The sequence below is a fragment of the Citrobacter sp. C6_1 genome (assembly GCF_014596835.2).
Taxonomy (GTDB): domain Bacteria; phylum Pseudomonadota; class Gammaproteobacteria; order Enterobacterales; family Enterobacteriaceae; genus Citrobacter; species Citrobacter pasteurii.
In genome coordinates this window covers 2,589,177-2,644,931 of the sequence record NZ_CP115031.1, presented here as the reverse complement: position 1 = coordinate 2,644,931, position 55,755 = coordinate 2,589,177, and the positions used below count along the sequence as shown (strand labels likewise).

General features: G+C 51.9%; 60 protein-coding genes and 1 other annotated feature (2 of these 61 running past the window's edge). Of the genes, 35 read left to right on the top strand and 25 right to left on the bottom strand.

Annotated elements, in window-relative coordinates; all coding sequences use genetic code 11:
- Window positions 1-532, bottom strand: the beginning of a protein-coding gene (gene gdhA / locus IB196_RS12915; RefSeq protein ID WP_040233659.1) for an NADP-specific glutamate dehydrogenase. 812 nt of this gene lie to the left of the window's left edge; only the first 532 of its 1,344 coding nucleotides appear in the window; it begins with the start codon at window positions 530-532; its stop codon lies beyond the left edge, outside the window.
- A gap of 236 nt (window positions 533-768) precedes the next feature.
- Here gdhA and IB196_RS12910 point away from each other — a divergent pair, with 236 nt between their 5' ends.
- Window positions 769-1,044: a YnjH family protein gene (locus tag IB196_RS12910; RefSeq protein ID WP_005120823.1), complete on the top strand. Its 276-nt coding sequence runs from the start codon at window positions 769-771 to the stop codon at window positions 1,042-1,044.
- Here IB196_RS12910 and IB196_RS12905 read toward each other — a convergent pair.
- A complete protein-coding gene (locus IB196_RS12905; protein WP_188232108.1) occupies window positions 1,004-1,417 on the bottom strand; it encodes a pyrimidine (deoxy)nucleoside triphosphate diphosphatase in 414 nt (137 codons plus the stop codon). The two genes, IB196_RS12910 and IB196_RS12905, sit on opposite strands and share 41 nt — an antisense overlap.
- Window positions 1,418-1,496: 79 nt before the next feature.
- Between IB196_RS12905 and IB196_RS12900 the strand changes: the two genes are divergently transcribed.
- Window positions 1,497-2,066, top strand: coding sequence for a carboxymuconolactone decarboxylase family protein (locus IB196_RS12900; protein ID WP_188232109.1), 570 nt, complete (start codon window positions 1,497-1,499; stop codon window positions 2,064-2,066).
- Window positions 2,059-2,682, top strand: a complete 624-nt coding sequence (locus IB196_RS12895; protein WP_040233664.1) for a CDP-alcohol phosphatidyltransferase family protein — start codon at window positions 2,059-2,061, stop codon at window positions 2,680-2,682. Before IB196_RS12900 ends, IB196_RS12895 begins: the two co-directional genes overlap by 8 nt.
- Before the next feature lie 45 nt (window positions 2,683-2,727).
- On the opposite strand, the gene IB196_RS12890 is transcribed toward IB196_RS12895, so the two are convergent.
- The 7 genes from IB196_RS12890 to xthA all read right to left on the bottom strand — a co-directional run bounded on the left by IB196_RS12890 (window position 2,728) and on the right by xthA (window position 9,852).
- Window positions 2,728-4,035: a sulfurtransferase gene (locus tag IB196_RS12890; protein ID WP_155020971.1), complete on the bottom strand. Its 1,308-nt coding sequence runs from the start codon at window positions 4,033-4,035 to the stop codon at window positions 2,728-2,730.
- 88 nt (window positions 4,036-4,123) lie between these two features.
- Window positions 4,124-4,756, bottom strand: coding sequence for an ATP-binding cassette domain-containing protein (locus IB196_RS12885; protein ID WP_040233668.1), 633 nt, complete (start codon window positions 4,754-4,756; stop codon window positions 4,124-4,126).
- Entirely contained in the window at window positions 4,756-6,291 is a 1,536-nt protein-coding gene (locus IB196_RS12880) for a thiamine ABC transporter permease (protein ID WP_155020972.1), read from the bottom strand. The genes IB196_RS12885 and IB196_RS12880 overlap by 1 nt, the downstream gene beginning before the upstream one ends.
- The gene (locus IB196_RS12875; protein ID WP_149691630.1) at window positions 6,264-7,433 is read right to left on the bottom strand and encodes an ABC transporter substrate-binding protein; all 1,170 of its coding nucleotides are present in this window, start codon (window positions 7,431-7,433) and stop codon (window positions 6,264-6,266) included. Before IB196_RS12875 ends, IB196_RS12880 begins: the two co-directional genes overlap by 28 nt.
- A gap of 26 nt (window positions 7,434-7,459) precedes the next feature.
- Window positions 7,460-8,095 carry a TVP38/TMEM64 family protein gene (locus IB196_RS12870; protein ID WP_223236944.1) on the bottom strand — a complete coding sequence of 212 codons (636 nt, stop codon included), beginning with the start codon at window positions 8,093-8,095 and terminating at the stop codon, window positions 7,460-7,462.
- Between the two features lie 71 nt (window positions 8,096-8,166).
- Window positions 8,167-8,826, bottom strand: coding sequence for a TVP38/TMEM64 family protein (locus IB196_RS12865; RefSeq protein ID WP_005120812.1), 660 nt, complete (start codon window positions 8,824-8,826; stop codon window positions 8,167-8,169).
- A 219-nt stretch (window positions 8,827-9,045) separates the two neighbouring features.
- Window positions 9,046-9,852, bottom strand: a complete 807-nt coding sequence (gene xthA / locus IB196_RS12860; protein WP_005120811.1) for an exodeoxyribonuclease III — start codon at window positions 9,850-9,852, stop codon at window positions 9,046-9,048.
- Window positions 9,853-10,296: 444 nt separating this feature from the next.
- Between xthA and IB196_RS12855 the strand changes: the two genes are divergently transcribed.
- The 7 genes from IB196_RS12855 (at window position 10,297) to ves (ending at window position 18,083) form a co-directional block, all read left to right on the top strand.
- Entirely contained in the window at window positions 10,297-11,517 is a 1,221-nt protein-coding gene (locus IB196_RS12855; RefSeq protein WP_005120810.1) for an aspartate aminotransferase family protein, read from the top strand.
- Entirely contained in the window at window positions 11,514-12,548 is a 1,035-nt protein-coding gene (gene astA / locus IB196_RS12850; protein WP_149691628.1) for an arginine N-succinyltransferase, read from the top strand. Before IB196_RS12855 ends, astA begins: the two co-directional genes overlap by 4 nt.
- Entirely contained in the window at window positions 12,545-14,023 is a 1,479-nt protein-coding gene (gene astD / locus IB196_RS12845; RefSeq protein WP_040233673.1) for a succinylglutamate-semialdehyde dehydrogenase, read from the top strand. The genes astA and astD overlap by 4 nt, the downstream gene beginning before the upstream one ends.
- On the top strand, window positions 14,020-15,363 hold the full coding sequence (gene astB / locus IB196_RS12840) for an N-succinylarginine dihydrolase (RefSeq protein ID WP_040233675.1): 1,344 nt from the start codon (window positions 14,020-14,022) through the stop codon (window positions 15,361-15,363). The genes astD and astB overlap by 4 nt, the downstream gene beginning before the upstream one ends.
- A complete protein-coding gene (gene astE, locus IB196_RS12835) occupies window positions 15,356-16,321 on the top strand; it encodes a succinylglutamate desuccinylase (RefSeq protein ID WP_005120806.1) in 966 nt (321 codons plus the stop codon). Before astB ends, astE begins: the two co-directional genes overlap by 8 nt.
- 348 nt (window positions 16,322-16,669) lie before the next feature.
- Window positions 16,670-17,155 (top strand): ATP-independent periplasmic protein-refolding chaperone Spy, encoded by a 486-nt coding sequence (gene spy / locus IB196_RS12830; protein WP_005120805.1) that lies wholly within the window; start codon window positions 16,670-16,672, stop codon window positions 17,153-17,155.
- A gap of 352 nt (window positions 17,156-17,507) precedes the next feature.
- Window positions 17,508-18,083, top strand: coding sequence for an environmental stress-induced protein Ves (gene ves, locus IB196_RS12825; RefSeq protein WP_005120804.1), 576 nt, complete (start codon window positions 17,508-17,510; stop codon window positions 18,081-18,083).
- A 57-nt stretch (window positions 18,084-18,140) separates the two neighbouring features.
- Here ves and nadE read toward each other — a convergent pair whose 3' ends face one another.
- Window positions 18,141-18,971, bottom strand: a complete 831-nt coding sequence (nadE, locus tag IB196_RS12820; RefSeq protein ID WP_005120803.1) for an ammonia-dependent NAD(+) synthetase — start codon at window positions 18,969-18,971, stop codon at window positions 18,141-18,143.
- 210 nt (window positions 18,972-19,181) lie between these two features.
- On the opposite strand from nadE, the gene osmE reads away from it, so the two are divergent.
- From osmE to cedA, 8 genes are all read left to right on the top strand, one after another.
- Entirely contained in the window at window positions 19,182-19,523 is a 342-nt protein-coding gene (osmE, locus tag IB196_RS12815; RefSeq protein ID WP_003030621.1) for an osmotically-inducible lipoprotein OsmE, read from the top strand.
- 298 nt (window positions 19,524-19,821) lie between these two features.
- Window positions 19,822-20,142 (top strand): PTS N,N'-diacetylchitobiose transporter subunit IIB, encoded by a 321-nt coding sequence (gene chbB, locus IB196_RS12810; RefSeq protein WP_003832547.1) that lies wholly within the window; start codon window positions 19,822-19,824, stop codon window positions 20,140-20,142.
- An 82-nt stretch (window positions 20,143-20,224) separates the two neighbouring features.
- On the top strand, window positions 20,225-21,583 hold the full coding sequence (chbC, locus tag IB196_RS12805; protein ID WP_040233680.1) for a PTS N,N'-diacetylchitobiose transporter subunit IIC: 1,359 nt from the start codon (window positions 20,225-20,227) through the stop codon (window positions 21,581-21,583).
- A 54-nt stretch (window positions 21,584-21,637) separates the two neighbouring features.
- A complete protein-coding gene (gene chbA / locus IB196_RS12800) occupies window positions 21,638-21,985 on the top strand; it encodes a PTS N,N'-diacetylchitobiose transporter subunit IIA (RefSeq protein ID WP_005120800.1) in 348 nt (115 codons plus the stop codon).
- Window positions 21,986-21,995: 10 nt separating this feature from the next.
- Entirely contained in the window at window positions 21,996-22,838 is an 843-nt protein-coding gene (gene chbR / locus IB196_RS12795; protein WP_137378467.1) for a transcriptional regulator ChbR, read from the top strand.
- Between the two features lie 124 nt (window positions 22,839-22,962).
- Window positions 22,963-24,318, top strand: coding sequence for a 6-phospho-beta-glucosidase (locus IB196_RS12790; protein WP_005120797.1), 1,356 nt, complete (start codon window positions 22,963-22,965; stop codon window positions 24,316-24,318).
- Window positions 24,319-24,330: 12 nt separating this feature from the next.
- The gene (gene chbG / locus IB196_RS12785) at window positions 24,331-25,089 is read left to right on the top strand and encodes a chitin disaccharide deacetylase (protein WP_005120796.1); all 759 of its coding nucleotides are present in this window, start codon (window positions 24,331-24,333) and stop codon (window positions 25,087-25,089) included.
- Between the two features lie 190 nt (window positions 25,090-25,279).
- Entirely contained in the window at window positions 25,280-25,522 is a 243-nt protein-coding gene (gene cedA, locus IB196_RS12780; protein ID WP_245163455.1) for a cell division activator CedA, read from the top strand.
- 64 nt (window positions 25,523-25,586) lie between these two features.
- Here the strand turns inward: cedA and tcyP are convergent, their stop codons facing one another.
- The 4 genes from tcyP to hxpB all read right to left on the bottom strand — a co-directional run bounded on the left by tcyP (window position 25,587) and on the right by hxpB (window position 29,374).
- Window positions 25,587-26,978, bottom strand: a complete 1,392-nt coding sequence (tcyP, locus tag IB196_RS12775) for a cystine/sulfocysteine:cation symporter (RefSeq protein WP_005120792.1) — start codon at window positions 26,976-26,978, stop codon at window positions 25,587-25,589.
- Between the two features lie 135 nt (window positions 26,979-27,113).
- The gene (locus IB196_RS12770; protein ID WP_137378466.1) at window positions 27,114-27,713 is read right to left on the bottom strand and encodes a metal-dependent hydrolase; all 600 of its coding nucleotides are present in this window, start codon (window positions 27,711-27,713) and stop codon (window positions 27,114-27,116) included.
- Window positions 27,714-27,796: 83 nt separating this feature from the next.
- Window positions 27,797-28,558 (bottom strand): 2-dehydro-3-deoxy-D-gluconate 5-dehydrogenase KduD, encoded by a 762-nt coding sequence (gene kduD / locus IB196_RS12765; protein WP_040233686.1) that lies wholly within the window; start codon window positions 28,556-28,558, stop codon window positions 27,797-27,799.
- A 147-nt stretch (window positions 28,559-28,705) separates the two neighbouring features.
- Window positions 28,706-29,374: a hexitol phosphatase HxpB gene (hxpB, locus tag IB196_RS12760; protein WP_005120788.1), complete on the bottom strand. Its 669-nt coding sequence runs from the start codon at window positions 29,372-29,374 to the stop codon at window positions 28,706-28,708.
- A 167-nt stretch (window positions 29,375-29,541) separates the two neighbouring features.
- Here hxpB and IB196_RS12755 point away from each other — a divergent pair, with 167 nt between their 5' ends.
- Window positions 29,542-30,078: a YniB family protein gene (locus IB196_RS12755; protein WP_188232110.1), complete on the top strand. Its 537-nt coding sequence runs from the start codon at window positions 29,542-29,544 to the stop codon at window positions 30,076-30,078.
- 53 nt (window positions 30,079-30,131) lie between these two features.
- Here the strand turns inward: IB196_RS12755 and IB196_RS12750 are convergent, their stop codons facing one another.
- Together IB196_RS12750 and pfkB are read right to left on the bottom strand one after the other, a co-directional pair.
- Window positions 30,132-30,992 carry a fructosamine kinase family protein gene (locus IB196_RS12750; protein ID WP_149691624.1) on the bottom strand — a complete coding sequence of 287 codons (861 nt, stop codon included), beginning with the start codon at window positions 30,990-30,992 and terminating at the stop codon, window positions 30,132-30,134.
- Between the two features lie 270 nt (window positions 30,993-31,262).
- Window positions 31,263-32,192, bottom strand: coding sequence for a 6-phosphofructokinase II (gene pfkB, locus IB196_RS12745; protein WP_005120326.1), 930 nt, complete (start codon window positions 32,190-32,192; stop codon window positions 31,263-31,265).
- A 287-nt stretch (window positions 32,193-32,479) separates the two neighbouring features.
- Between pfkB and IB196_RS12740 the strand changes: the two genes are divergently transcribed.
- Entirely contained in the window at window positions 32,480-33,238 is a 759-nt protein-coding gene (locus IB196_RS12740; RefSeq protein WP_040233694.1) for a YdiY family protein, read from the top strand.
- 165 nt (window positions 33,239-33,403) lie between these two features.
- Here IB196_RS12740 and yniD read toward each other — a convergent pair whose 3' ends face one another.
- Window positions 33,404-33,511, bottom strand: coding sequence for a small membrane protein YniD (gene yniD / locus IB196_RS12735; RefSeq protein WP_003030590.1), 108 nt, complete (start codon window positions 33,509-33,511; stop codon window positions 33,404-33,406).
- Window positions 33,512-33,814: 303 nt separating this feature from the next.
- Between yniD and thrS the strand changes: the two genes are divergently transcribed.
- From thrS to selO, 14 genes are all read left to right on the top strand, one after another.
- Window positions 33,815-35,743, top strand: coding sequence for a threonine--tRNA ligase (gene thrS / locus IB196_RS12730; RefSeq protein ID WP_040233697.1), 1,929 nt, complete (start codon window positions 33,815-33,817; stop codon window positions 35,741-35,743).
- Between the two features lie 3 nt (window positions 35,744-35,746).
- Window positions 35,747-36,289, top strand: a complete 543-nt coding sequence (gene infC / locus IB196_RS12725; protein ID WP_048997935.1) for a translation initiation factor IF-3 — start codon at window positions 35,747-35,749, stop codon at window positions 36,287-36,289.
- A 96-nt stretch (window positions 36,290-36,385) separates the two neighbouring features.
- Window positions 36,386-36,583, top strand: coding sequence for a 50S ribosomal protein L35 (rpmI, locus tag IB196_RS12720; protein ID WP_003030583.1), 198 nt, complete (start codon window positions 36,386-36,388; stop codon window positions 36,581-36,583).
- 55 nt (window positions 36,584-36,638) lie between these two features.
- Window positions 36,639-36,995, top strand: a complete 357-nt coding sequence (gene rplT / locus IB196_RS12715) for a 50S ribosomal protein L20 (RefSeq protein WP_003030578.1) — start codon at window positions 36,639-36,641, stop codon at window positions 36,993-36,995.
- A gap of 120 nt (window positions 36,996-37,115) precedes the next feature.
- Window positions 37,116-37,240: a sequence feature (Phe leader region), on the top strand.
- Window positions 37,121-37,165 carry a pheST operon leader peptide PheM gene (gene pheM / locus IB196_RS12710; protein ID WP_001386830.1) on the top strand — a complete coding sequence of 15 codons (45 nt, stop codon included), beginning with the start codon at window positions 37,121-37,123 and terminating at the stop codon, window positions 37,163-37,165. (Overlaps the previous feature by 45 nt.)
- Window positions 37,241-37,405: 165 nt before the next feature.
- Window positions 37,406-38,389, top strand: coding sequence for a phenylalanine--tRNA ligase subunit alpha (gene pheS, locus IB196_RS12705; protein ID WP_003832580.1), 984 nt, complete (start codon window positions 37,406-37,408; stop codon window positions 38,387-38,389).
- 15 nt (window positions 38,390-38,404) lie between these two features.
- Entirely contained in the window at window positions 38,405-40,792 is a 2,388-nt protein-coding gene (pheT, locus tag IB196_RS12700) for a phenylalanine--tRNA ligase subunit beta (RefSeq protein ID WP_188232111.1), read from the top strand.
- 4 nt (window positions 40,793-40,796) lie between these two features.
- The gene (gene ihfA / locus IB196_RS12695; protein WP_003030571.1) at window positions 40,797-41,096 is read left to right on the top strand and encodes an integration host factor subunit alpha; all 300 of its coding nucleotides are present in this window, start codon (window positions 40,797-40,799) and stop codon (window positions 41,094-41,096) included.
- A 120-nt stretch (window positions 41,097-41,216) separates the two neighbouring features.
- Window positions 41,217-42,197: a vitamin B12 ABC transporter permease BtuC gene (btuC, locus tag IB196_RS12690; protein ID WP_005120313.1), complete on the top strand. Its 981-nt coding sequence runs from the start codon at window positions 41,217-41,219 to the stop codon at window positions 42,195-42,197.
- A 74-nt stretch (window positions 42,198-42,271) separates the two neighbouring features.
- Window positions 42,272-42,823, top strand: a complete 552-nt coding sequence (locus IB196_RS12685) for a glutathione peroxidase (RefSeq protein WP_005120310.1) — start codon at window positions 42,272-42,274, stop codon at window positions 42,821-42,823.
- Window positions 42,823-43,572, top strand: a complete 750-nt coding sequence (btuD, locus tag IB196_RS12680) for a vitamin B12 ABC transporter ATP-binding protein BtuD (protein ID WP_005120308.1) — start codon at window positions 42,823-42,825, stop codon at window positions 43,570-43,572. Before IB196_RS12685 ends, btuD begins: the two co-directional genes overlap by 1 nt.
- A gap of 77 nt (window positions 43,573-43,649) precedes the next feature.
- Window positions 43,650-44,114: an NlpC/P60 family protein gene (locus IB196_RS12675; protein WP_005120307.1), complete on the top strand. Its 465-nt coding sequence runs from the start codon at window positions 43,650-43,652 to the stop codon at window positions 44,112-44,114.
- 316 nt (window positions 44,115-44,430) lie between these two features.
- Complete coding sequence (locus IB196_RS12670; protein ID WP_005120306.1) at window positions 44,431-45,141, top strand: EAL domain-containing protein; 711 nt, start codon at window positions 44,431-44,433, stop codon at window positions 45,139-45,141.
- 64 nt (window positions 45,142-45,205) lie between these two features.
- The gene (gene selO / locus IB196_RS12665; protein WP_155020976.1) at window positions 45,206-46,648 is read left to right on the top strand and encodes a protein adenylyltransferase SelO; all 1,443 of its coding nucleotides are present in this window, start codon (window positions 45,206-45,208) and stop codon (window positions 46,646-46,648) included.
- Here selO and IB196_RS12660 read toward each other — a convergent pair.
- The 8 genes from IB196_RS12660 to ppsR form a co-directional block, all read right to left on the bottom strand.
- Window positions 46,645-47,424, bottom strand: a complete 780-nt coding sequence (locus IB196_RS12660) for a heme ABC transporter ATP-binding protein (RefSeq protein ID WP_149691620.1) — start codon at window positions 47,422-47,424, stop codon at window positions 46,645-46,647. The two genes, selO and IB196_RS12660, sit on opposite strands and share 4 nt — an antisense overlap.
- Window positions 47,417-48,409, bottom strand: coding sequence for an iron ABC transporter permease (locus tag IB196_RS12655; protein ID WP_040233711.1), 993 nt, complete (start codon window positions 48,407-48,409; stop codon window positions 47,417-47,419). The genes IB196_RS12660 and IB196_RS12655 overlap by 8 nt, the downstream gene beginning before the upstream one ends.
- Complete coding sequence (locus tag IB196_RS12650) at window positions 48,409-49,230, bottom strand: hemin ABC transporter substrate-binding protein (RefSeq protein WP_005120300.1); 822 nt, start codon at window positions 49,228-49,230, stop codon at window positions 48,409-48,411. The genes IB196_RS12655 and IB196_RS12650 overlap by 1 nt, the downstream gene beginning before the upstream one ends.
- Complete coding sequence (gene chuS, locus IB196_RS12645) at window positions 49,227-50,258, bottom strand: hematinate-forming heme oxygenase ChuS (protein ID WP_005120297.1); 1,032 nt, start codon at window positions 50,256-50,258, stop codon at window positions 49,227-49,229. Before chuS ends, IB196_RS12650 begins: the two co-directional genes overlap by 4 nt.
- Window positions 50,259-50,305: 47 nt before the next feature.
- On the bottom strand, window positions 50,306-52,291 hold the full coding sequence (locus IB196_RS12640) for a TonB-dependent hemoglobin/transferrin/lactoferrin family receptor (RefSeq protein ID WP_005120295.1): 1,986 nt from the start codon (window positions 52,289-52,291) through the stop codon (window positions 50,306-50,308).
- A 74-nt stretch (window positions 52,292-52,365) separates the two neighbouring features.
- On the bottom strand, window positions 52,366-52,554 hold the full coding sequence (hemP, locus tag IB196_RS12635) for a hemin uptake protein HemP (protein WP_040233716.1): 189 nt from the start codon (window positions 52,552-52,554) through the stop codon (window positions 52,366-52,368).
- A 209-nt stretch (window positions 52,555-52,763) separates the two neighbouring features.
- Entirely contained in the window at window positions 52,764-53,810 is a 1,047-nt protein-coding gene (aroH, locus tag IB196_RS12630) for a 3-deoxy-7-phosphoheptulonate synthase AroH (RefSeq protein ID WP_005120291.1), read from the bottom strand.
- A 126-nt stretch (window positions 53,811-53,936) separates the two neighbouring features.
- On the bottom strand, window positions 53,937-54,770 hold the full coding sequence (gene ppsR, locus IB196_RS12625) for a posphoenolpyruvate synthetase regulatory kinase/phosphorylase PpsR (protein WP_003030553.1): 834 nt from the start codon (window positions 54,768-54,770) through the stop codon (window positions 53,937-53,939).
- Between the two features lie 329 nt (window positions 54,771-55,099).
- Here ppsR and ppsA point away from each other — a divergent pair, with 329 nt between their 5' ends.
- Window positions 55,100-55,755, top strand: the beginning of a protein-coding gene (gene ppsA / locus IB196_RS12620) for a phosphoenolpyruvate synthase (RefSeq protein WP_005120283.1). It continues 1,723 nt past the right edge of the window; the window shows 656 of its 2,379 coding nt (coding positions 1-656); its start codon is at window positions 55,100-55,102; the stop codon falls past the right edge of the window.

Here is a 55,755-nt window from a genome sequence, read left to right as displayed (position 1 = left end):
AGCCGACCTCACGACCGCCCACGCCGATATCACCCGCAGGAACGTCGGTATCGGGCCCTAAATGGCGGAACAGTTCCGTCATCAGCGCCTGACAAAAACGCATGATTTCGCCTTCGCTTTTCCCTTTCGGATCAAAGTCGCTGCCGCCTTTACCACCGCCCATAGGCAGCGTGGTGAGTGCGTTTTTAAAGGTCTGCTCGAAGCCGAGGAACTTCAGGATCGACAGGTTCACGGAAGGGTGGAAACGCATGCCGCCTTTGTACGGGCCAATCGCGGAGCTGAACTGTACGCGCCACGCACGGTTAACCTGTACCTGATTGCGATCGTCGAGCCAGACCACGCGGAACTGGATCACGCGCTCGGGTTCAACCAGACGCTCCAGCAAGGACATTTGACGATAGCGCGGGTTTTGCTCAAGAAACGGCCACAGTGTCGTCATTACCTCACGAACGGCTTGCGCGAACTCGGTCTGATTCGGGTCGCGCTTTTGTACATGGTTGAGAAACGACTCCAGAGAACATGTCTGATCCATAGATATAAGAACCTCTTATGTATTGATATGGTTATATTTTTGATATTTGTGTTAAGTGTTTTGCAGTTTTTGACTATACCATCAGCAGTGTGACGAGACGCAAGAAAAAATTAATCCCGCTAAGTAAATTAATATCGCGGCGTTGCTCATAACCAAAAACGATGATGGAGGAACTAAAGTTTCTGCCGGTTTATACCGTTATACTGAGCATAGATGTCAGTTAAAAAGGAAAGAATATGCGCCGTTTAATCATGGCAGGTGCGTTGGTGATGTTATCCAACGGGGTACTGGCAAATCAGCTTTATCGTCCGGATGTGCAAGTGAATGTGCCGCCGGAAGTGTTCAGCTCCAGCGGTCAGCGGGCGCAACCCTGTAGTCAGTGCTGCATTTATCAGGATCAAAACTATTCAGAAGGAGCGGTGGTGAAAGCCGATGGCGTGCTGCTACAGTGCCAGCGCGATGAGAAAACGATCAGCACAAATCCGCTGGTCTGGCGTCGCGTAAAAGAATAAACGCTTCCAGTAGTGGGATATCGGCAGGCACCAGCGGATAACGCAGCGCCTCTTCGGGTGAGCACCAGACCAAATCCTGATGCTCATGGGCGTAAAGACAGCCCTGATAAGCCGGCACGTGCCAGGCATGCAGATGTATCAATCGGCCTGACACTTCACGTTGATGACTGGCGATATAATTCCCAACGATAGCCTCGATACCCAATTCCTCACGTAATTCACGGACCAGCGCCTGTGGTTGGTTCTCTCCAGGTTCAACCTTACCACCAGCAAATTCCCACATGCCTGATTGATCCGCATGCTGCGGACGTTGAGCCAGCAAAATTTTGCCATCACGTTCAATAATAGCGGCGACCACGTCGAGGGTTTTCATTATATTCATCAAGATCTAACGACAGAAAATGACATACTATCGTTATCTTTGTTTTATCTAAAGTATTCAGGAGCAACCGTTGAACGATCCTCAGTCGTGGGTAAAACCGTTAACGCGTATCCCTTCCAGTTTAAAACCGCTTGTTGCTACGCAGAAAAAGCATTATGGCGATGTGCTGCATCCCACGCGCTGGTGGGGTCGGATGCCATTTCTGTTCTGGCTGGTAGCGCTGTTTGTTGGCTTCCTGGAGCGTAAAAGGGCGCGTTTAACGCCGGTGATGCGTGCTCTGTTGATGACCCGCGTTTCTCAGGTGTGCCATTGCGCCTTTTGCGTGGATGCCAATAGCTTACGTCTGGCTGAACGCTGTGGCGCACTGGATAAAGTATTGCAGGTTGCCGCCTGGCAAGAATCGACGCTGTTCAGTGAGGAAGAACGTGTGGCGCTGGCCTATGCGGATGCAGTCACCGCCACGCCTCCACAGGTTGACGCTGCGCTGAAAGCGCAGATGAAGCAGCATTTTACCGAGGACGCCATTACTGAAATGACCGCGTTGATTGCGTTTCAAAATCTCTCGGCGCGTTTTAATGCCGCTCTCGATATTCCCTCCCAGGGGTTGTGCGACAGCCTTAAAGGACGCCCGCATGCTTGACCGTCATCTTCATCCGCGATTGAAACCACTTTTGCATCGCTGCGTGGGCATTATTGATAAGCCTGCGATTACCCCGGACGGGCTTACGCTGGTCGGTTTTGCCATTGGCGTGTTGGCCTTGCCATTTCTGGCGTTAGGCTGGTATCTGGCGGCGCTGGCGGCCATTGTGATTAATCGACTGTTTGATGGACTGGACGGTGCGCTGGCGCGGCGCAGGGGGCTTACTGATGCTGGCGGGTTTCTCGATATCTCGCTCGACTTTCTTTTTTACGCCTTAGTACCGTTTGGTTTTATTCTGGCCGCACCGGAGCTGAATGCGCTGGCCGGGAGCTGGCTGTTGTTTGCCTTTATCGGAACGGGGAGCAGTTTTCTCGCCTTTGCCGCGCTGGCGGCGAAACATCAAATTGATAACCCGGGCTACGCGCATAAATCGTTTTATTATCTGGGGGGGCTGACCGAAGGTACCGAGACGATTTTGTTGTTTGTGTTGGGGTGTCTGTTTCCGGAATATTTTGCCGTGATGGCGTGGGTCTTTGGCGCGCTGTGCTGGATGACGACATTTAACCGGATCTGGAGCGGATACCTGACACTGAAAGCGGTTCAGCGTCAGGCGTAGCGTATTGCGTTGCCGGATTGCGCTTATCCGGCAATAATGACAGCCTTACTTACTGGCTTCTGGACCCCGTTCACCGCTGGCGACCGGGTTTTTTGGATTGCTGCTCCACTCATACCAGCCGCCGTCGTAGACGGAGACGTTTTCCCAGCCCATTGCGCGGGCGTACATAAAGGTTTCTGAGGCGCGCCAGCCGGTACCGCAATAGAAAGAGACCTGCTGATTCGGCAGAATGTTCCATTGCTTCCACATGGCGGCGATGTCATCCGCGCTGCGCATCGTGCCATCCGGATTATGGAAATCTTCCATGTGGGTGGAGTCACTTCCTGCATGGCCCCAACGAGCGCCAGCGATTTCACCTTTTGGCTTAATGTAGCTATAGCCGCTGGTGGTACCGACAAATTCCGGCCATGAACGAATGCTCACTAAAGACGCATCCTGGCGATGCAGCAGGCCGCGAGCCTGTTCCATATCCAGCATCAGTTGCGGCTGGGCAGGAATGGTCACGCCGAAATCAGGTTCTGGTTTCACCGATGGCGCAGTGCCTCGTTCAACCGGTAAACCTGCGTCGGACCAGGTTTGCCAGCCACCGTCGAGCAGGCGAACATCTTTTACGCCTGCATACAACATAATTTGCGCCACGCGCGCGGCGGCATAGACATCGCGGCCATATAAAATCACCGTGGTGTCATGGCGGATGCCATGTTTCGCCAGCATCGCTTTGAGCTGCGCATCGGACACTTTGTTCCACAGCGGTTCGCTTTCCACTTCGTTGGTATCAATGTAGCCCGCACCTGGGATGTGGCTCAGCAGATACAACTTCGGCGCGCCCCAGGCGGCCTCAATCACTTTCCAGTCACCCGCCGGCTTAGCGGTTACGTTTTTACCCTGCTGCAGGTCGTGTAGCCACTGCGGGTACACCAGCTGTTCGAAGTGCGGCAGACGTTGCAGGCGGGCAGGGTTCTGTAGCGCATCGCTAAGGGTCGAAATATGGTTAAAACCCACTTTTTGCAGGCGGGCTTTGACGGCTTTTACATCGCTGTCGTTGCCATACAGTGCCACTGGCGCATCGGTTTTTAACTGATGTGCCTGAACCCAGGCGGTAAGTTGTTCATCGTTCATCTTGTCGAGCCAGGCGGCAGACAGATTTAGTGCGGAGGGCTCGTGCCCGGAAGGGCCATTGAGCGACTGAGGCCAGCCGTTATAAAAAGCGCTCTGACGGGTATCGATTGCCGCACCTTGCTTTTGCTGTAACTGGTCGAGGGTGAGCGTCTGTGCTGTTTCAGCAGCCCAGGAAGAAGCGCAAGCGAGCCCTAAAGCCAGTGCCAGCGCGGTCATTTGAGAAACACGTTTCATCGAATAGCCCGACGTTGAAAAAAAGAGGACGACATTTTGTGCCGCCAGTTAAGTAAAATCCTTGCGTTAACGCAGCATAACGCCACATTCACGCCCAGGAATTCATTTGAACTACCCGGCCTGCCGGGGGGACGTCTTGCGTATCGTGGGTGACTTGTACCACAGGGATCCCCAACTTCCGCACTTCGGTGAAAACCCACTGGCGGAAGGTATCCCGCAGTGACGCATCCAGGCGACTGAAGGGTTCATCCAGCAGCAAAGCCTGCGGTTGTGCCAGCAAGGCGCGAAGCAGGGCGATGCGTGAGCGTTGCCCCCCGGACAGCGATGCCGGGTCGCGATGATAAAAGCCTGACAGGTCCGCGCGCTCAAGGGCATGTTCCACTTCATCGCGTCTCGCCGTGCCTTTCAGGTCAGCGGGAAGCGCCAGCGATAAATTTTGCCCAACACTGAAATGATCAAACAGCAGGGCATCCTGGAACAGAATACCAATCTGGCGCTGCGCGGTAGGTAATGTGTCAATGCGCCGTTCGTTGAGCCATAGTTGACCGGATGCACGAAATTGAGCGGAGAGCGCACCAATCATCCACGAAAAGAGTGAAGACTTGCCGCTTCCCGAAGGCCCCATAATAGTGACAATGTCACCTTTATTGACCTGAAGGTTGACGCCCGTCAGCAGGGGAGTTGAACCCTGGTACAGGGAAACATCTTGCACTATGAGCATTAGCGGAGTCCTTGTCGAAAGCGGCCAATCCAGGCGGAAAGCGAGGCTGCGAGTGCGAAAACAACCAACGGTAACAGCAATTGCCATAGCGCCTGTGCCGCCAGAATAGCGGTGCTGCCACCGCTGCTTAATGCTACGGCTTCGGTCGTGAGTGTGGGATAACGACCTGCGCCTAACCATAATGTTGGCATGTACTGGGCAATACTGACCGAAAATCCTACCGCGAAGGCAATCAGTGCCGGGCGCAGAATCAATGGGCATTTTATCTGCCAGAAGATACGGGTTTGTGTCCAACCCAGCGTTTGCGCAATCACAATAAGGCGCGAGTCAATACGCTGCCAGGCAGGTTTAAGCACAAACAGCATCCACGGTGTTACCCACAATAAATGCCCCCAGACCACCGTGATGAACAGGCCATCCTGTTCAGCCTTTAGCGCTAGTGTATATTGCCCGGTGACCAGCGGTAACGCAGGTAAAATAATGGGCAACCAGACCCAACGATGTCCGGTTTGCGGCCCCCATTCCAGCCATATCAATAGTGTGACCAGTGCAAGTGTACTGGCCAGAACCCCCATTTGCAGGCTGTTGAACAGCGCATCTCTGTTCAGCGATGAGTATTCCGCCATCAGGAGCAGAACAACTGCGCACACAACGCCGCTGATGGGCAGAAGTTGTATCAGCGATCGTCCGGCTGTACAGGATGAGAGCTGCAGGCGTACACCACTGATTGTCGGAATTGTGCGTCGCCAACCGCGCCAGAGCAGATAGCCCACCAGCGCAAAAATGACCAGTAACAGCACCAGCAGCAAACTGGCGAGCGCGCCTTTTGTCGGCTGGTCGGCGTCGCCCTGGCTTAACCATTGCCAGCTCAACACAGCAAGTGTTGGCGGGTTGCCGGGGCCAAGGACGATCGCGACATCCACGACGGAGAGCGACCACGCGACAATCGCCAGCATAACTTTCCCTAGCGCTGGCGCGATAGAGGGCAGTACCAACCAGTTCAGACACTGCAACCGGCTGTAACCCAGAGAGTCCAGCACGATGACCTGTTGCGACAACTGCTTTTCACTCAATAAAGCGGAAAGGATCCAGAGCAAAAAAGCGCTTTCTTTCACCGCCAATGTGATGCCCAGACCCACACCGTAGTGGTCCAACAGTGGGCTGAGAAACGGCAATATACGGTAGAGCATGCCGCCCTCGGCGAAAAGTAACAGTGTGCTGGTGGCAAAAGCAACGTGCGGAACCGCCAGTAGCCAAGGGAGGCGAGTACAAAGCCGTGCCCATCTGGCGCCGGGCCAGAATGCAAGGACGGTCAGCAGGGCGATACTGAGCGCGCCAGTGGCTGCCAGCGTGACAGAAACCAACGTCGCCAGTAACGCTTGCAGAAGTTGGGGATCGGCAAACAGCGCCAGCCAGTGTGCAATGGAAAGCGCGGGTACAATTAGCGTAAAAGCCGCAGGGACCAGCGGCAAATAGATTGCCGCCATGAAGGCCCAGAGCAGCAGAATTAATGCGTACCGTAACGGCGTAGCCATTCTTGTTCCAGTGCATTTACCCAGGCTGCGTGTGGCTCAGGCAGTACAGCGGGGAGTCCCTTCGGGATACGAGCCAGTAGCGCTTCCCGCTGTTCGACAGGTAATTTTTGTGGATCAAGCACCGAAGGATCTCCCCAGACGCTCGGGTCAGCTTTGCGCAGTTGCGCTTCAGGTGAGAGCAGGAAGTTTGCCACGACTTTCGCCCCGGCACTGGCACGCGCATTAGCGGGAAGGGTGACAAAATGCACATTGCCCAGCATGCCCTGAGAGAAGCCAAAACTATAGCTATTTTTTGGTAACTCGCCGCGGGCGATTTTTTGCTGTGCATGCGCGGGGTTAAAGGTTAACGATATCCGCAGCGTGCCGCTATTCAGCAGGGCGTCCATCCGGGCAGGCGTAGGGGGAAAGTCTTTCCCTTCGCGCCACAGTACGGGATGTAATGCATCAAGATACTGCCACAATGGGGCAGTCACCTCGGCGAACGTGGCTGTATCGGGAGCGTTTTTCAGTGCTTGTGGTTTAGCGGTGAGCGTAATCAGCAACTGTTCGAGAAAAGCGGTACCGGTAAAGTCGGGTGGGCGTGGATAGGTTACCGTGCCGGGATGCGCTCGCGCAAATTCCAGCAGTGCCTGCGCAGAGCGAGGGGGGTGTTCAGTGATATCCCGATTGGCGATAAAGGTTAACTGCGCGCCACCCCACGGAGATTCGGCGCCCTCTGTTGGAATGGCGAAGTCTTCAGTCACCGGTTGTTGGGTATCCACGTAGCGCCAGTTGGGCAAGATTTGCGCCCACTGCGTTTGCAGCAGGCCAGCGTCTTTCAGCGTGCGAAAATTCTCGCCATTGACCCACAGGAGATCAACCGAACCGCCAGCTTTACGCCCTGATGCCGCTTCGGTCTGGATGCGTTTTACCGCGTCGGCGGCATCCGCCAGACGGACAATTTTCAGGTTAATGGCGTAGTGTGTTTTCATCTCGGCGCTAACCCAGTCGAGATACTGATTAACGGCGTTATCGCCTCCCCAGGCGTTAAACCACACCGTCTGACCCCGGGCATCGTTTTTGATTTGCTGCCAGTTATCGCTCTGCGCAAAGGCCGCCAGCGGAGAGAGCAGCAAACCCAGGCACAATAAACAGTAACGCATAGTATCTCCAGTCGTTTATGGAGGCTTCAGGAATGCTTCCTGTGCCGCTCAAGATAAAGGCCTCTTGCCACTGAAATCACTACACTCAGGGCAAACAGAATAAACAACCCGGTCACGAACCAATATGTGCCGCCGGTCAGCAGGCTACCCGCCCATGAGTAAACGATAGTGGCAGGCAACTGGCCAATACCGGTGGCGATGAAAAAATGACGAAAGCGGATGGACGTCAGGCCGGCGGCGTAACTGACCGGATCGAATGGAACGAAAGGTAACAGGCGGCAGACCAGAATGGTGTGCTTGCCATAGCGCTCGAAAAAAGCGTCCATATTTTTCAGCACCGTTTTACCGGTTAATCTTTCCACCGCGCCGCGACCCAAAACGCGGGCAATAAAAAAGCAGAGTGCTGCACCCGCCATCGCACTGGTCCAGGAGAGAACTCCTCCCCAGAATGCGCCGAACAATGAGGCATTCGCAAAGGTGATCAGGAAGGCGGGAAGCGGAGCGATGATCGCCTGTAAGATCATCAGGAAGAATGATACGACCGCGGCCTGAGGCCCCCAGGAACGAATGAAATTTTCAAGAGCATGCTGATCAAGCGTGGTAAACGCAGCCAGGCTCTGCGTGAGAAAGTCTCTCACATCGGGCAGCCATGCCCATGCCATCAACGCGACTACCAACAGGGCAATGAACCCAGCCCGGCAACACTTTCTGAACTGCGTTTTATTCAGCGTTCTCATTTACCGGCAAGCTCTCGATCTGCAGAGGGGTCGACATGTTTATATCGGGCCCAGGCTTTTGCCGCCTGCACGAGGGCAAACAAGGCAATGCCTGCAATACTGAGTTTAACGATAAACGTCCAGGTGATGCCTTCGCTGGCGAGTTCGTGTGACATCAGCGTATAGATAAAGATACCTGGTAACGTGGTAATAGCTGAAATCAGAGTAAATGACCAGAACGGAATGGCAGTCAGTCCGTAAGCATAGTTTTGAATATTATAAGGAAACAGTGGAACGAGGCGGGTCAGGATCAGAAAGTCGATACCGCTATGGGCAATCCCTTTTTCGATCGCCTGAAATGTCGCCGTATGCCCGACGTGTTTCAGTAGTAATTCCCGCCCAAGCCAACGTGCCAGTAAAAATGACAATGCCGAGGAAACGGTTGCTGCCAGTAAAGAGATGAGCGTGCCAACCAGTGGGCCGAAAAGGATACCGCCGACAATCACCAGAATGCTGCCGGGTATCAGGCACAGCGCCGCAACGATAAATAGCAGAATATAAAGCGCGTAGCCGAACAGCCCGCTTTGGCGGATGACATCTTGCAAATGATGGAGATTGGTTATCAGGTCAGACAGACCAAAATAGTGGAAAACCCCAGCTAGGACGCAGAATAGCATTGCCACAATCAGCAGTCGGTATTCTGCCTTATGCGAACTTCTTTTGCATGGGGGCCTCCTGTAAATCCGTGGGCAATGATGCGTTTTCACCAGCGAAAAGTGCGCGCGAAGATATATTAAAATCCCGGTCGCAACAATGTATTACCGTCGCTTTATTGATTTTGCACAGAATATACTGACTCTCCAGGCGAGGCCCGGAGAGCGAAAAAAAGCAGATGATTAGACGCGGAATTTTGCCCACACTGGCGCGTGGTCGGACGGTTTTTCCATGCTACGGATCTCATAGTCGATACCCGTTTCTTCGCAGCGTTCCGCCAGCGGATTGGTTGCCAGCAGCAGATCAATACGCAGACCACGGTTATCGTCGAAGCCTTTCGAGCGGTAATCAAACCACGAGAACTGGTCGTTTTTATCAGGATGCGCGTGACGATAGGTGTCAACCAGCCCCCAACCTAACAGACGTTCCATCCACTCGCGCTCTTCTGGCAGGAAGGAGCATTTCCCGGTGCGCAGCCAGCGTTTGCGATTCTCTTCACCGATGCCGATATCCAGGTCGGTTGGGCTGATATTCATATCACCCATGATCAGCACCGGATTATCGCGTTTCAGCTCCGTCTCAAGATAGTTTTGTAAATTCTGATAGAACGCCGCTTTCGCCGGGAATTTGGTTTCATGGTCACGGCTTTCGCCCTGCGGGAAATAGCCGTTGATGACGGTGACGCTGCCCAACGGGGACGGAATTTCCGCCATGATGATACGACGCTGCGCCTCTTCGCCATCGTCAGGGAAGCCACGACGCACCGCAATCGGCGTTTCTTTCGTTAACAACGCGACGCCGTAATGACCTTTCTGGCCGTGATAAAAGACGTTATAACCGAGTTTAGCCACCTCTTCGAGAGGGAACATATCGTCGTGGACTTTTGTCTCCTGTAAGCCAATCACATCCGGTTGGTGTTTTTCGACAATGGCTGCCAGTTGATGAGGACGGGCACGCAGGCCGTTGATATTAAAAGAGACAAATTTCATAGTCGCTGCCACTTTGTAAGGTGAATAGTGCAAGGATGGTAGCAGAATTTCCACGAGCTGACTGCTTCTTGTCACCTGATTCCAACAATGATTGCTAATGGTGTTAACGATGGAGCAAAAACTGCACCGTTTTGGCGCGAAGCGCGTCGCTATGAGGCAATAATTTCCGATAAATTTCGTATACGATCACAATTCCAGAATTATATTTGGCGACTGAATAAAATTGCGGTTTTTCCTCTATTTAGTCATCTGATACGCAAACATATTCACTTTATATGCGCATATAGTGAATATTGCTGTGTTGTAACTTGTTGATATTCCGTTCTCTGACCCCGTTTATGCACTTTTTTCGCTGGCTGGCACGAACCCTGCAATCTACATTTACACCGCAAACACTATATTTATTAACATATAAATAACCTTTTATTTACCGTTGAGGTCGCTATGTCTCTGTCAGTTACGCGTGATAATTTTGATGAATGGATGATGCCTGTCTATGCCCCGGCGCCTTTTATTCCGGTGCGTGGTGAAGGTTCACGTCTGTGGGATCAACAGGGTAAAGAGTATATCGATTTCGCGGGAGGCATTGCGGTAAACGCACTGGGGCATGCACATCCGGCATTGCGTGAGGCATTAAACGATCAGGCCAGCAAATTCTGGCATACCGGTAACGGTTACACCAACGAACCGGTATTGCGTCTGGCGAAGAAGCTTATCGACGCGACGTTTGCCGAGCGGGTCTTCTTCTGCAACTCCGGCGCAGAGGCCAACGAAGCCGCGCTAAAGCTGGCGCGTAAATTTGCCCACGATCGGTTTGGCAGCCAGAAAAGTGGCATTGTGGCATTTAAAAATGCTTTCCACGGTCGCACGCTGTTTACCGTCAGTGCCGGGGGGCAGCCCGCCTATTCACAGGATTTTGCACCACTGCCGCCGGATATTCGCCACGCGGTGTATAACGATCTCGATTCTGCCAGCCAACTGATTGATGACACCACCTGTGCGGTCATCGTCGAGCCTGTACAGGGCGAAGGCGGCGTGGTGCCGGCAACCACCGCGTTTTTACAGGGGCTGCGTGAATTATGCGATCGTCATAATGCACTGCTGATTTTTGATGAGGTTCAGACCGGAGTTGGCCGTACTGGCGAGCTGTATGCCTATATGCATTACGGCGTTACGCCGGACCTGCTGACTACCGCAAAGGCGCTGGGCGGCGGTTTCCCTATCGGCGCACTGCTGGCGACAGAGCATTGCGCCAGTGTGATGACGGTGGGTACGCACGGCACAACGTACGGCGGAAATCCATTAGCCACTGCCGTGGCGGGAAAGCTGCTGGAAATTGTTAACACACCGGAAGTGCTTAACGGAGTGAAGCAGCGACACGACTGGTTTGTGGAACGTATTAACGCCATTAACGAACGTTTTGGCCTGTTTAGCGAGATTCGAGGGCTGGGACTGCTGATCGGCTGCGTGCTGAATGCGGAATTTGCCGGGAAAGCGAAACTCATCTCGCAAGAAGCGGCCATCGCCGGGGTGATGGTACTGATTGCCGGTGCGAATGTGGTGCGTTTCGCGCCAGCGCTAAACGTCAGCCAGGAAGAGGTGGCAACCGGGCTGGATCGTTTTGCGCTGGCCTGCGAACGCATTAAAGCAGGAGGTTCATCATGATGGTGATCCGTCCCATTGAACACGCGGATATCACCGCGTTAATGCAGCTTGCCGGTAAGACTGGCGGTGGGTTGACGTCATTACCCGCAAATGAAGCCACGTTGGCGGCGCGTATTGATCGTTCGTTGAAAACCTGGCGAGGCGAGTTGCCTAAAAGCGAGCAGGGCTACGTTTTTGTCTTGGAAGACAGCGCCACCGGAACCGTGGCGGGGATTTGTGCTATTGAAGTGGCGGTAGGGCTTAACGATCCCTGGTATAACTACCGTGTTGGTACGCTGGTTCATGCTTCGAAAGAGTTGAATGTCTATAACGCATTGCCAACGCTGTTTCTCAGTAACGATCACACTGGAAGCAGTGAGCTTTGCACTCTGTTTCTCGATCCGGACTGGCGTAAAGAAGGTAACGGTTACTTGCTGTCGAAGTCGCGTTTTATGTTTATGGCGGCGTTTCGTGACCGTTTTAACGAAAAAGTCGTTGCAGAGATGCGGGGTGTCATTGATGAACACGGTTATTCACCATTCTGGCAAAGCCTTGGCAAGCGCTTTTTCTCAATGGAATTCAGCCGCGCAGATTTTCTCTGTGGCACCGGACAAAAAGCCTTTATTGCTGAGCTGATGCCTAAACACCCTATTTACACTCACTTCCTGTCGGAAGAGGCACAAAGCGTGATTGGCGAAGTGCATCCGCAAACAGCGCCAGCCCGAGCGGTGCTGGAGAAAGAAGGATTTCGCTACCGCAACTATATCGATATTTTCGACGGCGGGCCGACGCTGGAATGCGATATCGACCGGGTACGTGCTATCCGCAAAAGTCGACTGGTGGAAGTGGCTGAAGGTCAGCCTGCGTCGGGCGAATATCCTGCCTGCCTGGTTGCTAATGAAAATTACCAAAACTTCCGCGTCATGTTAGTGCGTGCCGACCCGAATACCCAACGACTGGTGCTGACGGCAGCGCAACTGGACGCCCTGAAATGCCACGCGGGTGACCATGTACGTTTTGTGCGTCTTTGTGCAGAGGAGAAAGCAGCATGACATTATGGATAAACGGTGACTGGGTGACCGGGCTGGGCGCACGTCGGGTGAAAACGAACCCGGTGAGCGGGGACGTGCTGTGGCAAGGCAATGATGCCGATGCGACTCAGGTCGCACTGGCATGCAAGGCGGCGCGGACAGCCTTTCCGGGCTGGGCGAAACAGGCTTTTGCCGCCCGCCTGGACATTGTCGAGAAATTCGCGACGCTGCTGGAGAGTAATAAAGCAGAACTGACGGCGATCATTGCACGGGAAACCGGCAAGCCGCGCTGGGAAGCTGCAACCGAGCTGACGGCGATGATCAATAAAATTGCCATCTCAGTGAAGGCGTATCACATCCGTACCGGGGAACAGCATAACGCGCTGCCAGATGGCGCTGCGACGTTACGTCATCGCCCACACGGTGTTCTGGCCGTGTTTGGCCCGTATAACTTCCCCGGTCATTTACCTAATGGTCATATCGTTCCGGCGCTGTTGGCTGGCAATACGCTGATTTTCAAGCCCAGCGAGCTGACGCCGTGGACCGGTGAGGCGGTTACCAAACTGTGGGAACAGGCGGGATTACCGCCGGGCGTATTGAACCTGGTACAGGGTGGGCGCGAAACAGGACAGGCATTGAGTGCGCTGGAAGATCTTGATGGCCTGCTGTTTACCGGTAGCGCAAATACGGGTTATCAGTTACATCGTCAGCTATCTGGCCAGCCGGAAAAGATCCTCGCGCTGGAGATGGGAGGGAACAACCCGCTGATTATCGAGAACCCCGAAGATATTGATGCGGCGGTACATCTGACTATTCAGTCAGCGTTTGTTACAGCCGGGCAACGGTGTACCTGTGCCCGTCGTCTGCTGGTTAAAAAAGGGGCGCAGGGCGATGCGTTTCTGGCGCGGCTGGTGGATGTCAGCCAGCGTTTGATGCCCGGCAACTGGGATGCACAACCGCAGCCGTTTATTGGCGGGCTTATTTCTGAACAGGCCGCGCAACATGTTTGTGACGCCTGGAAACGCCTTGAAGCGCAGGGAGGACGAACCCTGCTGGCACCACGCCAGGTACAAGCGGGGACTTCACTGTTGACCCCTGGCATTATTGAGCTAACCGGCGTGGCGAATGTCGCGGATGAAGAGGTCTTCGGCCCGCTGCTCGGTGTCTGGCGTTATGACAGCTTTGATGATGCGATTCGCATGGCCAACAATACCCGCTTTGGTTTGTCGTGCGGACTGGTTTCACCGGATCGCAATCAGTTTGACCAATTGCTACTGGAAGCTCGTGCGGGCATCGTCAACTGGAATAAGCCGCTAACCGGCGCGGCAAGCACTGCGCCGTTTGGTGGGATTGGTGCCTCAGGCAACCATCGCGCCAGTGCGTGGTATGCCGCAGATTATTGCGCCTGGCCGATGGCGAGCCTGGAATCTCCGACCCTGACGCTGCCGACAGCGCTTAGCCCAGGACTCGATTTTTCATGCGAGGATAAGCCATGAAAGCGCGCGAAGTAAATTTCGACGGTCTGGTGGGACTGACACACCATTATGCGGGGTTGTCATTTGGCAATGAGGCCTCAACCCGACACCGTTTTCAGGTCTCGAATCCCCGTCTGGCGGCGAAACAGGGCTTATTGAAGATGAAGGCGTTGGCCGATGCCGGATTCCCGCAGGCGGTGATCCCACCTCACGAGCGCCCCTATATTCCCGTGCTGCGCCAGTTGGGATTTAGCGGCAGTGACGAACAGGTACTGGAAAAGGTGGCACGTCAGGCACCTCACTGGCTTTCCAGTGCCAGTTCCGCTTCGCCGATGTGGGTGGCGAATGCGGCAACGGTCTGTCCTTCGGCAGATTCGCTGGACGGGAAAGTGCATCTGGCGGTAGCGAATCTGAATAACAAGTTTCACCGTTCGCTGGAGGCTCCGACCACAGAAGCGTTGCTAAGCGCGATTTTCCGCGATGAGAGCCGCTTTACAGTTCATAGTGCATTGCCACAGGTTGCGTTGCTGGGTGATGAAGGCGCGGCAAACCATAACCGTCTCGGTGGTGATTATGGTGATCCCGGCGTACAGGTGTTTGTCTATGGTCGTGAAGAGGGCAACGGCGCGCATCCGAAGCATTATCCGGCGAGGCAATCACGTGAGGCCAGCGAGGCTGTTGCGCGCCTGAATCAGGTGAACCCTCATCAGATTATCTTTGCTCAACAAAACCCGGATGTTATCGATCTTGGTGTGTTTCATAACGATGTTATTGCGGTATCAAATCGTCAGGTGCTGTTTTGTCATGAATTGGCGTTTGCCAACCAGCAGGCTTTGTTACAGCAGTTGCATAGCCAGGTGGCGGGATTTACGGCGCTGGAAGTTCCCCTGGCGGAAGTGTCAGTGCAGGATGCCGTGGCAACATATCTGTTTAACAGCCAGCTACTCAGTCGTGATGACGGTTCAATGATGTTGGTCTTGCCGCAGGAATGCCGGGAGCATGCAGGGGTATGGCATTATTTAAACCGTCTGCTTGAAGATGACAACCCGATTGACGATCTACGGGTATTCGATCTGCGCGAAAGCATGTCCAACGGTGGTGGCCCGGCGTGTCTGCGCCTTCGGGTCGTGTTAACCCCACAGGAGCAACAGGCGGTGAACCCGGCGGTTCTCATGAACGATGCGCTGTTTAACACGCTGAATAACTGGGTTGATCGTTACTATCGCGATCGCCTTACCGCCGCCGATCTTGCCGACCCGCAGTTGCTGCGCGAAGGGCGTGAAGCATTGGATACGTTGACACAATTACTCAACCTCGGTTCGGTGTATCCCTTCCAGCAGGAGCGTGCACGCCATGGATAATTTCCTTGCGCTGACGCTTGCGGGGGATTCGCCAGATGCCACCCGGGGGAAAGCTCATGGTTTTGACTGGCAATGGATTGGGCATGGCATGCTGGAGCTGACGCCGGTTGTTCCGGTTGAGCGTTCGCTGGTTTTGTCTGCAGGCATTCATGGTAATGAAACCGCACCAGTAGAAATACTGGATACATTGTTGTCCGGATTGTTTAGCGGCACGCTGCCGCTGACATGGCGGCTATTGCTGATCCTGGGCAATCCGCAGGCGTTAGCTGCGGGCAAACGCTATTGTCATAGCGATCTGAACCGTATGTTTGGTGGTCGCTGGCAGCTCTTCGATGAGAGCGGTGAAACACGGCGTGCCCGCGAGCTTGAGCTGAGTCTGGAAGATTTTTACGCGCGGGCAAAGGCACCTGTTCGCTGGCATCTCGATCTCCACACGGCTATTCGCGGGTCACGTCATTTGCGTTTTGGCGTGCTACCGCAGCGTGATGTGGCATGGGATGAGGCGTTTCTTCACTGGTTGGGGGATGCGGGGCTGGAGGCTCTGGTTTTCCACCAGGCGCCAGGCGGAACGTTTACCCATTTTAGTGGGGAGCATTTTGGTGCGTTGGCCTGCACGCTGGAGCTGGGCAAGGCGCTGCCGTTTGGGCAAAACAACCTGTCACAGTTTGCTCACACTGCGCAGGCGCTGGCAATGTTGTTGACAGGCAGACCCGTAGCGGCAGTTGAAACACCGCCGCTACGCTATCGCGTGGTGGCGCAAATTACACGGCGCAGCGACGATTTCATTCTCTACATGGACAACCAGACGCTGAACTTTACCGCATTTAAAGAGGGAACCGTGCTGGCTCAGGATGGTGATGAACGTTTTATCGTCACCCATAACGTTGAATATGTTCTCTTTCCTAATCCAAATGTGGCCTGTGGTTTACGCGCGGGACTGATGCTGGAAAGGTTGTAAAAGATATATCCGCCCTTGGGTTAATCTCTAAGGGCTTATTTTTGCGTGCTGTTTGTATTTATTACGGATTATTCCTGGTAAGCTGCTTTCTTAATAACCAGAGTTCAGGTATAGTTCTTCATAATCCTTTCAAAATCATTATGTTGTAATTTTTTATTTCAACTCTCCGCAATTTATTCTTTTTTTCTTCATAATTGATGAAAGTTTGTTTTTTACACTTTCATTGTTTTACCGTTGCTCTGATTAATTGACGCTTAAGCCGGTAAAGTTAATCCCGTCAACACGACATCACATTGCATAAGCATCGCATGAATGTCGTAAGAATAACTGAAAGGAAGGATAGAAATTATGCGTAAATTGACTGCTCTGTTTGTTGCCTCTACCCTGGCGCTGGGCGCTGCAAACCTGGCTCATGCCGCTGATGCTACCACAGCAGCTCCGGCAGATGCCAAACCGATGATGCACCACAACGGTAAGTTTGCCCCACATCATGACATGATGTTTAAAGACCTGAACCTGACCGATGCACAGAAGCAGCAGATCCGCGACATCATGAAAGGTCAGCGCGATCAGATGAAACGTCCTCCGCTGGAAGAACGCCGTGCAATGCACGATATCATCGCCAGCGATAGCTTCGATAAAGCGAAAGCTGAAGCGCAGATTGCGAAAATGGAAGAGCAGCGCAAAGCTAACATGCTGGCGCATATGGAAACGCAGAACAAAATTTACAACATTCTGACCCCGGAACAGAAAAAACAGTTTAATGCCAATTTTGAGAAGCGTCTGACAGAACGAGCTGAACAGAAAGGTAAAATGCCACAGGCTGCCGAATAATCGGTAGGCGTCTATACTCAATCATTCACGCTGTGTAGGAGCAGATTGCCCCGGACAGCGTGAAAAAAAACTCAAGACCGCCGGCCTTGTCCACAACACGTTTAACGATGTGGGCAGGATCGGCGGTTTTTTCTTTCCTACCTATTGCACAGCGCTTCGGACACGTTATGCTCCTGAGGCCCGCGAAAATACCACCTGGATCAGCGCGTTAAACTTTTTAGCAAAACGCCATGGTCATCGCTAAGGCAAATCAACTCTGCTGCCGATAACAACGAGCAGGGTGAATGATAACAATGATGATTTGGCTGCCTGATGACGGCATGTCGGCGCACAGTGCCTTTCTGGAGGGATGATGGAGTACTTTGATATCCGCAAAATGCCGGTTAATCTCTGGCGTAATGGTGCGGGAGAAACGCGTGAAATATGTTGTTTTCCGCCAGCAACGCGCGACTTTCACTGGCGGGCGAGTATTGCCTCCATTGCTGCGAACGGCGAATTTTCACTCTTCCCCGGAGTTGAGCGCGTTATTACGCTGCTCGAAGGGGGAGAAGTCACGCTGGAAGGCGCGAACACGCTACCGCATATCCTAAAACAGCATCAGCCTTTTACTTTCGCCGGCGACCGCGTGGTAAAAGCGAAGCTGACGGCAGGGCAGATGTCGATGGATTTTAATATCATGACCCGTCGGGATGTTTGCCAGGCTAAAGTTCGTGTGGCTGACCGGACGTTTACGACCTTTGGTTCGCGTGGCGGCGTGGTATTTGTTATTAGCGGAGCCTGGCAACTGGGGGATAAGTTGCTGACGGCTGACCAGGGGGCGTGCTGGCATGACGGTAAGCATACGTTGCGACTGTTGGAGCGCGAGGGGAAGTTGTTGTTTAGTGAGATTAACTGGAAGCCAGGTTTTTCGCCTGATTCGGTGCAATGACGTCGTTTGAGCCGGATAAACCATTTTGTGGTTATCCGGCACGGGTAAATCAGCGAATTACGATTTTTTCCAGAAGTCGTCAAACACCGTAATCGGTGGGCGACGTTTGTGTTCCGTCTTCACGTACCAGCCTTCAATTTTCTTCGCAACGTCGGCATCCAACGTTTTTCCTTCCAGATAATCGTCAATGTTGTCGTAGGTAACGCCTAATGCGGCTTCATCTGGCAGAGAGGGACGATCGTCTTCGAGGTCGGCGGTTGGCGCTTTCTTGTATAAATGCTCAGGGCAACCCAATGCTGCAAGAAGCTGCTTACCCTGACGCTTGTTGAGGCGGAATATTGGGTTAATGTCAGTACCGCCATCGCCATATTTGGTAAAGAATCCGGTAATGGCCTCTGCGGCGTGATCGGTACCCACGACAACACCGCTGGTCATTCCGGCGATACTGTATTGTGCCTTCATACGCTCTCGGGCTTTTTCATTGCCGCGCACAAAATCGCTCAGTTCAATACCTGCTTCACGCAATGCCTGCTCGCTGGCTAATACCGCGCCTTTGATGTTGACGGTGAGTACACGGTCAGGTTGTATGAACGCTATCGCGTCCTGACAGTCCTGTTCATCGGCCTGCACACCATAAGGCAGGCGCACGGCAATAAACTGCAAAGCATCGTTACCCGTTTCCACACGTAACTCGGAAATCGCCATTTGGCATAACTTTCCGGCCAGGGTTGAGTCCTGCCCGCCGCTAATCCCTAACACCAGTGATTTAAGGAAAGGGTAGGTTTTGAGGTACGATTTCAGAAAATCCACGCTGCGGCGAATTTCCTCTTCTGCATTAATATGTGGCTTGGCGCCAAGTGCCCGGATTATCTCTTGCTGCAGAGTCATTTAACCCCCTGTGAAAAATGAAATGATCAAAAATAACGATGTGTTAAAGCTAACGCGTTGACGTCCAAACGACAAGGGATGCAGCCGGATATAACATCATTTTGTTTTGATAGAATTTTCTGAAATGACCCGAGTAGCAACTGACAGCTTGAAAAATGCGTTGTTGTGCTCCAGGCTTATATAACACGCTGAAAAACAAGAGGACGGAATATGAACAAGAATCTAACAGGAATTCTGAGTGCAGCGGCGGTATTGACTATGCTGGCAGGCTGTACGGCTTACGATCGTACCAAAGACCAATTTGTGCAGCCCGTGGTGAAAGATGTGAAGAAAGGGATGAGCCGGGCGCAAGTGGCGCAGATTGCCGGCAAGCCCTCATCTGAAGTCAGCATGATCCATGCGCGTGGTACATGTCAGACCTACATCCTGGGTCAACGAGATGGTAAAGCAGAGACCTATTTTGTTGCATTAGATGATACTGGGCACGTGATTAATTCCGGCTACCAGACCTGTGCGGAGTACGACACCGACCCGCAGGCAGCGAAGAAGTAACAACTGTTTATTGCCTGAGCACTCTGACGAACCGGCCGCTGTGCCGGTTTTTTTGTGCCATGCGATCTTATTTATTGTCGCGAATTATTTGCCCGAAGTGTGAGGGGTGTCATAACCACAGGTCAAGGAGAGACAATTTAGTTAGTCAAGGAAATACCATCCACCGGTGCAATCCCGTATACTCATTTCAGCCACCTAAAAAAGTAATTTAGCTGACGCAAGTTACCCAGAGCATGGATGCAGGTTATGGCTTGCGGAGTGTCTGGTACACAGATAATCGCACATGAGGATCGTTTTAATGGAAAAGAAACACATTTATCTGTTTTGTTCTGCGGGCATGTCGACTTCTTTGTTGGTCTCGAAGATGCGTGCTCAGGCTGAAAAATACGAAGTGCCAGTTATCATTGAAGCGTTTCCCGAAACGCTGGCCGGAGAAAAAGGCCCAGTAGCCGATGTTGTGTTATTAGGTCCACAGATTGCTTATATGTTGCCCGAAATTCAGCGTTTGTTACCCAACAAACCTGTAGAAGTGATTGACTCGCTGTTGTATGGCAAAGTCGATGGTTTAGGCGTGCTTAAGGCTGCAGTTGCAGCAATTAAAAAAGCCGCAGCAAATTAATTATTTTAAATTTTCCCGTCAAAGAGTTATTTCATTAACATTCACCGCAATCGTTAATTGCGGTATTTAAGGGTATTTTTCTATGAGTAACGCTATTGCTTCACTTGAAAAGGTACTCCTTCCTTTTGCTGTAAAAATTGGAAAGCAGCCACACGTTAATGCAATCAAAAACGGTTTTATTCGTTTAATGCCGTTAACCCTCGCAGGGGCTATGTTTGTATTAATCAATAACGTTTTCCTGAGCTTTGGGGAGGGGTCGTTTTTTTATTCCATGGGCATTCGACTTGATGCTTCAACTATTGAAACACTAAATAGTTTAAAAGGCATTGGTGGGAACGTCTATAACGGTACGCTGGGTATTATGTCATTGATGGCGCCATTCTTTATCGGTATGGCGTTGGCGGAAGAACGCAAAGTCGATGCGCTGGCTGCTGGTTTATTATCTGTCGCCGCATTTATGACAGTCACACCATACAGCGTGGGAGAAGCCTATGCCGTGGGTGCTAACTGGCTGGGCGGTGCGAACATTATTTCCGGTATTATTATCGGCCTGGTGGTCGCGGAAATGTTCACCTTCGTCGTGCATCGTAATTGGGTTATTAAATTACCTGATAGCGTTCCGGCCTCTGTTTCTCGCTCCTTCTCTGCACTGATTCCTGGCTTCATTATCCTCTCTATTATGGGGATCATCGCCTGGGCGTTGAACACCTGGGGAACGAACTTCCACCAGATCATCATGGATTCCATTTCGACTCCGCTGGCGTCACTGGGTAGCGTGGTGGGTTGGGCGTACGTGATTTTTGTTCCGCTGTTGTGGTTCTTTGGTATTCACGGTTCTTTGGCACTGACTGCACTGGACAGCGGTATCATGACCCCCTGGGCGCTGGAAAACATCTCTATCTACCAACAGTTTGGTTCCGTAGACGCGGCACTGGAAGCCGGTAAGACGTTCCACGTCTGGGCGAAGCCGATGCTGGACTCCTATATTTTCCTGGGAGGGAGTGGGGCAACGCTGGGTCTGATTATTGCTATCTTCCTGGCTTCTCGACGCGCTGATTATCGTCAGGTAGCAAAACTGGCACTGCCATCAGGTCTGTTCCAGATTAACGAACCCATTCTGTTCGGTCTGCCGATTATCATGAACCCGGTTATGTTTATTCCATTCATCCTGGTTCAGCCGATTCTGGCAGCGATTACCTTGGCCGCTTATTACACAGGCATTATTCCACCGATTACCAACATTGCACCGTGGACTATGCCAACCGGGTTGGGCGCATTCTTTAACACCAACGGTAGCGTCGCTGCTCTGCTGGTCGCGTTGTTTAACCTTGGTATCGCAACGCTGGTGTACCTGCCATTCGTGGTCGTCGCCAACAAAGCTCAGAACGTAATTGATAAAGAAGAAAGCGAAGAAGATATCGCTAACGCATTGAAATTCTAAATTTAATCCGGCATGGCTATGCGGCCATGCCGGACTGAACCAGAGGAAAAGAGTATGTTAGATATCGAAAATATCGTCGACACGCAGTCAGAAGCAGAAGAGCTTGAAGAAGTGGTGATGGGGCTCATCATCAACTCGGGTCAGGCACGTAGTCTGGCGTACGGCGCGCTCAAATTGGCCAAACAGGGTGATTTTGAGTCAGCGAAGACCATGATGGAACAGTCTCGCATGGCGCTGAACGAAGCACACCTTGTCCAGACCAAACTGATTGAAGGCGATCAGGGTGAAGGTAAAATGAAAGTCAGCCTGGTGCTGGTCCATGCGCAGGACCACCTGATGACGTCGATGCTGGCACGTGAACTGGTGGCAGAACTGATTGAGCTTCACGAGAAGCTGAAATAGCGAGGAGTGTATAATGCAGCTACAGATTAACGCACCGGAAATCAAAACCGTCTATGAGCAGCAGCTTTTTAATGGCAAAAATTTTCATGTGTTCATCTATAACAAAACTGAGAGCATCAGTGGGCTGCATCAGCATGATTACTACGAATTTACCCTTGTATTAACTGGACGTTACTATCAGGAAATCAACGGTAAGCGTGTACTGCTTGAGCGCGGAGACTTTGTCTTTATCCCGTTGGGATCGCACCACCAAAGTTTCTATGATTTCGGCGCGACGCGAATTCTTAACGTTGGTATCAGTAAACGTTTTTTTGAACAACACTACCACCCGTTGCTGCCATTTTGTTTCGTTGCATCGCAGGTGTATCGGGCGAACAGCTCGTTCCTTACCTACATCGAAACGGTTATAGCATCACTGAATTTTCGTGAAAGCGGACTGGATGAATTTGTAGAAGTGGTCACCTTCTATATTATTAATCGGTTACGCCATCACCGGGAAGAGCAGGTGCTGGATGATATTCCACAGTGGCTTAAAACTACAGTGGAAAGCATGCATGACAAAAGGCAGTTCAGCGAAAATGCGCTGGAAAATATGGTACACCTGTCCGCGAAATCCCAGGAGTATCTGACCCGTGCAACTCAGCGTTATTACAGTAAAACGCCAATGCAGATTATTAATGAAATCCGCATTAATTTTGCTAAAAAACAGCTGGAAATGACTAACTATTCTGTAACTGATATTGCCTATGAGTCTGGTTACAGTAGTCCGAGCCTGTTTATTAAAACGTTTAAAAAGCTGACGTCGTTTACACCTAATAGCTACCGTAAGAAATTAACTGAATTTAATCAGTAAATATTATTTGCCAATAAACCATTTTTTATCGTTTGCCCAAAATAGCGTCGGGACAGCCACGCTATACCTGACGAATGGGTTGAGCATAATACGTGTCAGTGTTTTTACACTGAAGGGAGAAATTATGAGCCAGAAATTAAAAGTCGTCACTATCGGTGGCGGGAGCAGCTACACCCCTGAATTACTTGAAGGCTTTATTAAGCGTTATCATGAATTACCGGTCTCTGAATTGTGGCTGGTGGATGTCGACGGCGGTAAAGAGAAGCTGGACATTATTTTTGACCTCTGCCAGCGCATGATTGATAAAGCTGGCGTCCCGATGAAAGTGTATAAAACGCTGGATCGCCGCGAAGCGCTGAAAGATGCTGATTTCGTTACTACCCAGTTGCGGGTTGGGCAACTGCAAGCCCGTGAAAAGGATGAACGCATTCCGCTGAGCCACGGGTATCTGGGGCAGGAAACCAACGGCGCTGGTGGGCTGTTCAAAGGCCTGCGTACTATTCCGGTTATCTTTGATATTGTGAAAGATGTGGAAGAACTGTGCCCGAATGCGTGGGTGATCAACTTCACTAACCCAGCCGGGATGGTGACTGAGGCGGTTTATCGCCATACGAATTTCAAGAAATTCATCGGCGTATGTAATATTCCGATCGGTATGAAAATGTTCATCAGCGACGTGCTGGCGCTGAAAGAGAGTGATGACTTATCCATCGACCTGTTTGGTCTGAACCATATGGTCTTCATTAAGGATGTTCTGGTCAACGGTGTGTCACGCTTTGATGAACTGCTGGACGGCGTTGCGTCGGGTCAGTTGAAAGCCTCTGGGGTGAAGAACATCTTCGATCTGCCGTTCAGTGAAGGGCTGATTCGTTCACTGAGACTGCTGCCGTGCTCGTATTTGTTGTACTACTTCAAGCCAAAAGAGATGCTGGCGATTGAAATGGGCGAATACTATAAGGGCGGCGCGCGCGCTCAGGTGGTACAAAAAGTTGAGAAGCAACTGTTTGATCTGTATAAAAATCCTGAGTTGAATATTAAGCCGAAAGAGCTGGAACAGCGTGGCGGGGCTTATTACTCTGATGCCGCGTGTGAAGTCATCAATGCTATCTACAACGACAAACAGACCGAACATTACGTCAACATTCCTCATCATGGCCATGTTGATAATATTCCTGCGGACTGGGCAGTTGAGATGACCTGCACGCTGGGGCGCAATGGTGCAACTCCGCACCCACGTATCACCCATTTCGATGAAAAGGTCCTGGGTCTTATCTATACCATTAAAGGTTTTGAAGTGGCGGCGAGCAATGCGGCGCTGAGCGGCGAGTTGAATGATGTACTGTTGGCGTTAAACCTGAGTCCACTGGTGCATTCAGACACTGATGCTGAAATTCTGGCGCGTGAGCTGATCCTGGCGCATGAAAAATGGTTGCCAAATTTCGCCGGGTGCATCGAGAAACTCAAAAGCGAACAACACTAACTGAGGTCGGTTATGGAACGCGTACTGATTGTGAATGCGGATGATTTTGGCCTGAGCAAAGGACAAAACTACGGCATTGTTGAAGCCTGTCGTAATGGTGTTGTCACCTCGACAACGGCGCTGGTTAACGGCGCGGCAATTGACCATGCGGTACAGCTGAGTCGCGACATACCTGAACTTGCCGTCGGAATGCACTTTGTTCTGACGCTGGGCAGGCCGTTGACGGCAATGCCAGGCCTTACTCGTGAAGGGGTGCTCGGGAAATGGATCTGGCAGATGGCTGAGGAAGACTCTCTGCCGCTGGATGAAATTTCACAGGAACTGGCCGCGCAGTATCAGCGTTTTATTGACCTGTTCGGGCGGGAGCCAACGCATCTGGATAGCCATCACCATGTGCATATGTTCCCGCAGCTCTTCCCTATAGTGGCCGGGTTTGCTGCCCAAAAGGGGATTGCGTTACGGATCGATCGTCAGACGGTATTTCAGGCGTCTGACTTTCCACAAACGTTACGGACTTCCCAGGGATTCAGCAGCGAGTTTTATGGCGAAGCGATTTCCGAAGCGTTGTTCTTGCAGATGCTTGACGCGTCAGCAGACCGGGGAGAGTCCTCGCTGGAAGTGATGTGTCATCCGGCGTTTATCGATGACATCATTCGACAAAGTGCCTACTGTTACCCCCGTTTAACTGAGCTTGACGTACTGACGTCTTCGTCACTGAAATATGCTATTGCGGAGCGCGGTTATCGTCTTGGCAGTTTTCTGAACGTTTAATTCCTGAGTTGGCGGCGCGTCGGTGCGCCGCATTTTTTTGTCTGCGTCATTGATGTTTGCTGCAACCTCTCTGTCCCCCCCATTATCGCCACCCACTTCACGAATTCACTGTTTTTGCACCGTCCAGGGGTAAAATCAGCTAAGATAGCGTTTTTCAGATTTTTAGAATTTGTCTTTAGTGAAGCAACTGATTATGAAACCTCTTCGCCAACAAAATCGTCCGGTTATCAGCTATGTTCCTCGCGTGGAGCCCGCTCCGCCAGAGCATGCGGTGAAAATGGATGCGTTTCGTGACGTATGGATACTGCGCGGAAAATATGTCGCTTTTGTCTTAATGGGGGAGGCGTTTCAGCGTTCGCCTGCATTTACGGTTCCGGAGTCCGCCCAGCGCTGGGCTAACCAGATTCGCCAGGAAAACGAACTGATCGATTAGTCGGATAAAAAAAACCGCCGGAGCATAACTCACCGGCGGTTTTTTGTTTTGCGCAGACAGGCTGTTAGCGATGCGCCAGTTCGGCGTGATCGTCGCTGTCCAGAATCGTTTTATCGGTCTGTTTCAGCCATTGGCTGGTAAGCGTACCAGCGGTCATGGAACCGCTAACGTTCAATGCGGTACGGCCCATATCAATCAGCGGTTCAACAGAGATCAACAGAGCAACCAGTGTGACCGGCAGACCCATGGCAGGCAGTACGATCAGTGCCGCGAAAGTCGCGCCGCCGCCCACACCCGCAACCCCTGCGGAACTGACGGTCACGATACCCACCAGCGTGGCAATCCACATTGGGTCCAGCGGGTTAATGCCGACAGTTGGTGCCACCATCACGGCCAGCATCGCCGGGTACAAACCCGCACAACCGTTTTGACCAATCGTTGCACCAAAAGAGGCGGCAAAGCTGGCGATGGACTCAGGGACGCCCAGACGGCGGGTTTGCGCTTCAACGTTCAGTGGAATAGAGGCGGCACTGGAACGGCTGGTGAAGGCGAAAGTCAGTACCGGCCAGACTTTGCGGAAGTATTTCAGTGGGCTAACGCCGTTAATACCCAGCAGGATACCGTGTACGACGAACATAATGCCCAGGCCGAGATATGAGGCAACGACGAAGCTACCCAGCTTAATGATGTCCTGCAGGTTGGAACCGGCAACAACTTTGGTCATCAGCGCCAGAACACCATACGGCGTCAACTGCATCACCAGACGAACCAGCTTCATCACCCAGCTCTGCAGGGTATCGATAGCCGTTAATACGCGCTCGCCTTTCGGCGCATCATCTTTCAGCAGTTTAAGTGCCGCAACGCCGAGGAATGCAGCAAAGATGACCACGCTGATAATCGACGTCGGGTTAGCACCGGTCAGATCGGCAAACGGGTTTTTCGGGATAAACGACAGCACCAGCTGCGGCACGCTGAGGTCAGCCACTTTGCCAACATAGTTGGTTTCAATAGCGTTCAGACGTGCAGTCTCGGCACCACCTTGCACCAGGCCTTCGGCGGTCAGACCGAACAGGTTGGTTACCAGAACCCCGACCAGTGCGGCAATCAACGTGGTAAACAGCAGCGTGCCGATGGTCAGGAAGCTGATTTTACCTAACTGAGAGGCGTTGTGCAGACGCGCAACGGCGCTGAGAATAGACGCAAATACCAGCGGCATGACAATCATCTGCAGCAACTGGACATAACCGTTGCCGACAATGTTGAACCACTGTACGGAATCTTTAAGAACCTGGCTGTCGGAGCCATAAATGGTATGCAGGGCGAGGCCAAACACCACACCCATGACCAGACCGACCAGTACTTTTTTGGCCAGACTCCACTGTTTGTGGCGGGCTTGCGCCAGCACGAACAGCAGTACTACGAACACGATAATGTTCGCGATTAATGGAAAGTTCATCCCCGTTCTCCTGATCTTATTATGCGTATCACCATGCAATGGCGATTCTGTTGGCGCAAGATTAGCAGAACTGTGACTTGCCTCTTATATTCAAATGGAATTGTTTATACCTAAAATGACATTTTGGCCGATTTATTAGTCAACCTGGTGCGTTATAAAACGATTAAACTGCATCTGTAGTGTGTTAATCATCTGCGATGACCAGCGTACCGCGCTGTTCTCTTGTACGGTCTGCGGCATCCAGATTGCCCACGCGAACAGTGCCATGCACAGGAACCGTTCCAGTTGGTTGCCTTTTTGCGGCACGAGGATGGGCAGACGAAAACGCCAGCGGCAGGGCCAAAGCAGGGGAACGCCTGCCGGAGTCAGCATGTCGGCCAGAATGTGACTGAGATAACCGAGAACCATACCTTGTAAGGCATCAGCCGGGATTATCCAGCTATCAGGGACTTTCAGGTAAAACGTGGTCAGTAGGGCAAAAACTGCCAGCAGGCTATGCGTAAATCCGCGGTGACCAAATGCCCTGGCAATGGGTTTAGATATCCACTTCAGACGTTGTCCCAGCAGGGATTTGGGATGATCAATATCCGGCAGCAGGCACGTTAGAATGGCTGAAGGAACAATATGCCACCAGTCACCCTGCGCAAGAATGGGCGTTAGCTCGGCATTCTTGGCAAATACTGCACAGGCAATAGAAAAAAGGAGATGGCCTTCCGCCGTCATGATAAAACCCAATAAACTGTCAATTCATACAGTATAGGGGTTTTATACAGTAGGCGGAAGAGGTGACGTTGTAACCCTTTGTCACAAATGCACGATTAACGCGCCAACCAACCGCCGTCTACGGCCAGCGTATAGCCATGAATATAGTCAGAGGCAGCGCTGGCGAGAAAAACGACCGGGCCTTTCAGGTCATCCGGTGTGCCCCAGCGTCCGGCGGGAATACGATCGACAATTTGCTGATTACGCGTACTGTCTTCGCGCAACTGCTGCGTATTGTTTGTCGCCATATAACCAGGTGCGATGGCATTGACATTAATTCCCTGAGCCGCCCACTCATTAGCCAGTAAGCGGGTGATTCCAAGCACGCCACTTTTTGATGCGGTGTAGGACGGCACGCGGATCCCCCCCTGGAAAGAGAGCATTGAGGCAATGTTAATGATTTTTCCGCCGTTACCCTGAACCAGAAACTGGCGCGCCACCGCCTGCGACAGAAAGAAAACGGATTTGAGATTCAGATTCATTACGTCATCCCAGTCTTTTTCACTAAAATCCAGCGCGTCTTGGCGACGAATCGTACCTGCATTGTTGACCAGAATATCGATCCGACCAAATGCCGCCACAGTTTGCGTCACTATGCTGGATAGCGCCTCCTGTTGGCTGAGGTCGGCCTGGATAGCCATAAAACGCCGACCAACTGCGGTGATTTTTCCCTCGGTGTCATACGGGATTTTGCGGTTTACGCCAACCACGTCACATCCGGCTTCAGCCAGCGCCAGGGCCATACCTTGTCCAAGCCCGGTATCACAACCAGTGACGATTGCGACTTTACCCTCAAGACGAAACGCGTCCAGAACCATGTACACCTCAGCTATTTTTACTGTTAATGCCTTGCAATAGGAGAAGAATAGAAGAGGTTAAATAAAAATACAATTAAAATGAAACTGTGTTTTAAAAATATTGAGAAGGCAAGGAAATGGGCAATATGGTCATTGCCCGGCGGGAGATTAACCGTGCAGATGCCCGGCAGTGAGCTCAGTCAACGAGGCCAGTTTGACGTCGGCAAGTACAAATCGGGGATCATCCTGATTTTCATGCGCGGGGACAACAATTGAGCGCATTCGCGCTGCTTTCGACGCAATCATCCCGTTCACAGAATCTTCCAGTGCGACACAAGATAACGGGGATATGCCCAGCTTCTGGGCACAATCGAGGTAAACCTGCGGGTGCGGTTTGCTGTAAGGTAATTTTTCTGCCGAGGCCAGCGCGTCAAAGCTATCGCGCAGATCAAACATGGTCAGCACTTTTTCCAGCATATGCAGCGGCGAAGCGGATGCCAGTCCTACTTTGATTCCCTGAGATTTGCACAACGCCACGGCTTCACGCACGCCTGGCAGCAGAGGTTTCGTTTCTTCAACCAGCGCAATTGCGCGGGTGATGATGTGCTCGGTGACTTCCTGACGTGAAGGACCGCTCCACGGTTGCTGCGCAAACCACAAATCAACCACCATGTCGATGCGTAAGCCAAGGGTATCGGGAAGTTCATGGCGGCGGGAGATATCAACGCCTAAACTTGCTATCACATCCAGTTCGGCCTGATCCCAGAGCGGTTCTGAATCAACCAGTAATCCATCCATATCGAAAATTGCAGCAAGAATTTGACGCGGGGTTGACATTACAACCTCTCCTTTACGGTGATAAAAGGGATTAAGAGCCAGTCTGTACAGGCTCTGAGCGTTCATTATGGCTAATTCAACAGTATACAGCCTTTAAAGATCAGGCGAAAACGGTTATCAACGGGTAAACTTAGGCCAAAATGACACGTCTTTATCAAGGGGAACTCATGACGTATCAACAAGCTGGACGCATTGCTGTCTTGAAAAGGCTGGCTGGATGGGTAATTTTCATTCCCGCGCTGATTTCAACACTGGTTTCTGTACTGAAGTTTATGTACGCGCACAGCGAAAAGCAGGAAGGGATTAATGCGGTAATGCTCGATTTTGCCCATGTGATGATCGACATGATGCGGGTGAATACGCCGTTTCTTAACCTGTTTTGGTATAACTCGCCGACACCGGATTTTCAGACTGGACTGAATCTTGTTTTTTGGTTGATTTTTATTCTGATTTTTATCGGTCTGGCGCTGCAGGATTCAGGCGCCAGAATGAGCCGCCAGGCGCGTTTTTTACGCGAGGGCGTTCAGGATCAATTGATTCTGGAACAGGCAAAAGGCAGTGAGGGGTTAACGCGCGAGCAGCTTGAGTCACGTATCGTGGTTCCGCACCATACGATCTTTTTACAAATTTTCCCGCTCTATATTTTGCCGGTGATCGTTATCGTGATCGGCTACTTCTTCTTTTCATTGTTGGGCTTTTTGTAAGTGCTGCACGATCAGGCCTGTCGCATTGTAAAACGTCAGGCCTGATAAGCGTGCTAAGCCGCCAGTAATCTGTCCAGCGCCTTCTGCGCCACAACCAAATGCTGCCCCCCAAACAGAATTGCTCGATTCAGCAGCGTATAGAGCTGGTAGACAGGCTGCCTGTCGAGAAAATCTAGTGGTAACGGCGAGACAGACTGATAACCGTCATAAATCTGCGGTGGCTGATCGGTATGTAACGGCAACATTGCCAGATCGCACTCTCTGTCACCCCAGTAACAGGCCGGGTCAAAGATGTAGGGGCCATCCGGTCCAAGTGCACAGTTTGCCGACCACAAATCGCCGTGCAGGAGAGAAGGCTGTGGCTGATGGGAGGAGAGCCGTAGCTGAACATGATCGACAATGGCGTCAATATTGCCAAACGCGATTCCTTTTTCCGCCGCAAGTTCCAGTTGCCAGCCGATACGTTGCTCGGCGAAGAAGGTTGACCAGCGACGCTGCCAGGCATTGGGTTGTGGCGTAGTGGAGAGCGCATTATCGAAGTCGAGGCCGAACTGTGGCTGATCGCTCCATTCATGCAAATGTGCAAGTTGTTGCCCGAGAATAAACGCGTTGTGGGCATCAAGCGGGCGGGGAGGGAGAAAGTCCATGACCAGAAAACTGTAGTCTCTGTCTGCACCCACTGCCCAGACTTTGGGGACAGAGACGGTTTGGCTCCGGGAAAGCAGTTCTAACTGGTCTGCCTCCGCCGCAAAGCCAGACAACAGCTCTCTTTCATCACATTTGACGAAAAAATCGCGCCCCGCATAGCGTAAATGCCATGCGGCGTGAATCTCTCCGCCGGGCAGTTCATTACGCAGTTCGATTTCGCCTTCACCTAATTGCTCGCTTAAAAGACGACTGATAGCCTGCCACATGATGTCTCTCCCCATGTTGTCTGCCAGATCATAAGGTTAGCGCAAGAATGCGGTAAAAAAACACGAACTGACGCACACCATGGACGCGTCATCGCTGGAAAGGCACTTATTGTATGTCGTTCTTCCACACCTCCCTGAGACATTGCGACTTTCGGTTTAACATGATTCACTTCTTTGTAATCACGTGATTTTTTATCATAGACGCATAATACGCATGCCGACAGTTTTGTGGGTAAATCCCCCTTATGCCTGCTAAGGGGGATGGTGTCATCATCGGGCAAGATACGAATATATTTTTTGCGTATCGTCCAACGCGCACAGCCGCGTACCCTGATTCAGCGTTGCTGCGCTACCCGCAGCGACGCCAAAACGCACAATCTCTTCGAACGGGGCATTTTCTGCCAGTTTCAACGTCATTGCGCCGACCATACTGTCGCCTGCGCCAACGGTACTTTGGCTTTTTACCGGCGGAGGGACGACCTGGACGCACGTTTCTTGATTGACGGCCAATGCCCCTTGTGGTCCAAGAGAGACCACAACGCGAAGCGCTTTGCCGCTTTGTACAATCTCCTGTGCCGCTTTGCGGACGTCATCAGGCTGTGTGAGTTCGCGTTTCACCAGCGCACTCAATTCTTTGAGGTTGGGTTTTACCAGTTCGATACCGCCGATGGCTAATGCCGCCGTCAGCGCTTCGCCAGAACTATCGACAATGCAGCGAATGCCCTGTTTTTGTGCGGTGGTGATGAGCCGTGTCAATTTTTCTATTTGCACACCGGGCGGCAAACTGCCGCTAATGACCAGTATCGCACCTGATTCAATTTCCAGTACCTGATCCTGCAGTTGGTTGAATTCGTCATCAGTCAGTGCGGCACCGGGCATGACAAAACGATACTGCTCGCCGCTGGATTCGACGTGGACATGGAGATTTTGTCGGGTCCAGTCTTTGGCCTCGATAGTCGAGACGGGAACATTTTCGTCAGCAAGTAAAGAAACTAAGTGCTCGCCGGTCGCACCACCGACCGGAAAGATGGCCGTTGCAGTTCCGCCAAGATGTGCAATGGCACGGGCGACGTTGATGCCTCCACCGCCAGGTTCAAAAACCGGTGAGGTACAGCGAAGTTTACCTTCGGGGTAGATTTGTGGGGTGATTGTTGCGCTATCGAGAGAGGGCGCAAGTGTTAACGTATAGATACGTACCATCTTTACCTCCTGTTAGGCTGATCCCAGTCTGGCACTTAACGTCACGAAAGTGAAGTAATTAACAACATGATTTCTCGCAGCTTTATTTAAAATTCTCGTGCCAAAGATATATAAATAAAATAAAGGATTAGGAACGCTCTTATTCAAAAAATGAAATAAGAATTTATTGCTATGTTATTCGAGTCTTTTTATAATTTGTTACCTTTCAAGGGTCTTTTGTCGTTGATCCATATGAAAGTTTCCGAGACCGTTATGGTCTCTTTTTTTGTTGTACGGACTCTTTATAAATGAAGCTTTTGAAGACAGTGCCCGCAGCAGTATTGCTGACGGGGTGCGTGTTTGCGTCAATGCATGCCGCCGCCGATGATTCCGTTTTTACTGTCATGGATGACCCTTCCAGCGCGAAAAAACCCTTTGAAGGTAATCTGAACGCGGGATACCTTGCCCAGTCAGGCAACACAAAAAGTTCTTCTTTAACCGCCGACACCACCATGACCTGGTATGGTCAATCCACGGCGTGGTCTCTGTGGGGAAATGCCAGCAACACTTCCTCAAATGATGAGCGTTCATCTGAGAAATATGCTGTAGGTGGTCGTAGTCGTTACAACATGACTGACTTTGACTATCTCTTTGGTCAGGCCAGTTGGTTAACAGACCGTTATAACGGATACCGTGAGCGTGACGTGCTAACGGCCGGTTATGGTCGCCAGTTTCTTAATGGACCGGTACACAGTTTCCGCTTTGAATTCGGTCCTGGTGTACGTTATGACGAGCACACTGATGGCACCACTGAAACGCAACCGTTAGGTTATGCGTCCGGGGCTTATGTGTGGCAGATGACGGACAACACTAAGTTTACGCAGGGTGTGTCGGTATTTGGTGCCGATGATACAACGCTGAATTCTGAAACGGCTTTGAATGTTGCTATCAACGAACACTTTGGATTGAAGGTTGCGTACAACGTGACCTGGAACTCCGAACCGCCGGCAACCGCGCCGGAGCATACCGATCGTCGTACGACTGTTTCACTCGGCTATCGGATGTAATGACAAACCGGGTCAAATAATTGGCCCGGCTTTTATCTATTAACGTTAAGTTTATTTAATAGTAAATCTGTGTTTTATTTTTAATGCTTATCGATAACGCGCTATTTTTCAGACGAATTCGATATAATTGATAAATACAACGGAACCAGAAAAGCGGCCAGTATTTTAACCCCAGATCATCGCTGCCCAACGCAGCATCAGCATTGCCGCACAAATAACCAGCAGGATCACCACCATCTTCCAGTGTTTCTTCGCAAAGCGGTTTGTTGGCATTGTTTTTTCCTGCTCCGGTGAAATGACTTTCTACAAGTGTAACAAAGACGTCAGGGTGTCAGTGAATTGATTTACATCATAGAGTGCACGTTGATTGTTGCTTTGATCGCATCCTAATGCCGTGTACACTGTCAAACGGTGTTATCAAAAAGCGGGTGTAGGTCCAGTGTAGCCATTCAGGCAACCAGTGACATATTTCGCAGAGTGAAGCGGGAATCAGCCCAGACCTTTTTGATAATTTTAAATATTGAATCTTTGTATGTGCTCTTACGTGTGGGGCACCACTGCAAATAAGGATATAACATGCCTGTTATTACTCTTCCTGATGGCAGTCAACGCCATTACGACCACGCTGTAAGCCCCATGGATGTTGCGCTGGACATCGGTCCAGGTCTGGCGAAAGCGACTATTGCTGGCCGTGTTAACGGTGAGCTGGTCGATGCTTCCGATCTGATTGAACATGATGCGAAACTCTCCATCATCACCGCGAAGGATGAAGAAGGTCTGGAGATCATTCGTCACTCTTGTGCGCACCTGTTAGGGCATGCGATCAAACAACTTTGGCCGAACACCAAAATGGCGATCGGACCGGTTGTTGACAACGGTTTTTACTACGATATCGATCTTGACCGTACGTTAACCCAGGAAGATGTCGACGCGCTCGAGAAGCGGATGCACGAGCTCGCTGAGAAAAACTACGATGTCATTAAGAAGAAAGTCAGCTGGTACGAAGCGCGCGAAACCTTCGTGAAGCGTGGCGAGACCTATAAAGTCTCTATTCTTGATGAAAACATTGCCCATGATGACAAACCTGGCCTGTACCATCATGAAGAATATGTCGATATGTGCCGTGGTCCGCACGTGCCGAACATGCGTTTCTGCCATCACTTCAAACTGATGAAGACCGCAGGGGCATACTGGCGTGGCGACAGCAATAATAAGATGCTGCAGCGTATTTATGGTACTGCATGGGCAGATAAAAAAGCCCTGAATGCCTACCTGCAACGCCTGGAAGAAGCGGCCAAACGTGACCACCGTAAAATCGGTAAGCAGCTTGACCTGTATCATATGCAGGAAGAAGCACCGGGTATGGTGTTCTGGCATAACGATGGCTGGACTATCTTCCGCGAGTTGGAAGTTTTTGTTCGCTCGAAACTGAAAGAATATCAGTATCAGGAAGTTAAAGGTCCGTTCATGATGGACCGCGTGCTGTGGGAAAAAACAGGTCACTGGGACAACTACAAAGATGCAATGTTCACGACCTCCTCTGAGAACCGTGAGTACTGCATTAAGCCCATGAACTGCCCAGGCCACGTGCAGATCTTTAACCAGGGTCTGAAATCCTATCGCGATCTGCCGTTGCGTATGGCTGAATTTGGTAGCTGTCACCGTAACGAGCCGTCAGGTGCGCTGCACGGTCTGATGCGTGTACGTGGCTTTACCCAGGATGATGCACATATCTTCTGTACTGAAGAGCAGATCCGTGATGAAGTTAACGCCTGCATTCGTATGGTCTACGATATGTACAGCACTTTTGGCTTCGAGAAAATCGTCGTCAAACTGTCCACTCGCCCCGAAAAACGTATCGGCAGCGATGAAATGTGGGATCGTGCTGAAGCAGACCTGGCCGTTGCGTTGGAAGAAAATAACATCCCGTTTGAGTTCCAACTGGGTGAGGGCGCGTTCTACGGTCCGAAAATTGAATTTACCCTGTATGACTGCCTCGATCGTGCATGGCAGTGCGGTACTGTACAGCTGGACTTCTCCCTGCCGTCCCGTTTAAGCGCCTCTTATGTTGGCGAAAACAACGAACGTCAGGTGCCGGTTATGATTCACCGCGCAATTCTTGGGTCTATGGAACGTTTCATCGGTATCCTGACTGAAGAGTTCGCTGGCTTCTTCCCGACCTGGCTTGCGCCGGTTCAGGTTGTGGTTATGAACATCACCGATTCTCAGTCTGAATACGTTAACGAATTAACGCAGAAACTACAAAATGCGGGTATTCGTGTAAAAGCAGACTTGAGAAATGAGAAGATAGGCTTTAAAATCCGCGAGCACACTTTACGTCGTGTCCCTTACATGTTGGTCTGTGGCGACAAAGAGGTAGAAGCAGGCAAAGTTGCCGTGCGCACCCGTCGTGGCAAAGACTTGGGCAGCCTGGACGTAAATGAAGTGATTGAGAAGCTGCAACAAGAGATTCGCAGCCGCAGTCTTCAACAACTGGAGGAATAAGGTATTAAAGGCGGAAAACGAGTTCAAACGGCACGTCCGAATCGTATCAATGGCGAGATTCGCGCCCTGGAAGTTCGCTTAACAGGTCTGGAAGGCGAAGCTTTGGGTATTGTGAGTCTGAGAGAAGCGATCGAAAAGGCTGAAGAAGCTGGAGTAGATTTAGTTGAAATCAGCCCTAACGCCGAACCGCCAGTTTGTCGTATTATGGACTACGGCAAGTTCCTTTATGAAAAGAGTAAGTCTTCTAAGGAACAGAAGAAAAAGCAAAAAGTTATCCAGGTTAAGGAAATTAAATTCCGTCCTGGTACCGACGATGGCGATTACCAGGTAAAACTCCGCAGCCTGGTACGCTTTCTGGAAGATGGCGATAAGGCTAAGATCACGCTGCGTTTTCGCGGTCGTGAGATGGCCCACCAACAGATCGGCATGGAAGTGCTCAACCGCGTCCGTGACGATCTGAGTGAACTGGCAGTAGTCGAATCCTTCCCAACGAAGATCGAAGGCCGTCAGATGATCATGGTGCTCGCTCCTAAGAAGAAACAGTAAGGCCTTCAAGTAGCAATGTCTGTGGAGCCTGCGGGTACCACAGGCGTTGTTCGCCTACGTTTCGTTTATTAACAATGCGAAGTGGAAGTTATTAAAATGCCAAAAATTAAGACCGTACGCGGTGCTGCTAAGCGTTTCAAAAAAACCGGTGGTGGTGGATTTAAGCGTAAGCACGCAAACCTGCGTCATATTCTGACCAAAAAATCTACTAAGCGTAAACGTCACCTGCGTCCAAAAGGCCTCGTGTCTAAAGGCGATCTGGGTCTGGTTATCGCGTGCCTGCCGTACGCATAAGCCGTTAACGTTTAATTCATTTTTTTACTAAGAATATAGATACAGGAGAGCACATATGGCTCGCGTAAAACGTGGTGTAGTTGCCCGTGCACGTCACAAGAAAATTTTGAAACAAGCTAAAGGCTACTACGGTGCGCGTTCTCGCGTATACCGCGTTGCCTTCCAGGCTGTTATCAAAGCTGGTCAGTACGCTTATCGTGACCGTCGTCAGAAAAAGCGTCAGTTCCGTCAACTGTGGATTGCGCGTATCAACGCAGCAGCACGTCAGAACGGTATTTCTTACAGCAAATTCATCAACGGCCTGAAAAAAGCCTCTGTTGAAATCGACCGTAAGATCCTGGCTGACATCGCAGTATTCGACAAAGTAGCGTTCACCGCTCTGGTCGAAAAAGCGAAAGCAGCTCTGGCATAAGCCGGTGAAAAGAGGGAGCCTGGCTCCCTCTCTTTTATTTGTAGTGCAATCAATTGGTTGACAATTTATTCGTAAGCCTTTTCAATAAAGGTTGTCCGGTTTTTACCACACAAGGTAACGCAAGCATGAATGCTGCTATTTTCCGCTTCTTCTTTTACTTTAGCACCTGAACTCAGGAGGCTTGCGCGTGAAAGAAGAAACGGAAAACAGCGCCTAAAAGCCTCCCTGGTGGAGGCTTTTTTTATACGCGTCATCCTTCAGGTTGTCTCTGTGTTGGCTGCATTCGCTCACCCCAGTCACGTACTGATGTACGTTCCTGAGGGTTTGCTCTTTTGCCGCCGTGACACAACTTGAATGATTTTGCGTATATACGAGCGACTAGTGAATATCGCAACATAACGAGGAAAACCATGTCACATCTCGCAGAGCTGGTTGCCAGTGCAACGGCTGCCATTAACCAGGCTTCAGATGTTGCCGCGTTAGACAATGTCCGCGTCGAATATTTGGGCAAGAAAGGGCACCTGACCCTTCAGATGACAACCTTGCGCGAGCTGCCACCAGAAGAGCGCCCGGCAGCAGGTGCGGTAATCAACGAAGCCAAAGAGCAGGTACAGCAAGCGCTAAACGCGCGTAAGGCCGAATTAGAAAGTGCCGCGCTGAACGCGCGCCTGGCTGAAGAAACTATCGATATCTCCCTGCCGGGACGCCGTATCGAAAATGGTGGGCTGCACCCGGTAACACGTACTATCGACCGTATTGAAAGTTTCTTCGGTGAGCTGGGCTTTACCGTGGCGACCGGTCCGGAAATCGAAGATGACTATCACAACTTCGATGCGCTGAACATTCCAGGCCATCACCCGGCGCGCGCTGACCACGACACTTTCTGGTTTGATGCAACGCGTCTGCTGCGCACACAGACCTCCGGCGTGCAGATCCGCACCATGAAAGAAAAACAGCCGCCGATCCGCATCATTGCGCCGGGCCGTGTATATCGTAATGACTACGATCAGACGCACACTCCGATGTTCCATCAGATGGAAGGGCTGATCGTTGATACCAATATCAACTTCACCAATCTGAAAGGTACGCTGCACGATTTCCTGCGTAACTTCTTTGAAGAAGATCTGCAGGTTCGTTTCCGTCCTTCTTACTTCCCGTTCACTGAACCTTCTGCAGAAGTTGACGTCATGGGTAAAAACGGAAAATGGCTGGAAGTACTGGGCTGCGGTATGGTTCACCCGAACGTGCTGCGTAACGTCGGTATCGATCCGGAAATCTACTCTGGTTTTGCCTTCGGCATGGGAATGGAGCGTCTGACCATGTTGCGTTATGGCGTTACCGATCTGCGTTCTTTCTTCGAAAACGATCTGCGTTTCCTCAAACAGTTTAAATAAAGGCAGGGTAATACAATGAAATTCAGTGAACTGTGGTTACGCGAATGGGTTAACCCAGCAATTGATAGCGATGCGCTGTCAAACCAAATTACGATGGCGGGCCTGGAAGTTGACGGTGTGGAAGCCGTTGCCGGCGCGTTCAACGGTGTTGTGGTGGGCGAGGTGGTTGAGTGTGCTCAGCACCCGAACGCTGACAAACTGCGCGTCACCAAAGTGAATGTCGGCGGCGATCGTCTGCTGGATATTGTCTGTGGTGCACCGAACTGCCGCCAGGGACTGAAAGTGGCTGTGGCAACCGTTGGTGCCGTTCTGCCGGGCGATTTTAAAATCAAAGCGGCTAAGCTTCGCGGTGAGCCGTCCGAGGGGATGCTGTGCTCGTTTTCCGAGCTGGGCATTTCCGACGATCATAGCGGTATTATCGAACTGCCGGCCGATGCGCCAATTGGCACCGATATCCGTGAATATCTGAAGCTTGACGATAACACTATCGAAATCAGCGTCACCCCGAACCGTGCCGACTGCTTAGGCATTATCGGTGTTGCGCGCGATGTGGCTGTGCTGAACAAAGCTCCGCTGATTGAACCGGAAATCACCCCGGTAGCGGCGACCATTAACGATGTGCTGCCTATTCAGGTTGATGCTGCTGACGCGTGCCCACGCTATTTGGGCCGCGTGGTGAAAGGTATCAACGTGAAAGCGCCAACGCCACTGTGGATGAAAGAGAAACTACGCCGGTGCGGTATTCGCTCCATCGATGCAGTGGTTGACGTGACGAACTATGTGCTGCTCGAACTGGGCCAGCCGATGCACGCATTCGACAAAGACCGCATTGAAGGCGGAATTGTCGTGCGTATGGCAAAAGAAGGGGAAACCCTGGTTCTGCTCGACGGCAGTGAGGCAAAACTGAGTGCGGATACGCTGGTGATTGCTGACCACAACAAAGCGCTGGCCATGGGGGGGATCTTTGGTGGTGAGCACTCTGGTGTGAATGATGAAACGCAAAACGTCCTGCTGGAATGCGCGTTCTTCAGCCCGCTGTCCATTACCGGTCGCGCACGTCGTCACGGTCTGCACACCGATGCGTCTCACCGTTATGAGCGTGGTGTCGATCCTGCTCTGCAACATAAAGCCATGGAACGCGCTACGCGCCTGCTGATTGATATCTGCGGTGGCGAAGCGGGGCCAATCATTGACGTGACGCACGAAGCGACGTTGCCGAAGCGTGCCACTATTACACTGCGTCGTAGCAAACTGGATCGTCTGATCGGGCATCATATTGCGGATGAGCAGGTGAGCGATATTCTGCGTCGCCTGGGTTGTGATGTGACGGAAGGGCAAGATGAGTGGAAAGCGGTAGCACCGAGCTGGCGTTTCGATATGGAGATCGAAGAAGACCTGGTCGAAGAAGTCGCCCGCGTGTACGGCTATGACAATATCCCGAATACCCCAATTCAGGCAGGACTTATCATGGGTGAGCATCGTGAAGCGGACCTCTCGCTGAAACGTGTTAAAACCATGCTGAATGACAAAGGCTACCAGGAAGTTATTACCTACAGCTTTGTTGATCCTAAAGTCCAGTCGCTGCTGCATCCAGGTGAAGAAGCGCTGCTGCTGCCAAGCCCAATCTCTATCGATATGTCAGCAATGCGTCTGTCTCTGTGGACCGGCTTGCTGTCTACAGTAGTGTATAACCAAAACCGTCAGCAAAACCGTGTGCGTATTTTCGAAACGGGTTTGCGTTTTGTCCCGGATACGCAGGCTAACCTCGGGATCCGTCAGGATCTGATGCTGGCGGGCGTGATCTGCGGCAACCGTCATGATGAACACTGGAATCTGGCGAAAGAGACGGTTGATTTCTATGATCTGAAGGGCGATCTGGAAGCGGTTCTCGACCTGACCGGCAAACTGGCGGACATCCAGTTCAAAGCTGAAGCGAATCCAGCCCTGCATCCGGGGCAGTCTGCAGCGATTTATCTGAAAGGTGAACGTATTGGTTTCATTGGGGTTGTTCATCCTGAACTGGAACGTAAACTGGATCTGAACGGTCGCACTCTGGTGTTCGAACTGGAGTGGAATAAGCTCGCAGACCGCGTGGTGCCTCAGGCGCGTGAAGTTTCTCGCTTCCCGGCGAACCGCCGTGACATCGCTGTTGTTGTGGCAGAAAACGTTCCCGCAGCGGATATTTTATCCGAATGTAAGAAAGTTGGCGTAAATCAGGTAGTTGGCGTAAACTTGTTTGACGTGTACCGCGGTAAGGGTGTTGCGGAGGGTTATAAGAGCCTCGCTATCAGCCTGATCCTTCAGGATACCAGCCGTACACTTGAAGAAGAGGAGATTGCCGCTACCGTCGCCAAATGTGTAGAGGCATTAAAAGAGCGATTCCAGGCATCATTGAGGGATTGAACCTATGGCGCTTACAAAAGCTGAAATGTCAGAATATCTGTTTGATAAGCTTGGGCTTAGCAAGCGGGATGCCAAAGAACTGGTCGAGCTGTTTTTCGAAGAGATCCGTCGTGCTCTGGAAAATGGTGAGCAGGTAAAACTCTCTGGTTTTGGTAACTTCGATCTGCGTGATAAGAATCAACGTCCGGGACGTAACCCGAAAACGGGCGAAGATATTCCCATTACAGCACGGCGCGTGGTGACCTTCAGACCCGGACAGAAGTTAAAAAGCCGGGTTGAAAACGCAACGCCCAAAGAAGAGTGATTTAACGATACGCAAACTATGACGCGTATAACTAAAAAGGCCGCTCTGCGGCCTTTTTCCTTTTCACTACTGAATCAGCACCGTAGAATCTCCCCATCTTTTTTCAGCAGAATGGAAAACATGCTGACTTTCGCCCATCAACAGCAGCGACGAAACGTGCGCTGGATACTGTTTCTGTCAGTGCTGATGCTGCTGGCAACAATGATAAGTTTATGCGCAGGAGAACAGTGGATTGCTCCCAGCGATTGGTTTAGCGCTCGCGGCGATCTGTTCGTCTGGCAAATTCGACTTCCCCGTACACTTGCCGTATTGCTGGTAGGCGCCGCACTGGCCCTGGCTGGCGCGGTGATGCAGGCGCTGTTTGAAAACCCGCTCGCGGAGCCTGGCTTACTCGGCGTGTCTAATGGCGCGGGGGTAGGGCTAATTGCGGCTGTGCTGTTGGGGCAAGGGCAATTTCCCGGCTGGACATTGGGCCTATGCGCCATTGCTGGCGCGCTGATTATCACCCTCATTCTTCTTCGTTTTGCCCGTCGACATTTATCGACCAGTCGTTTGCTGTTGGCCGGCGTGGCGCTGGGGATTATCTGCAGCGCTCTGATGACCTGGGCTATCTATTTTTCCTCCTCTTTTGATCTTCGACAGTTGATGTACTGGATGATGGGGGGCTTCAGTGGTGTAGACTGGCATCAGGCCTGGCTCATGGTCGCGTTGCTCCCCGTATTGCTGTGGATTTGTTGCCAGTCACAGCCGATGAATATGCTGGCGCTGGGGGAAACCTCCGCGCGCCAACTGGGGCTGCCCTTATGGTTCTGGCGCAATCTGCTGGTGGTTGCCACAGGATGGATGGTTGGCGTAAGTGTTGCGCTGGCAGGGGCAATTGGTTTTATCGGGCTGGTAATCCCCCATATTCTGCGACTGTGTGGATTAACCGATCACCGCGTTTTACTCCCCGGGTGTGCGTTGGCGGGGGCAATTGCGTTACTGTTTGCTGATGTCGTCGCACGTCTGGTACTGGCATCGGCTGAATTACCCATTGGCGTGGTGACGGCCACGATGGGCGCACCGGTATTTATCTGGTTATTGTTAAAAGCTGCGCGCTAGAAAGTGCAGGTTCGGTCTATGCTTAAAAGCTGAACAGGGTCATTCCACTATTCACCTGTTGTTCTGGAGATGCTATGCAAAACACGCTTTTTAATACGGAAGTGACAACCATCGACGGCGAGGCGACCTCATTGCAGGCGTATGCCGGAAATGTACTGTTAATTGTCAACGTAGCCTCAAAATGTGGGTTAACGCCGCAGTATGAGCAACTGGAAAACCTGCAGAAAGCCTGGCATGGGCAGGGGTTCACCGTTCTGGGATTCCCCTGCAACCAGTTTCTGGGGCAGGAGCCCGGCAGTGAAGACGAGATTAAGACGTATTGCAGCACAACCTGGGGCGTTACCTTCCCGATGTTCAGTAAGATTGATGTCAATGGCGAAGCCCGCCATCCGTTGTATCAGAAGCTGATTGATGCGGCACCTACTGCGGTTGCACCTGCAGATAGCGGATTTTATGCGCGTATGGCGAGTAAAGGCCGGGCTCCGCTCTACCCGGACGATATTCTGTGGAACTTCGAGAAGTTCTTGGTCGGTAGGGATGGACAGGTGCTGCAGCGTTATTCACCTGATATGACGCCTGAGAACCCGATTCTTGTACATGCTATAAAGACTGCATTGGCCAACTAATGTCCCGATTAATGCTGCTACAGGATGTTGCGGAATCGACCCGACTCGGCCCGCTATCTGGTGAAATTAAAGCAGGAGAGATCCTGCATTTAGTGGGCCCCAACGGCGCGGGGAAAAGTACGTTATTGGCGCGAATGGCGGGACTGACCACCGGCGAGGGGAGCATCACCTTTGGTGATACACCGCTCGGTGACTGGCCGGCAGCGAAGCTGGCGCAATATCGGGCTTATCTTGCGCAACAGCAAAATCCGCCATTTGCGATGCCGGTCTGGCATTTTCTGACGCTACATCAGCCTGATAAAGCGCGAACAGACCTGCTGCAGGAGGTGGCTGATGCGCTTGGGCTGAGAGATAAACTAGGACGTGGTGTTAATCAGCTTTCAGGGGGGGAATGGCAACGTGTGCGTTTGGCGGCCGTCATCCTGCAAATGAGTCCGCAGTCTAATCCGCATGGGCAGCTTTTGTTGCTGGATGAGCCGATGAATAGTCTGGACGTGGCGCAACAAAACGCGCTGGACAGATTGTTGAGCCAGCTGTGTCTGCAGGGAATCGCCATTGTGATGAGCAGTCATGATCTTAACCATACGTTACGCCATGCGCACAAGGTGTGGTTGCTCAAGCGCGGAAAGCTACTGGCGAGCGGTGCGCGTGATGGGGTGCTGATGCCAGCGAATCTGTCGTTGGCCTACGGTGTAAATTTCCGTCGCCTGGATATTGAAGGCCACAGAATGCTCATATCAACCACTTAAGTTAAATGGGTTCTTGAAAATCACATAATTTCCACGCTAAATTGACACAAAAATAAAAATCAGAGGATTCGTCCTGAATGCGCTTTTGGCTCCTTTTCATCACAGCATTGTTTTTGGCGGGGTGCAGCAGCCATCGTGCTCCTGCGCCGAATGCCCGACTGTCAGACTCTATCGCCGTTATCGCGGGTCTTAACGATCAGTTGCAAACCTGGCATGGCACTCCCTATCGCTATGGCGGCATGAGCCGTAGCGGGGTGGATTGTTCGGGATTTGTGTTGATGACAATGCGTGACCAATTCGATCTGCAATTACCGCGCGACACGCGTACTCAATCAAAGATTGGTACTGAGATCGATAAAGATGATTTGCTACCCGGCGATCTGGTTTTCTTTAAAACGGGTTCCGGTGAAAGTGGTCTGCATGTCGGAATTTACGATACCAATAATCAATTTATCCATGCTTCAACCAGTCGTGGAGTGATGCGTTCTTCGCTGGATAACGTCTACTGGCGTAAAAACTTTTGGCAGGCGCGCCGAATTTAATCATTACGGGTGACGGGATTGGCTCGCAGCTTTCTCGTCATCCACATTTTAAATGTCAACTTTCACTTCTGCTGTTTGTTGGTCTATAACCCTGAACATTAAGAGCGTATCTTGCTAAAAATATGATTTATTCCGAGATATTAAAAAGTGCAAGGCTGGATATTCGTTTATAATCAGGATAAGCTAAAAAAAAAGGATTCGATTTACTGGCTAAAAAGGGAAAAATGAAAGGGCCTCTATTTGTATCAGCAGCAACGTATTTTTCCATCCTTTGCTACAGGATGCCGGATTACACCCATGCAGAGGGGCTGGCACAATGATTGTTTCACTGGATTATCTTTATCATTCAGAGTTCTCTTTTCTTCCTGCACGAAGTGAAAAAGGTGACCTTGAGTACGTCGATATTGTTACAAACTTTGTCAGCCCGGATGGTAACGTACGCATGCCAACAGAGCTGGTTATGCCCCGGATGTCAGACGAAGAGCAATGCCGCTTATTTGCCGAGAAGCTGGAATTAATCGAAACGTGCCAACACTTTTTTATTCAACGCAAAATTCCGGCCTGGATTAATTTAACGCCAGCGGTCGCTAATACTTTATTATCAGACGCTGAATATGCTTCACGTGTTGAACGATTTTCATTTATTGAACTGACGATTAATGAAAGTTATCCAGAGTTAAACAGTGGCAAAGAAAATCCCACACTGGCGGCTCTGGCTGCGCGATTCCCATTAATACTGACAAACTACGGTGCCGGGGGCATATCCACGCGGGCAATTTTTGATGGTCTTTTTAAACGGGTCGTGCTGGATAAAAACTTTGTTCAACAACGGATTACACATATTTCGTTTGAGCCGTTTATGCGGGCTATTCTGGCGCAATTATCTCCCTGCTGCGAATCAATCATCATTAGCGGTATTGATACACAAGAGATGCTGACGCGGGTATTACCTTTGGGATTCAGCGCGATGCAAGGGGGACTGTGGCCGGCGGTATCACCGGCAAAGATTATTTCACTGGTAAAATGATAACCCTTTTATTTGCTGGTGTTTAACAGGCTATTAACAGTCTACACTAGAGACAGGAGGCTCTATGACCCTGTCTTTTACTACTCGCTGGCGTGATGAATTACCAGCAACCTATACCGCTCTTTCGCCCACCCCTCTGAAAAACGCGCGCATCATCTGGCATAACGATGCTCTGGCTGCGCACCTGGGTATTCCAGCTGCACTGTTTGATGTTTCTGGTGGGGCAGGCGTATGGGGGGGCGAATCGCTATTACCTGGGATGTCGCCTTTGGCACAAGTCTACAGCGGGCATCAGTTCGGTGTCTGGGCTGGGCAGCTCGGCGATGGACGAGGGATTCTGCTGGGTGAGCAATTGCTTGCAGATGGCACAACCCTTGACTGGCATCTGAAAGGCGCTGGATTAACGCCTTATTCCCGCATGGGGGATGGGCGCGCTGTGCTGCGCTCGACGATTAGAGAGAGTCTGGCCAGTGAAGCCATGCATTATTTGGGGATACCTACAACCCGGGCCTTGTCGATTGTCACCAGTGAGACTCCGGTGCAGCGAGAGACCACTGAAGCAGGCGCGATGCTCATTCGCGTGGCACAAAGCCATATGCGTTTTGGTCATTTTGAGCACTTTTATTATCGTCGTGAACCGGAAAAAGTACGGCAGCTTGCTGACTTTGCGATCCGTCATTACTGGCCACAATGGCAGGAAGAGGCGGATAAGTATCAGTTGTGGTTTACGGATGTTGTTACGCGCACCGCGACGTTAATGGCCGACTGGCAAGCCGTAGGCTTTGCGCATGGGGTGATGAACACGGACAACATGTCGATTCTTGGCCTGACAATGGATTATGGTCCCTTCGGTTTCCTTGATGATTACGTGCCAGATTTTATCTGCAATCACTCCGATCATCAGGGGCGCTATAGTTTTGATAATCAGCCTGCTGCGGCTTTGTGGAACCTACAACGTCTGGCGCAGACGCTGTCGCCATTCATCCCGGTTGATGTGCTCAATGCTGCGCTGGACGGTTATCAACAGGCCTTGCTAACCCGCTATGGGCAACGAATGCGGCAAAAACTGGGTTTCTTTAGTGAGCAGAAAAACGATAACGAAATCCTTAGCGAACTGTTTAGCCTGATGGCGCGGGAAGGTAGCGACTACACGCGAACATTCCGCATGCTCAGCCAGACAGAGCAACACAGCACCTTGTCCCCACTACGCGATGAGTTTATTGACCGCGCGGCATTTGACGACTGGTTCACTCGTTACCGCACGCGCCTGCAACAAGACAATGTGGCTGACGTTGTCAGACAAGCGCAGATGAAGACGGCAAATCCGGCTATGGTGCTACGTAACTGGCTGGCGCAGCGGGCAATAAGCCAGGCAGAGCAGGGTGATTATACCGAACTACATCGGTTACACGCTGCGTTACGTACGCCGTTTATCGATCGGGATGATGATTATATCAGCCGTCCACCTGACTGGGGTAAACGGCTGGAGGTAAGTTGTTCCAGCTAAGGTGCCAGAAACACCTGCGGGGATGCGTTGGCCGGATGCTGACCAACGTGTACCTGAGCACCGTACCAGTGCTGCAGGTCATCGGCCTGTAACACAGCCTCCGGCGTTCCCTGCGACACCAGCCTACCGTTGTGCAGCAGCACTATTCTGTCTGCCCACAATGCGGCGAGGTTCAGATCGTGAAGCACAATACACACATGTAGCTCTTGTGAAGCGGTGAGCGTCTTCAGCAGGCGCAACAAATGCTGCTGGTGATAAAGATCCAGCGCAGAAGTAGGCTCATCAAGGAATAACCAGCCGCGAGGCGCACCGTCGCACCAAAGTTGCGCCAGCGCACGGGCCAACTGTACGCGCTGTTGCTCGCCGCCGGAAAGCGCAGCGTATTGCCGACCCGTCAACGGTGTGCATCCGGTCATTTCCATCACCTGAGCGATGAGTCGCGGCTCCGGGCGCTGGGTCCAGGGCGCACGGCCCATCGCGATGACGGCCTCTATCGGCCAGTCAAATCCCAGCTGTGTTTGCTGGCGCATCACTGCCCGATGCCGCGACAGGGTCTGGGTAGACCATTCATCCAGCGGTTTGCCTGCCAGCACGCAGCGTCCGCTCGTCGGTTGCAGAAAGCCGGTCAACAGACGTAGCAGGGTGGATTTTCCTGCACCATTCGGCCCGATTAACGCGACCAGTTCACCTTTAGCGAGTTTGAGCGATACGTCGTCAATTACTGAGCGATCAGCAAGGCGATAGTGAAGTCCTTCGGCAATAAAATGTTCAGCCATGCGCTCCTCGCTGACGAAAAATAAGCCATAAAAACCATGGCGCACCGAGAATACTGGTCAGCAGACCAACGGGCATTTCCGCAGGCGCAACTGCGGTGCGGGCGAGAGTGTCGGCAATCAGTAGTAAAAATGCGCCAGCCAGAACAGAACCGGGGATCACGGCCCGATGGTCTGATCCGAGCCACATACGCATTAAATGTGGAACAACCAAACCGATGAACCCAATGACTCCGCTGACCGCTACAGCAGCGGCCACGAGTAATGCGCTGCACAACAACAAAATACGTTGGATCATCCGAACATCAACGCCGAGATAATGCGCCTCCTCCTCACCCAGTTGTAGCAGGTTCAGCGCCGGAGCCAGACGCCAGATGATCAGCACCGTCGGGATAGTCAGTGACGTGACAGCCAGTAGCGTGGACCACTGCGCGGCTCCCAGACTTCCCATCCCCCACAACGACAACTGGCGCAATTGCGCATCATTACTGACCCACGACAAAACGCCAACCGCCGCTCCGCAGAGCGCATTAATAGCAATACCGACCAGTAACAGACGTGAGAGCGAACCGTCGCGCTGTTGGCTGAGGATAAAAATCACCACGGTGGCAGCCAGTGCACCGAGAAATGCCGCCATCATTGGCGCATACAGCATGAGTAACGCGGGTAATGAGACTGGTAACACCACCCACAGGGCGACGGCGCAGGCCGCACCGCTGCTAATACCCAGTAGCCCTGGGTCGGCAAGCGGGTTGCGAAACAATCCCTGCATTACGCAACCTGCCAGTGCCAGTGAGCCGCCGATCACCAGCGCCAGCAAAACGCGAGGTAGCCGAATGGTGAGCCAGATTTGACGTAGTGCCTCATCGCCATCACGCCAGAGCAGACTTACCGGCAGGCGCAATGCGCCAAAACCGGTAGCCAGAACCGTCAGTACAACCAACATCAATGCCAACATCCACAACGAACAGGTGATCCGCCGGGACATCAGGGCAATTGCTCCGCTTTGGCGCGTAGCTGCAAAATGGCCTGTGGCGTACGAACGCTAAAGCCCAGTAATGCCATATCATCAATCTGCAGTACCTGCTTATTGCGCCCGGCAGGCGTTTGCGCAAGTCCCGGTAGCGCCCACAGGTTATCTTCGCCACCCATCGCCTTAACGCCATCTTGTGAAATCACGATGAGATCGGGCTGGCTGGCAATGACGCCTTCTTGTGATAACGGCTGGTAGCGGCTAAAACCCTGCATTGCGTTACGTAAGCCGGCTGCGCGAATAGCGGCATCAGCGCCCGTTTCCTGCCCTGCGGCCATTGCGCTCATTCCACCATGATTGAGAATAAACAGAACGCGTTTGTTAAGTCCGGATGACGGCAATGCTGCCAGTTCCTGACGTAAGCGGGTGCGCAGCGTTTCGCCCTCATCCTCCCGATGGGTTGCTTCGGCGATGACGCGGATTTTTTCATCAATCACGTTGAGATCGTTGCTTGCCGGGATCGTGACAACCCTGACATGGCTCTGCTCAACCTGTTTTAGCGCCAGAGAAGGCTGCGCTTGTGCGCTGGCTAGCACCAGCGTAGGGCGGGTAGCCAGGATACCTTCGGCGTTGAGTTGGCGCAAATAGCCCACGTCTGGCAATGCGGTTGCCGCTTCCGGCCACTGGCTGGTGCTGTCACGTGCCACGAGGGATGATTGCGCATCCAGCGCATACACAATTTCGGTGACGTCGCCACCGAGAGCCACAACGCGTTCTTCGTCAGCAGCCAGCGCTGCGATGGGCAGCAGCGCAATCAGGACCAGCAGTTTTTTCATGCGGCCAGTCCTTTTGGCGTTAAGGCATCGATCTGCGCTCGCCATTGCGTCTGCTCCGGTTCACCTTCCGTACGCTGTCCATAAAGCTGGGCAATTTGCGTGCCATCTGCGGCAAACAACTCCAGGCTGGTGACGTGACCATCGGCGGTCGGTTTGCGCGTTACCCACGTTTCGGCTACGCGCTCTTCCAGCAGATGCAGGGTAAAGGTCGGGTTGAAAATATTCAGCCAGCCTTTCATCGGCACCAGTTTTTCTATCACGCCGGTAAAGATCTGCACGCAGCCGCGATTACCCACGAAGACCATAATTTCATTGCCATCCTGGCGTGCGGTGTCGAGTAGCTGCGCCAGTGCGCTATTAGAAACTTTACAGGCCAGATCGTCGCCCACCAGATTGAATGCCTGTTGGCGGGTAAGATCGTGGCGTTTCAGCAGACCGAAAAACTGGTGTACATCGGTCATCGCTCGCCACTCTTGATCAACGGTCTGCGCATCGGCCGTGATGAGGGCTGGCGCAGAAGTGTTGGTAGGTTGCAGTACCAGTGGCGGGTTTTCAGCGAAGATGAAACGGGTCAGCAACGCAGCCCATTCCTCAACGAGGGTATTTTGTGTGGCATAGACTTTCAGCAGCGCATCCCCTTGATGGTCAAAGAACTGAATGCTCTGACGCTCGCCGTGGGCTGTGGTCTCACTGATATGAAAGGCGCTTGCCCACTGATTAAGGAACAGGCGCAGGTCGAGGGCGCGCGGATTAAGAACCAGTCCGGCATGACCGTTCAGGTGCTGATTGGTAAAAGCGCCAACCTGTTCATGCACCGCATATTCGTTGCGGCAAATGCATTTGGTTTCGCCTACGGCTTCCAGTGCGCCGAGGATTTCGCGGACTTCGCCACGTAAGCGCCAGGCGTCATGGCCGACGCGCGCAAAGGTCAGTTCGGCTTCGCTAATATTCATCAATCCTGCAATGTCGCGTGCGTATTTGCCGGGATTTTCATTCTTCAGTTCCAGCCAGCGTGTGTAATGATTCATTGTCTCTTCCTTCCAGATTGCTACCCCGGCGAACCGGGGAAAAGTGATTACCACTGATAACTCACGAAAATTTTGCCATTGCGACCATCCTGCGGAATGCCCTGCGGCGACCAGTACTCTTTGTCGAAGGCGTTGCCCAGTACCAGCGTGGTGGTCATACCTTTCAGCGCTTGTTGACCCTGATAGCTCACGTAGAAATCGTTTACCGCATAGCCGGGCTGTTTAGCGTAGCTGCTGCTGATATGCGTGGAGCGGTCAGCAAATGTCCCGATCCAGCCCACGGAGAATCCGCTGTGTGCCACGGGTATGTTCAGTTTGCTGGTGACGGTATCCGGGTTAATGCTGGAAATGTATTCGCCGGTGTCGGTATCTTTGCCTCGTGTACGGTTGTAGGCCATGTCTAAACTGAACAGATCGGCGGAGTACTTCGCCATCACGTCCCAGCCCCAGATTTTGGCGTTGGGGACGTTATAGGACATGGTTGTCGCGGCGGCAAAATCGACGCTGGTGGAGATGTAATCTTTCGCTTTGGTGTCGAAATAACTGGCTTTAAATTCGAGCGCATCGCTCGCCATCAGCAGATCGTCGAAGCGCAGGCCAAATCCGTATTCCTGCGTTTCGTTGGTTTCCGGACGCAGGTTAGGGTTGGGTACCCAATAGTTAGTGTAAAAACGGCCGATGGAGAAGTGTTTTGCATCGTTATACATCTCGCCCATGGTCGGCGCACGGAAGGCCTGAGCGTATGAACCGAACAGCATCAGCCAGTCGGCCGGCGTGACGGTCATTCCTGCGCGGGACGACCATTTGTCGGCATCGACATCCGCGTAACCATCGCTGCTACCGCGATATGAGTCATAGCGTGTACCACCCAGCAATGTTACTGGCAGATCTCGCAGGGTGATTTCATCCTGTAGCCAGCCGGAGCTGAAATCAATTTTTGCCTCAGGGAAGCCGGTCGTCGCGCCACCGGGGCGTTGTTCCTGGCGATAGTACTCACCACCGTAAGTTAACAGGTGAGAAGCAAAGGAGTCGCTAAACAACCGGCTGCGATTATCAATTTTTCCGCCTTTGGTCGTTTGTTTGCGAAACTCATTAGTCGCATCCGGATTCTGGGCATTAATGCGCGCCTCGGACCAGTATATGCGAGCATCAGCGTTCAGCCAGTCATTGTCCGCAGGGGCGAGCGTGTAGGTCAACTGTGCGTCTCGCTGGATCGTTGAGCGATCGGTCATCGGGTTGCTGGTGGCATCTGCCGCGCTGGTTTGTGGGTTCTTAGGTTCACGGGCGTCATTGTTGTAGTAGCGCAACGAGCCTGCCAGCGTCTGGGCGCTGTCAATTTTCCAACTGCCTTTCGCCAGCATATTGTTGATCGCTTCATCGTTTGGCGCTGTAGTACCGTCGCTCTGGCGCAAATCACCGCGATCGCGACTCGACCATGCAAGCAGTCCGTCCAGCGTATCGGTGCGCCCAAATGCGCTGGCGCCCATACCGAGGCTGTGATCGCCGGTTGCCGCAGTACCGAACACGCGGTAACCGCTGTTTTGTCCGGCTTCCAGCAGATCTTTGGCATCCGCAGTGTCATAGGCGATCACGCCGCCCAGCGCGCCGCTGCCATACAGCAGAGCAGAAGGGCCGCGCACGACTTCGATGCGTTTGATTAGCGCCGGGTCGAGGAAGGTACTGTTCAGGTGTCCGGTGTCGGTTCCCTGACGTACGCCGTCTACCAGCACCAGAACGCCGCGGCGGTCATAGCCGCGCAGATTAACGTCCTGACCGTTGGTTCGTCCCGTACCGTCAAGGGTAAGTCCAGGCACTTTACGTAACAGATCTGCCGCTGAGCTGGCAGTCTGGTTTTCCGGCGCAGTGGCATCAATCACGCTGACCATCATCGGCGCTTCAAAGGCACTGCGGGCATTGCCGGTGGCGGTGACGGTCATATCTTCGACCGCCGCATATGCGAAAGTGGGCAGGCTACTGACAATCGCCAGCGCCAATAGCGAGGGACGCAGGGATGCAGTGTGCAGGTATGGCATAGCAACTCTCCATTAGGAAATCGAAAAGCGCTGGCTGCCTGGGTATCACCTGGGTGGCTGGCGAAAGGTGTTGTTTATTTGGTCAGAATGAGTTTTCCGGCTTGGGTCTGGCGCAGCAAGTAGTGCTGACCATCATGTTCTATGATCACTCGTCCTTCATTTCCCAGCAGGCTTTTACTGTCAATCCGACGTTCGTCAGGCGTGACAGAAGGGTGTGTTTTTTCTTTTGCAGGCGTTGCTGTAGTGTTATCCATACGTGACATAGTGTTTAAAAATAACAATCAATGTAACAATGATAATCATTATCAATAAACTGAGAATTTGCATCAAGCCTTTTTGTGAAATAATTGTGACGGGATCAAATTTGCGGGATTGCGCTGCATTAAAAAAGCCCGGTCACATTACGCTGACCGGGCCTGGATGGGCACGAACCGTAGGTCGGGTCAGGCGAAACCGCCGCCCGGGCATGATTTTAGAATCGACTGTCTACCGCCGCGGCGAGTTTTTCGACCAGCAGTTCCGTATCTTCCCAGTTCAGGCAGGGATCGGTGATTGACTGACCATAAACCAGTGGCTGGCCGCTGACGATTTTTTGCGTACCTTCGCGTAAGAAACTTTCCGCCATGATCCCGGCTATTGCCGTCGAACCATTGCGAATCTGCTGACAGACGTCATCGCACACTTCTAACTGACGGCGATGTTGCTTCTGGCAATTGCCATGGCTGAAATCCACCACCAGATGCTCCGGCAGAGAGAATTCGTGCAGCGTATCGCAGGCAGCGGCAATATCTTCGGCAGAGTAGTTCGGCTTTTTACCACCGCGCATGATGATATGACCATAAGGGTTGCCGCTGGTCTGATAGATAGTCATCTGCCCGGTTTTATCCGGTGAGAGGAACATGTGGCTGGCGCGTGACGCGCGAATAGCATCGACGGCGATACGTGTATTGCCATCTGTCCCGTTTTTGAACCCGACAGGGCAGGAGAGTGCGGAAGCCATTTCACGGTGAATTTGGCTCTCTGTGGTGCGTGCGCCAATTGCGCCCCAACTGATCAGATCAGCAATAAACTGACCTGTCACCATATCGAGGAATTCAGTGGCCGTCGGTACACCCAGTTCGTTGACCTGTAACAGCAGTTTACGTGCCAGCTCAATACCATGATTTACACGATAGCTGCCATTCAAATCCGGGTCGGAAATGAGGCCTTTCCAGCCCACGACGGTACGCGGTTTTTCAAAATAGGTACGCATCACGATTTCCAGACGTGCCTGGTGTTTAGTGCGCAGTGCCTGCAAACGCGTGGCGTATTCCATGGCGGCATCGAGATCGTGAATCGAGCATGGTCCAACGATGACCAGCAAGCGAGGATCTTCACCATTCAAGATTTTTTCTATCCGACGTCGGGAATCCGTAACATGGCGGGCGACGGAGGACGAAACAGGATGCCGTTGCGCAAGCTCTGCTGGAGTGACCAGGTTGTCAATACGCGCAGTACGGAGTTCATCGGTTCTGTTCATTACTTATCTCAGAAATTTGTTGCTTCAACGGCAGGACTACCGGGAAGTGATGTACATCACAATATCACACTCATCCTGCCTGGTGGCGAGCATAATAACAAAAAATCGAACCAATGCACTAGCATTCTAGTACATGCGGCGATTCAGCCCCATGATGTCGAGGATCTTGGTGGCAATTTCTTCTACTGAATAATTGGTACTGTTCAACCACGGAATTTGATTTTTCCGGTACAGCGCCTCTACTTCGGCAACTTCCATTCGGCACTGGCGCAGCGAAGCGTAGCGACTGTTTTCACGGCGCTCTTCGCGGATCGCCGCCAGGCGCTCAGGGTCGATGGTCAGGCCGAATAATTTATGCTGCAACGGCTTCAGAGAGGCGGGCAGCACCAGATTATCCATATCATCGGCAATAAAGGGGTAGTTAGCGGCCCGGATACCAAACTGCATTGCCAGGTATAAGCTGGTAGGCGTTTTTCCGCAGCGGGAAACGCCAAGCAGGATCACCTGCGCCTGATCAAGGTTGCGCAACGAGATACCGTCGTCATGCGCGAGGGTATAATCAATGGCGGCGATACGCGCATCGTACTTGTTGAGGTTGCCAGGATTCAGGCCGTGCGTGCGATGCGCGATCGGTGTGGGGTCGAGTTTCATCTCATGTTGCAGCGGGGCGACCAGTGCCTGGACGATGTCCTGGCAAAAACCCTCACTTTGTAAAATGATCGAGCGAATTTCCGGCAATACGATGGAGTAGAACACCAGAGGACGCACACCCGTTTGTTGATAAATGGCATCAATCTGGTCTTTAACCGCACGAGCACGGCTCTCATTTTCCACAAACGGCAGCGTAATGCTGCTGATCGTGACCGGAAATTGTGACATTACCGCGTGACCCAATACCTCTGCGGTGATGGCTGTGCCATCAGAAATATAAAATACATGACGATCAACAGCATTATCCATTTTGCGCATCCTGGGGGCAGACATAATTCTCTGAAAGCATAAATTAAAATTCGTCAGAAGCGAATATTGCTGCATCACTTTTATAAAGTGAAACAGTATTTTTATATTTAATGAAAAGTACATTTCATTTTTCGGAACAAATGTTTATACCGACTGATTTTGTGGTGATCCCGTGCCGTTCGCGGGTTTGCGCAAATGCGGAAAGAATCTGAAAAAATAAAAAATAAAGTTGCTTGAACGATTCACCGTTTTTTTCGCTGGAGTAAATATGCCAAGATAATTACGCAAAATTGAGTTTCCTAACCTCGTTCATATATAAGGATTGTTCGATGTCCAACAATGGCTCGTCACCGCTGGTGCTTTGGTATAACCAACTCGGCATGAATGATGTAGACAGAGTTGGGGGCAAAAATGCCTCCCTGGGTGAAATGATTACTAACCTTTCAGGTATGGGCGTATCCGTACCGAATGGTTTTGCAACGACCGCCGATGCGTTTAACCAGTTTCTGGACCAAAGCGGCGTAAACCAGCGCATTTATGAGCTGCTGGATAAAACGGATATTGACGATGTCACCGAGCTTGCAAAAGCCGGCGCGCAGATCCGCCAGTGGATTATCGACACTCCTTTCCAGCCTGAACTGGAAAATGCCGTCCGCGATGCCTACGCGCAGCTGTCAGCGGACGATGCCAATGCTTCTTTTGCCGTGCGTTCCTCCGCTACCGCAGAAGATATGCCAGATGCGTCATTCGCGGGCCAGCAGGAAACTTTCCTCAACGTCCAGGGGTTTGATGCGGTACTGGTCGCTGTCAAACACGTATTTGCCTCGCTGTTTAACGATCGTGCGATTTCTTATCGTGTCCATCAGGGCTATGACCATCGTGGTGTGGCGCTCTCTGCGGGTGTGCAGCGGATGGTGCGCTCTGACCTGGCGTCTTCCGGCGTCATGTTCTCCATTGATACCGAATCCGGCTTCGATCAGGTGGT

What these genes read in the sequence shown, in the direction of transcription:
- IB196_RS12910 (WP_005120823.1), top strand. Translation starts at nt 769, where the DNA reads ATGCGCCGTTTAATCATGGCAGGTGCGTTGGTGATGTTATCCAACGGG.
- IB196_RS12905 (WP_188232108.1), bottom strand. Translation starts at nt 1,417, where the DNA reads ATGAAAACCCTCGACGTGGTCGCCGCTATTATTGAACGTGATGGCAAA.
- IB196_RS12895 (WP_040233664.1), top strand. Translation starts at nt 2,059, where the DNA reads ATGCTTGACCGTCATCTTCATCCGCGATTGAAACCACTTTTGCATCGC.
- IB196_RS12890 (WP_155020971.1), bottom strand. Translation starts at nt 4,035, where the DNA reads ATGAAACGTGTTTCTCAAATGACCGCGCTGGCACTGGCTTTAGGGCTC.
- IB196_RS12885 (WP_040233668.1), bottom strand. Translation starts at nt 4,756, where the DNA reads ATGCTCATAGTGCAAGATGTTTCCCTGTACCAGGGTTCAACTCCCCTG.
- IB196_RS12880 (WP_155020972.1), bottom strand. Translation starts at nt 6,291, where the DNA reads ATGGCTACGCCGTTACGGTACGCATTAATTCTGCTGCTCTGGGCCTTC.
- IB196_RS12875 (WP_149691630.1), bottom strand. Translation starts at nt 7,433, where the DNA reads ATGCGTTACTGTTTATTGTGCCTGGGTTTGCTGCTCTCTCCGCTGGCG.
- IB196_RS12870 (WP_223236944.1), bottom strand. Translation starts at nt 8,095, where the DNA reads ATGGCATGGGCATGGCTGCCCGATGTGAGAGACTTTCTCACGCAGAGC.
- IB196_RS12865 (WP_005120812.1), bottom strand. Translation starts at nt 8,826, where the DNA reads ATGCTATTCTGCGTCCTAGCTGGGGTTTTCCACTATTTTGGTCTGTCT.
- xthA (WP_005120811.1), bottom strand. Translation starts at nt 9,852, where the DNA reads ATGAAATTTGTCTCTTTTAATATCAACGGCCTGCGTGCCCGTCCTCAT.
- IB196_RS12855 (WP_005120810.1), top strand. Translation starts at nt 10,297, where the DNA reads ATGTCTCTGTCAGTTACGCGTGATAATTTTGATGAATGGATGATGCCT.
- astA (WP_149691628.1), top strand. Translation starts at nt 11,514, where the DNA reads ATGATGGTGATCCGTCCCATTGAACACGCGGATATCACCGCGTTAATG.
- astD (WP_040233673.1), top strand. Translation starts at nt 12,545, where the DNA reads ATGACATTATGGATAAACGGTGACTGGGTGACCGGGCTGGGCGCACGT.
- astB (WP_040233675.1), top strand. Translation starts at nt 14,020, where the DNA reads ATGAAAGCGCGCGAAGTAAATTTCGACGGTCTGGTGGGACTGACACAC.
- astE (WP_005120806.1), top strand. Translation starts at nt 15,356, where the DNA reads ATGGATAATTTCCTTGCGCTGACGCTTGCGGGGGATTCGCCAGATGCC.
- spy (WP_005120805.1), top strand. Translation starts at nt 16,670, where the DNA reads ATGCGTAAATTGACTGCTCTGTTTGTTGCCTCTACCCTGGCGCTGGGC.
- ves (WP_005120804.1), top strand. Translation starts at nt 17,508, where the DNA reads ATGGAGTACTTTGATATCCGCAAAATGCCGGTTAATCTCTGGCGTAAT.
- nadE (WP_005120803.1), bottom strand. Translation starts at nt 18,971, where the DNA reads ATGACTCTGCAGCAAGAGATAATCCGGGCACTTGGCGCCAAGCCACAT.
- osmE (WP_003030621.1), top strand. Translation starts at nt 19,182, where the DNA reads ATGAACAAGAATCTAACAGGAATTCTGAGTGCAGCGGCGGTATTGACT.
- chbB (WP_003832547.1), top strand. Translation starts at nt 19,822, where the DNA reads ATGGAAAAGAAACACATTTATCTGTTTTGTTCTGCGGGCATGTCGACT.
- chbC (WP_040233680.1), top strand. Translation starts at nt 20,225, where the DNA reads ATGAGTAACGCTATTGCTTCACTTGAAAAGGTACTCCTTCCTTTTGCT.
- chbA (WP_005120800.1), top strand. Translation starts at nt 21,638, where the DNA reads ATGTTAGATATCGAAAATATCGTCGACACGCAGTCAGAAGCAGAAGAG.
- IB196_RS12790 (WP_005120797.1), top strand. Translation starts at nt 22,963, where the DNA reads ATGAGCCAGAAATTAAAAGTCGTCACTATCGGTGGCGGGAGCAGCTAC.
- chbG (WP_005120796.1), top strand. Translation starts at nt 24,331, where the DNA reads ATGGAACGCGTACTGATTGTGAATGCGGATGATTTTGGCCTGAGCAAA.
- tcyP (WP_005120792.1), bottom strand. Translation starts at nt 26,978, where the DNA reads ATGAACTTTCCATTAATCGCGAACATTATCGTGTTCGTAGTACTGCTG.
- kduD (WP_040233686.1), bottom strand. Translation starts at nt 28,558, where the DNA reads ATGGTTCTGGACGCGTTTCGTCTTGAGGGTAAAGTCGCAATCGTCACT.
- hxpB (WP_005120788.1), bottom strand. Translation starts at nt 29,374, where the DNA reads ATGTCAACCCCGCGTCAAATTCTTGCTGCAATTTTCGATATGGATGGA.
- IB196_RS12755 (WP_188232110.1), top strand. Translation starts at nt 29,542, where the DNA reads ATGACGTATCAACAAGCTGGACGCATTGCTGTCTTGAAAAGGCTGGCT.
- IB196_RS12750 (WP_149691624.1), bottom strand. Translation starts at nt 30,992, where the DNA reads ATGTGGCAGGCTATCAGTCGTCTTTTAAGCGAGCAATTAGGTGAAGGC.
- pfkB (WP_005120326.1), bottom strand. Translation starts at nt 32,192, where the DNA reads ATGGTACGTATCTATACGTTAACACTTGCGCCCTCTCTCGATAGCGCA.
- IB196_RS12740 (WP_040233694.1), top strand. Translation starts at nt 32,480, where the DNA reads ATGAAGCTTTTGAAGACAGTGCCCGCAGCAGTATTGCTGACGGGGTGC.
- yniD (WP_003030590.1), bottom strand. Translation starts at nt 33,511, where the DNA reads ATGCCAACAAACCGCTTTGCGAAGAAACACTGGAAGATGGTGGTGATC.
- thrS (WP_040233697.1), top strand. Translation starts at nt 33,815, where the DNA reads ATGCCTGTTATTACTCTTCCTGATGGCAGTCAACGCCATTACGACCAC.
- rpmI (WP_003030583.1), top strand. Translation starts at nt 36,386, where the DNA reads ATGCCAAAAATTAAGACCGTACGCGGTGCTGCTAAGCGTTTCAAAAAA.
- rplT (WP_003030578.1), top strand. Translation starts at nt 36,639, where the DNA reads ATGGCTCGCGTAAAACGTGGTGTAGTTGCCCGTGCACGTCACAAGAAA.
- pheS (WP_003832580.1), top strand. Translation starts at nt 37,406, where the DNA reads ATGTCACATCTCGCAGAGCTGGTTGCCAGTGCAACGGCTGCCATTAAC.
- pheT (WP_188232111.1), top strand. Translation starts at nt 38,405, where the DNA reads ATGAAATTCAGTGAACTGTGGTTACGCGAATGGGTTAACCCAGCAATT.
- ihfA (WP_003030571.1), top strand. Translation starts at nt 40,797, where the DNA reads ATGGCGCTTACAAAAGCTGAAATGTCAGAATATCTGTTTGATAAGCTT.
- btuC (WP_005120313.1), top strand. Translation starts at nt 41,217, where the DNA reads ATGCTGACTTTCGCCCATCAACAGCAGCGACGAAACGTGCGCTGGATA.
- IB196_RS12685 (WP_005120310.1), top strand. Translation starts at nt 42,272, where the DNA reads ATGCAAAACACGCTTTTTAATACGGAAGTGACAACCATCGACGGCGAG.
- btuD (WP_005120308.1), top strand. Translation starts at nt 42,823, where the DNA reads ATGTCCCGATTAATGCTGCTACAGGATGTTGCGGAATCGACCCGACTC.
- IB196_RS12675 (WP_005120307.1), top strand. Translation starts at nt 43,650, where the DNA reads ATGCGCTTTTGGCTCCTTTTCATCACAGCATTGTTTTTGGCGGGGTGC.
- IB196_RS12670 (WP_005120306.1), top strand. Translation starts at nt 44,431, where the DNA reads ATGATTGTTTCACTGGATTATCTTTATCATTCAGAGTTCTCTTTTCTT.
- selO (WP_155020976.1), top strand. Translation starts at nt 45,206, where the DNA reads ATGACCCTGTCTTTTACTACTCGCTGGCGTGATGAATTACCAGCAACC.
- IB196_RS12660 (WP_149691620.1), bottom strand. Translation starts at nt 47,424, where the DNA reads ATGGCTGAACATTTTATTGCCGAAGGACTTCACTATCGCCTTGCTGAT.
- IB196_RS12655 (WP_040233711.1), bottom strand. Translation starts at nt 48,409, where the DNA reads ATGTCCCGGCGGATCACCTGTTCGTTGTGGATGTTGGCATTGATGTTG.
- IB196_RS12650 (WP_005120300.1), bottom strand. Translation starts at nt 49,230, where the DNA reads ATGAAAAAACTGCTGGTCCTGATTGCGCTGCTGCCCATCGCAGCGCTG.
- chuS (WP_005120297.1), bottom strand. Translation starts at nt 50,258, where the DNA reads ATGAATCATTACACACGCTGGCTGGAACTGAAGAATGAAAATCCCGGC.
- IB196_RS12640 (WP_005120295.1), bottom strand. Translation starts at nt 52,291, where the DNA reads ATGCCATACCTGCACACTGCATCCCTGCGTCCCTCGCTATTGGCGCTG.
- hemP (WP_040233716.1), bottom strand. Translation starts at nt 52,554, where the DNA reads ATGTCACGTATGGATAACACTACAGCAACGCCTGCAAAAGAAAAAACA.
- aroH (WP_005120291.1), bottom strand. Translation starts at nt 53,810, where the DNA reads ATGAACAGAACCGATGAACTCCGTACTGCGCGTATTGACAACCTGGTC.
- ppsR (WP_003030553.1), bottom strand. Translation starts at nt 54,770, where the DNA reads ATGGATAATGCTGTTGATCGTCATGTATTTTATATTTCTGATGGCACA.